This is a genomic window from Bacillus sp. UMB0728 (genome assembly GCF_002858875.1).
In the GTDB taxonomy this organism is placed as follows: Bacteria; Bacillota; Bacilli; order Bacillales; family Cytobacillaceae; genus Bacillus_AB; species Bacillus_AB infantis.
The window spans coordinates 1-57,671 of sequence record NZ_PKLA01000011.1; the positions used below are offsets into that span (position 1 = coordinate 1).

The window sequence follows — 57,671 nt, forward strand, 5'->3', positions numbered from 1 at the left end:
AAATAGTCTGGTGGCGATAGCGAGAAGGTCACACCCGTTCCCATACCGAACACGGAAGTTAAGCTTCTCAGCGCCGATGGTAGTTGGGGGCTCTCCCCCTGTGAGAGTAGGACGCTGCCGGGCTGTTTTAGAATACTTTTATCGTCGCGGGGTGGAGCAGTTCGGTAGCTCGTCGGGCTCATAACCCGAAGGTCGCAGGTTCAAATCCTGCCCCCGCAATAATCCATTTACATAAGGTTGACAGCAGACTTATACTTTAATAACTGCTATTACGGTCCCGTGGTGTAGCGGTTAACATGCCTGCCTGTCACGCAGGAGATCGCGGGTTCGATTCCCGTCGGGACCGCCATTTTAATAATTTTGAAGTTTACCAGACGGAACGGAGTTTCGTTTTTTTTATGCTTAAATATGAAGACCCGGCAACCTGCCGGGTCTTATTTTAATTGAAAAAAAAAGTTGGATGTACTCAATGGCATGATAAAGGCTGCATCCGGCCTTTTTGCCCAATCCCTCAAAATCATGTACACTTATATAAGATGTGTTTTATAAGGTTCTGCGCTTAATTTGTACGTTTTTCACACAATAATTACTTTACTGATAAAGGTGACTATAATATGAAGCAGTTTGAGTTTGTTTCCGGCAGCCCGGATTTGACGATGGATTTTTCAAAAAGGCTTGCAGAGCGTCTTTTGCCAGGCGATGTATTGACCCTGGAGGGCGATCTGGGAGCAGGGAAGACGACTTTTACAAAAGGCCTTGCCCAGGGTTTGGGCGTCCAGCGGAATGTAAGCAGCCCCACTTTTACCATCATCAAAGAATATATGGGCCGTATGCCGCTTTATCATATGGATGTATACCGTGTAGAGGATTCCTCTGAGGACCTTGGGTTTGATGAGTATTTTGAGGGCAAAGGTGTTACCGTTGTCGAATGGGCCCATCTCATTGAAGACCAGCTTCCGGAAGAAAGACTTCAGATTGATATCCGGCACGGTGAGGCAGGAAGCAGGATGCTTATCCTTAAACCGTATGGCGTTAGATATGAGGAATTATGTAAGGAGATATTGGGATGAAGGTATTAGCGATAGACACATCCAATTATGTGCTGGGAATAGCCGTAATCGATGATGAGAAAGTTATAGGCGAGTATATAACCAACTTGAAAAAAAACCATTCTGTCCGAATTATGCCCGCAATTGAAACATTATTAAGGGACTGTGATTTGACCGCCGCGGATATAGAGAAAGTTGTGGTTGCACAAGGGCCTGGATCTTATACCGGTGTCCGGATCGGCGTTACAATAGCCAAGACTTTGGCCTGGTCCCTTCAGGTTCCGCTGACTGGCGTTTCAAGCCTTGCAGTGTCGGCCGCATCTGCAGGACGTTATTTTGAAGGCCTTGTATCCCCTCTGACAGATGCCAGAAGGGGCCAGGTATATACCGGCCTTTATCGTTATGAAAAGGGCAATCTGGTGAATGTTGTGGAAGATCAGCTGCTATTATCTGCTGATTGGGCAGAGAGGCTGAAGCAATACGATCAACCGGTGCTGTTTACAGGAAATGATGTTCCCCTCCATAAGGAAGTAATAGCTAAAACGCTTGGAGATCAGGCAAGGTTTGCAGGGTTGACTGATTATAATCCGCGTCCTTCTGAATTGGCGCTGCTGGGAAAAGATAAAGAAAGCACCGACGTCCATACATTTGTGCCAAACTATATCCGTTTGGCAGAGGCGGAAGCAAAATGGCTGGAAAGCAAGAATAAGCCGGAAGCCGGGCAATAAGATCATGGGTTATTCATTTCGTTTTATGGCAGAGGAAGATATCGACCAGGTGCTCGTCATAGAGCACAAGTCATTTACACTCCCGTGGAGCAGGGATGCTTTTATCAATGAACTGACTAAAAATCAGTTTGCGGTATATCTTGTACTGGAGGATGATGATGCTGTTATAGGTTACTGTGGTGCCTGGATAGTCGTAGATGAGGCACATGTGACCAATATAGCTGTCCTCCCGGAGTACAGGGGAAAGAAGCTTGGAGAGGCCCTGATGAAGAAGATGATGGAAGCAGCCAAAGAGCTGGGGGCTGTCACTATGACGCTTGAAGCAAGGGTTACGAATATTGCTGCACAGTCTTTGTATCGAAAGCTGGGATTCCAAAACGGCGGCATAAGAAAAAACTATTATACAGACAATCAGGAAGATGCGATTGTAATGTGGGTGAAATTAGATGAATAAAGATACATTAATTCTAGGAATTGAGACAAGCTGTGATGAGACAGCTGTTGCAGTCATCAAAAATGGAACAGAGATACTGTCAAATGTAGTGGCATCGCAGATCGAAAGCCATAAGCGGTTTGGAGGCGTTGTTCCCGAGATAGCTTCCCGCCACCACGTTGAGCAGGTGACGCTTGTACTGGAGGAAGCCCTGCAGCAGGCCGGGATTTCCATGAAGGAAATAGATGCAGTTGCCGTAACGGAAGGACCAGGTCTTGTAGGAGCGCTGCTCATCGGAGTTAATGCTGCAAAAGCCCTTGCATTTGCCCATAATAAGCCGCTGATCGGCGTTCATCATATTGCCGGCCATATTTATGCTAACCGCCTGATCACAGAGATGAAGTTTCCGCTTTTATCGCTTGTTGTATCAGGAGGGCATACAGAATTGGTGTATATGAAAGAGCATGGCCATTTCGAGGTAATTGGGGAAACGCGGGATGACGCTGCAGGTGAAGCTTATGATAAAGTTGCCCGCATTCTGGGGATGCCTTATCCCGGAGGTCCCCATATTGACCGCCTCGCTCATGAGGGAAGTCCGGCCATCCAATTTCCGAGGGCCTGGCTGGAGGAAGGGTCTTATGACTTCAGCTTCAGCGGGCTTAAATCATCTGTCATCAATACCGTACACAATGCGGAGCAGAAAGGCATCAAAATTGCGCCTGAAGACCTGGCTGCAAGCTTTCAGGAAAGTGTCATTGATGTACTCGTAACTAAAACGGTAAAAGCAGTCAAAGAATACAATGTAAAGCAAGTACTGCTTGCAGGTGGAGTGGCGGCCAATAAAGGGCTGCGGGCTGCACTGGAAGGAGAATTCAGCACCCTGGAATCCGAACTGGTGATTCCTCCTCTTTCACTTTGCACAGATAATGCAGCCATGATTGCGGCTGCCGGCACTATTTTATACGAAAAGGGTATCCGGTCAGACCTTGCACTTAACGCCAATCCAGGATTAGACCTCTCTCTTCATAACTAATGATATCTAAGCCGGTTCATAACCTTTCAAAGGTGCTGAACCGGCTTTTTATGTCTTCAGCAGATGTTATCAACAGATTTAAATTTCTGAATCTATTGTTAACAGAAAGAGATGTGGATAACTGAGATAAATTCTGTTGAATCTGTGGACAATGTGGATAAAAACATCTTTAAATGTGGATAATGTGGAAAACCCTGTGGAGTACAGTTAAATATACACTCTGTCTGTGCATAAAAATGTGAATAACCTAAATAAAGAACCAGGCTGTGGACGCCTGGTTCTGTTGATTAAAATGAAAGCCTATTCAGCAAGCTCAGCCCATTCTTCCATTAGCAGTTCGAGTTCTTCTTTAGCCTGGCTGTTATCCTTAGTGATGGCTAAAACTTTTTCGTGGTCCTGATAGATCTCCGGCTCGCAAAGCTGCTGTTCATAATTTTCAATAGATGATTCCAGCTGTTCAATCTGTGCTTCAATTTCTTCAAGCCTTCGCATCTTCTGCCTTTCAAGCTTCTTTGTTTCTTTATCCTGCATATATGACTGCTTATCTGTTTTTACAGGTGCAGCCTTCTCTTCTTTTGTTGTCTCCAACGCCAGAAGCTCAGCCTGTTCCTGCTTTTTATCCACATAATAGTCGTAATCCCCGAGGAACTCCGTTGCTCCGCTGTTTTCCAGCTCCAGCACTTTTGATGCAATCCGGTTAATAAAATAGCGGTCATGGGATACGAATAAAATCGTGCCCGGATAATCTATCAAGGCGTTCTCAAGTATTTCCTTGCTGTCGAGATCCAGATGGTTTGTCGGCTCATCAAGGATCAGGAAGTTGGCTTTCTGCATCATCAGCTTCGAAAGGGCGAGACGCGCTTTTTCCCCTCCGCTCAGAGCGGATACTGGCTTTAAGACATCATCGCCAGAGAAAAGGAAATTGCCCAGGACTGTGCGGATTTCTTTTTCATTATGAAGCGGATAGTCATCCCATAATTCATTCAGGACACGCTTATTGGATTTCAGCTCAGCCTGCTCCTGGTCATAATAGCCAATCTCTACATTTGACCCGTAATCAATCCCGCCGCCAATCGCCGGCAGTTTTTTAATAATGGTCTTCAGCAGGGTCGACTTGCCTACACCATTGGGGCCCACGAGTGCGACGCTGTCACCGCGGGACATGCGGAAAGAAATATTCTCAGAAACCTTTTTTCCGCTGTAACCGACCTCAAGGGAGTTGACCTTTAACACATCGTTGCCGGTCTGCTTTAAAATATCAAAGCTGAACGCAGCTGATTTCTCATCGCCGAGCGGCCTGTCCATCAGCTCCATCCTTTCAAGCTTCTTCCGGCGGCTCTGTGCCCGCTTGGTTGTTGAGGCGCGTGCCAGGTTGCGCTGGATAAAGTCCTGCAGCTTGGCCACTTCCTCCTGCTGCTTCTCATACTGGCGCATATCCCTTTCATAGTTCTCGGCCTTTTTCTCCAAATAATAGCTGTAATTGCCCGGGAACTTAGAAATCTGCTGGCGGGTTATTTCGTATACCTGTGTGACGACCTTATCAAGGAAGTACCGGTCATGGGAAACGATTAGAATGGCTCCCTCATAGCCCTGCAGATATTGCTCCAGCCAGGATAGGGTTTCGATATCCAAGTGGTTGGTGGGCTCGTCCAGGATCAGGATATCAGGCTTGGTCAGCAGCAATTTGGCCAAAGCCAGCCTTGTTTTTTGCCCTCCGCTCAGGACAGATATGCTTGTATCATAACTAAAGGATTGGAAATTCAGTCCGTGCAGGATGGAGCGGATATCGGCCTCATACTGATAGCCTCCCTGTTCCTTGAACTGTACCTGCAGCAGATCATATTCCTTAAGAATCTTCTCGTAGGAACCAGGCTCATTGAATGCGCCGGGGTCTGCCATTTTTTCTTCCAGCCGGCGGAGCTCAGCTTCCATCCCCCTCAGGTCCTTGAAGACCGAAAGCATTTCATCCCATATGGAAAGGGCGGATTCAAGCCCTGTATTCTGTGCAAGGTAACCGATTGTAACGCCTTTCGGTTTGATGATTTCGCCTGAATCATGGGACATATGCCCTGCTATTATTTTCAAAAGCGTTGATTTGCCCGCGCCGTTCCTGCCTACCAGGGCAATCCGGTCACGCGTTTGCACCTCAAGCTTTATATTGGATAAAATCAAGTCAGCTCCAAAGTACTTTGACAGCTGATTTACTTGAAGTAAAATCATTGTTCTCACCTCTGTATTCTAAAGGTTAGTGTATCGCATTCATTCTCTCACAGCAATAAGATGAAATTTGTGAAACATCATACAATATAGCTTACATACCCATTTAAAATAGTGTATGATTCTTTAGAGAGGTGTTTATGAATGTCAGAATTCACACATTTTAACGAAGAGGGCAGAGCCCGCATGGTGGATGTCAGCAGCAAGCCTGAAAGTGTCCGGACTGCATCCGCTCATTCAAGTATAACGGTTAACAGTGAAATATACGAAAAAATAACCGGCAACAGCATGAAAAAAGGCGATGTTTTGGCAGTTGCCCAGGTAGCTGGCATCATGGCCGCCAAAAAGACGTGGGAAATCATTCCTATGTGCCATCCCATTCCGCTGACCGGCATCGATATTTCTTTTGGATGGGAACAAACAGAAGAAGATTACCGGCTTAATATTTCTGCCCAGGTGAGGACAAAAGGGTCTACCGGAGTTGAAATGGAAGCGCTGACAGCTGCCAGTGCCTGTGCGCTTACAGTCTATGATATGTGCAAAGCTCTCGATAAGGGAATGGTTATCGGCCAGACCTATCTTGTTGAAAAGACAGGCGGAAAAAATGGGGACTTCAAAAAAGAATAGCAGACAAATACAATAGAAATCAGCAGGGTGGGGGGAAAAGCTATGTCAAATGAAGCCATTAAAATACCGCAGGCAACGGCCAAGAGACTGCCGCTGTATTATCGTTTTTTAAAAAATCTCCACTCTTCAGGCAAGCAAAGAGTATCCTCGGCGGAGCTCAGTGAAGCTGTGAAGGTGGATTCTGCTACAATCAGAAGGGATTTTTCTTACTTTGGTGCGCTTGGGAAGAAAGGCTATGGCTATAATGTCAACTATCTATTGTCTTTTTTCCGCAAGACGCTGGACCAGGATGAAGTGACAAAAGTTGCCCTCATCGGGGTAGGCAACCTCGGGACCGCTTTTTTGAACTATAACTTCCTGAAGAATAATAATACAAAGATAGAAGCGGCATTTGATGTGGATGCCGGAAAAGTAGGCACAGATATTGGCGGGGTGCCTGTTTTCCATATGGATGATTTGGAAAGAATATCTGAAGAGCACGGCATTAAAGTCGCTATTCTGACTGTGCCGGCGCCGGTTGCACAAGCCATAACGGACAGGCTTGTAAAAGGAAGCATCAAGGGCATCCTCAACTTTACACCGGCAAGGCTCACTGTTCCTTCTGCCATACGGGTACATCATATCGACCTGGCTGTGGAGCTGCAGTCGCTGGTCTATTTCCTGAAGCATTATCCAATGGAAGTCCTCCAGGAAGCGGAAGCAGAAGAGTAAGGTTCCGGAATGTGACAATTATAGCAAAGTTAGCATTACGGATAGAATTATACAGGCGTTAGTGGTATCATCAATATGATAGATAAAGGGAGGTGAGGCGCAATGATGAATTTAGGAATGGGAAGCCTCTTGCTTATTGTTTTTGTCGCTTTGCTGATTTTTGGACCGAAGAAACTGCCTGAGCTTGGAAAAGCTGCCGGCAATACCCTCCGTGAATTCAAATCCGCTACCAAAGGGCTTATGAATGACGAAGATGAAGAGAAGAAAAAAGAAGTTAAGTAACATAAGGATGTTATATGTATGAGTCATAAGGATATGACAATTTACGAACATATAGGCGAATTAAGAAAACGGCTTGTCATGACAGTCGTTTTCTTGTTCTGCGCGATGATTTTAAGCTTTTTCCTCGCCGAGCCCCTCATTGTGTATCTGCAGGGCGCCGATGAAGCGAAAGAGCTGACGATGAACGCATTCCGCCTGACCGATCCAGTAAAAATCTATATGCAGTTTGCTTTTATTATAGCTTTTGTCATGACATCCCCGGTCATCCTTTACCAATTCTGGGCGTTCATCAGTCCAGGTTTGTATGAGAAGGAACGGAAGGTCACACTGAGCTATATTCCTGTTTCTGTGATCTTGTTCATTGGCGGAGTGGCATTTTCATACTTTATACTTTTTCCGTTTGTTGTGGACTTTATGACCCGGATTGCGGACAGGCTTGATATCAATCAGGTGATTGGGATCAATGAGTATTTTCAGTTCCTGTTCCAGCTGACCATTCCGTTCGGGATCCTTTTTCAGCTGCCGGTTGTCATCATGTTCCTGACCAGGCTTGGCATTGTCACACCGATGTTTCTGTCAAGCATCCGTAAGTATGCATATTTTGTGCTGCTTGTCATTGCGGCCTTCATTACGCCGCCTGAGCTGCTGTCGCATATGATGGTAACAGTGCCTCTTTTGCTTCTATATGAATTGAGCATTATCATCTCCAGATTTTCATATAAAAAAGTGCTGGAGGCTGAAAGGCTGCAGGCAAAGGAAATGGAAGCCAAATAAAAAATGAGCCTGGAATAAGGCTCATTTTTTTTGGTTATTTTTAATTTGTTTGATTTTATAGTGAAAGGCAATCATCCGAAGGCCTGAACCGAAATCAAAAGTTGCCAGAAGCACGAGCAGATACGTGAAAAATCCCCATTCACCGGTTTCATTTATATTCTGGATCGCAAAGTAAGTAAACAGCACGCCCAGGAATATATAGATGAATCCGGAAAACAGCGGTGACTGCCTCATTTAAAATCCCCCAATAAAACTTTGAATTTGTTCCATTTCTTCTATCCACTTTTGTAGTTTGTCCTGATTCATTTGAATGATGACTACCAAAGTATTCATCGACACATGCGCAAAAATCGGGACAAGGATCCGCTTGGTCCGCACATACAGGAACGCGAATGTGAAGCCCATTGCAGAATAAAGGAGCACATGCTCAGGCTCGAGGTGCGCGAAAGCAAAAATCACTGAGCTGATCAGGGCCGCCAAGAAGAAGTTCATTCTTTTATGAAGGGCGCCGAAGATGACCTTCCGGAAGACGATTTCCTCCAGTATCGGGCCGATGATGCTGCTGACAATCACGACGAGCGGCAGGGTCTCGATGATCCTGATGATCTGCTGGGTGTTCTCAGAGCCCATTTCAATGCCGATCAGGTTTTCGATATTAGCTGCAAGCGACTGTGCAAACAGTGCCAGGAAGACACCGGCAATTGCCCAGGCGACGGAAGCAAGCGGAGACGAAGCACTGCGGTCAAGCGTCTCCTTTGATTTAAATTCTTTCCGCAGCAGGAATAGCACAAGGATCAGGGCAACTGTAAAGCTGAAAACAAGCCAGTAGGCGACAGACAGCGCCTGCACTTCCGCTGGGCTCCCGCCGGATATAGTTCCGATCACTGCGAAAAGCGGAACTCCAAGATAGCTCGATAACTGCATGCCTATATAAACAATCAGGATAATCCAATATTCATTCTTCAAAAGTTTATTCTCCTTTATCTAAAAACATGCCATACATACCATTCTACTAATAATGAGCCTAGATCACAAATAAGAGGGCGCCGCCTAAAATATATAGAATAAAATCTTATTTCCTTCATATACTTAAAGGGTTGGCCAAAAATGAACAAGGATTTGTCAGTGTTCCATGTTCATTTTTGGCCCATACGTGTTAAGCTCTGTTTCACACAGCCTTATACATAGAAGCAGCACATTTTTAACAAAATTTTTTATGCGTCCCACTTGCAAATAAAGTGAAGATTCATTAATATAATAATTGTGTTAGCACTCATTAGATGAGAGTGCTAATAAATAACTACATAAAAGATTTGAGGAGGTTGTTTCACTTGTTAAAGCCACTAGGTGATCGTATTATTATCGAGCTTGTTGAAACGGAAGAAAAGACTGCAAGCGGCATCGTACTGCCAGACACAGCTAAAGAGAAGCCTCAGGAAGGCAAGGTTGTTGCTGTAGGTACAGGGCGCGTTCTTGAAAACGGCGAGCGTGTTGAGCTGGAAGTTGCTGCTGGCGACACGATTATCTTCTCAAAATATGCCGGTACAGAAGTGAAATACGAAGGCAAAGAATACTTAATTTTACGCGAAAACGATATTCTGGCAATTGTAGGCTAATAGCCCCCGTAAGCCGGACACTATACACACCATAAAACTTGAGGAGGTTTTTTTACAATGGCTAAAGAGATTAAGTTTAGTGAAGAAGCCCGCCGCGCCATGCTGCGTGGAGTGGATTCCCTTGCAAATGCGGTAAAAGTTACTCTTGGACCTAAAGGACGCAACGTGGTTCTTGAGAAGAAATTCGGTTCACCTCTTATCACAAATGACGGTGTTACCATCGCAAAAGAAATCGAGCTTGAAGATGCATTCGAAAACATGGGTGCCAAGCTTGTAGCTGAAGTAGCAAGCAAGACAAACGATGTTGCCGGTGACGGTACGACAACTGCAACTGTCCTTGCACAGGCTATGATCCGTGAAGGCCTTAAGAATGTAACAGCAGGCGCTAACCCAATGGGCATCCGCAAAGGTATTGAAAAAGCGGTAACTGCGGCTGTAGAAGAGCTTAAGTCCATCTCCAAGCCAATCGAAGGCAAAGAGTCCATTGCACAGGTTGCTGCAATTTCTGCTGCTGACAACGAAGTCGGACAGCTGATTGCAGAAGCAATGGAGCGCGTTGGCAACGACGGCGTCATCACAATCGAAGAATCAAAAGGCTTCACAACTGAATTGGATGTTGTAGAAGGTATGCAGTTCGACCGCGGATATGCATCTCCTTATATGGTAACTGATTCTGACAAGATGGAAGCTGTTCTTGAAAATCCATATATCCTGATCACTGACAAGAAGATCACAAGCATCCAGGAAATCCTTCCTGTTCTTGAGCAGGTTGTACAGCAAGGCAAGCCATTATTGCTTGTAGCTGAAGATGTGGAAGGCGAAGCGCTTGCTACGCTTGTAGTGAACAAACTTCGCGGCACATTCAATGCTGTTGCTGTTAAAGCTCCTGGCTTCGGCGACCGCCGTAAAGCCATGCTTGAAGACATCGCAGTCCTTACTGGCGGTGAAGTCATCACTGAAGAGCTTGGACGCGACCTTAAATCTGCGACAATCGATTCTTTAGGACGCGCTTCTAAAGTAGTGGTTTCCAAAGAAAACACAACAATCGTTGAAGGTTCTGGAGACAGCGCTCAAATCGCTGGCCGCGTGAACCAGATCCGCGTTCAGCTGGAAGAAACAACTTCCGAATTCGACCGTGAAAAGCTGCAGGAGCGCCTGGCTAAATTGGCTGGCGGTGTAGCAGTTGTCAAGGTTGGAGCTGCAACTGAAACTGAACTGAAAGAGCGCAAGCTCCGCATCGAAGACGCCCTGAACTCTACTCGCGCTGCAGTAGAAGAAGGAATCGTTTCCGGAGGCGGCGTTGCCCTTCTGAACGTATACAATAAAGTGGCTTCCCTTGAAGCAGAAGGCGACGAAGCGACTGGCATCAACATCGTTCTTCGCGCAATGGAAGAGCCTGTACGTACAATCGCCCACAACGCAGGCCTTGAAGGTTCTGTCATCGTTGACCGCCTGAAGCGCGAAGACGTAGGCACTGGCTTCAACGCTGCTACTGGCGAATGGGTAAACATGATCGAAGCCGGTATCGTTGACCCAACAAAAGTAACTCGTTCAGCCCTTCAAAACGCTGGATCTGTTGCGGCTATGTTCCTGACTACAGAAGCTGTAGTTGCTGACAAGCCGGAAGAAAATGCCGGCCCTGCAATGCCTGATATGGGCGGCATGGGTGGAATGGGCGGCATGATGTAATCAACATCATAACCCCTGAAATGAGCTTTAAGCAGAAGCCCCCTGCCAGTACCGAAATGGCAGGGGGCTTCTTATGGATAAAACCCGGTTCCTTCTCATAAGGAACCGGGTTTTATTTACTCCTATTCTTCCGTACCGCCACCGCCACCGCCAAATGCCTCCGGAATCATCGTAAACCCTTCAATCACTGTCTCTTCCTCCACCTCAATCATCAAATAACGTTTCCCATCCACCACAATCTGCTTCACATACCGCAGATCAGGGGGGCTGATGGAGATGTTGGCGACTTTGGTGCTGATTTTAATGGATTTTGATGTGAATTTCGGCAGGACGCTGCTGGCTTTGATTTCGTATTTGTCGTCGTCGATGATCTTTTGATAGGATGATTCGACTTTCTCGGTATCAATATCTTCAAATCCGCTCATTTTAAGAACACGTTCTACGTCTTTTGAGTCGAGCTTTGGCGGCTCTTCTTCTTCATTTTCCACGATCATGCGGTTGATTTCCTCATAGACGGTTGAGAGCGCAGAGGTGCTCAGCTGATCTCCTGTAACGTCCTTGATGATTTCCTCAAAGACAATTTTATCATCCTGGGCTGTCATGGTTTCTTCCCCGTTAAGCACATCTTCTATGAACAGGTGATCCGGTTCGTGGACCTTGCCTGCAGAATAGAGAACATGGTTGACATCTGCTGCATTGTCAGTGAAACATGGAAATAAGAACCCGGAGAGCGGGGCATTGAGGTTGATGATTGGATCCATTACAAAGTGGTATCTGAATTCTTTTTCGACATAGTCAAAAAGCAGTTCCTTCTTCGGCTCCTGGGTGTTATTGATGCTGCAGAGAATGAAGGGATGGGAATAGACGGTATCCCGTTCGCTTTCTTCTGCTTCATCATTGCGGCGCTTCGTCGGCTTGTAATATTCCCCGCGGATGAATGTAATGACGATATCTTTTTCATATTGCCGGACTGCTAGCAGTTTTTCTACAATCTTAAGCATCTGCTCTGCCCAGCCTTCCACATCACTGCTGAGCAGCCCTTGATGGAGAATCAGCTGGCTGCTGTTGTCCGCATCGCGCTGGAACTTCAATTCGAAGAGCTTTTCATCGAGCTGGCCGGCGAGCATCTTTTTAAAATTGTGCAGAAACAGCTCCTGCTGCTCCTGATCCAGCATTTCAAAAGGCTGGCTCTGGTAATGAAAAATGTCGCTGGAATCCTTCATGATATACACATTAAAAATATCGGAGATTTTAAGCAAATCATTATTGATCTTGAACTGCTTCCGAATTTGGGCGATGTCTTTTTTGTTCATGTTTTTTAACACTCCTAAGCTGCCTTCTTGGCATATGTACTAGGATAACAAATAAAGGGTCATAGTGAAATCCTATTATGCTCACTGCCTAAATAACTTTTGAAACCTTTTCCATTCCTTGTCGTCTAACGGTTGATTTTTTCAAAGGGGAGGTGCTAATGGTTGAATTATGAGCTTCATTTATCGGCACAGCAAGAGGCAGGGGAAGATATACTGAGAACATTGCACTGAATGGAGCAGCCGGCGAAAGCGAAAGCGTTGCTTATATGCTTGATGGTGAAAGAACCAGTGAGCTGGAAAGATTTATTAAGTATGAATAGTGCTGAGTCCGTCTGGGAGACGGGCTTTTTTTTATTGGTTGAGGCCCTATCTGTCATTTATACTGAAATCAAAAAGGGAAAAATGGTGAATGGATATGAACACTGAAATCTATTTTATAAGACATGCCCATTCTGAGTTTTCGCTGGTGCATGAAGAAACACGGGGATTGTCTGCCAGGGGCTGGTCTGACGCCCGCAGGGTGGCTGATCTATTGGCAGTAGAGGGAATTCAGCATATTCTCTCAAGCCCTTATGTGAGAGCAATACAAACAGTCGAAGGACTGGCAAGAAACTTAGGAAAAGATGTGGAAACGGACCCGCGTTTCCGGGAAGGGGATTTGGCATCGAGGAGCCATCATTTTGAAAAGCCGCTGGAAGCCTTGAAATATGTGTATGAAAACCCTGGCTTTAAATATCCAGGCGGAGAATCAAACCTGGAAATCCAGGAACGGGGAATATGCGCGCTAAGAGAAGCAGCTTCTAAATACAGCGGCAGAAAAATTGCTGTCGGCATCCATGGCCATATCATGACCTGCCTGCTGAATTATTTTGATGAGAAATTCAATTTTGACTTCCATCAAAGCACCACCAAACCGGATATATACAAACTTACACTTGATGACCAGTTTAATATGGCTGGTTTTGAAAGGCTTTGGAGGCCGGCTTTAGTTTGAGCAAATGTCCAGGCAAACTGCGTATCTGGAATACTGTAGCAAAAGCGCCACCCGCAATGTACAGGCTGGCCAATGACCTTCCTAATAAACAGTAGGAAGGTGTTGAAAAGCATGGTGAAAATATTTATTGACCCGGGACATGGAGGAACTGACCCGGGAGGAGCAGGAACAGGGCTGCTGGAGAAAAATATAACGCTGGAAATTGGGACAAGAGTGCGGTCCATCCAGCTTAATGAGTATCAGGGAGCTCTTGTGAGGATGAGCTGCAGCGGAGATCAGACAGTATCACTGAAGCGACGGACAGATGCTGCCAACAGCTGGGGAGCAGACTTCCTGCTTTCACTCCATGTAAATGCCGGCGGCGGCACCGACTTCCACCTATCAGAACATCATCCATCAAGAGATAATCAGGCAGACAAGCTTCGCCGGCCGCGGGAAAAAGCAGGCCAATTTCCATGTACTCCGCGAATCACGCATGCCGGCGCTCCTCACTGAAAGCGGCTTTATCGACAATCCGGCAGATGCTGCCAAGCTCAGGAAGGGCTCTTTTCTTGAAAGCAATGCCCGGGGACATGCCAATGGAATCGCAAGGGCCTTCAATCTGCGGAAGAAAAATAAGCCAGTCTACCATCTGGTTAATGCCGGGGAAACTGTGTATGCATTAAGCAGAAGATACGGCAGCCCCATTCAGCAGATCAGAAGCTGGAACAGACTAGACAGTGCCTATACCATCTACCCCGGGCAGCGCCTGCGGGTAAAATAAAGCAGAATGATCTTAAATCATATATTATCACTTCGAGATAGATTCTATATTAATAGAAGAAACTCGGAATAAAAAAAGGTTTCCTTAAACGGGAGCCTTTTCATTTTTGCCTGGAGAAGGTGCTCCTTTCTGACTAAGAGAAGAAGCCGGCAGCGCTTTAAACCGACAAAATAATACTTAAAGAATCACAGACTTTTGGCAGACCTGAAAATATTCTTAATGAGTTAAACAATTCCATAAAGTGAAAAATTACTCTTTAAAAACTTATTATGCAGAAAATTGAACTGGTATCTCGTCGTCAAAATGCTTTCTAGATACATTTCCCTAAAAAATAATACTAAACACCCACAAAATTTAACAATTGTAAAATAAATAACCTAAAATATTACAATTTTAAGGTGGTTATATAACTCTTCACCTGCTCGCTTGCCCAACTTTTGTCTCAAAAAAAAATCTCGATTTAAAGAGTTGCTAGGAAGATAATTACAGACAAAATTCGACAAAACTGGAAGCGTGTTTGACGGAAATGTGAACGCATGATAGTTAATATATAGTATATAAAAAGAAAATTTTTGAAATTAAGCTGTTTTAAAATTGTTTAAACGAGGTAAAAAGTAGGGATTTAACAGGAAAGATTTTCTTGTGAAAATAAATATTACCTATAGGAGAGAAGCCGCAGGATGTTGGAGTCGAAGAGGAGAGCTATCATATTTATTACCATTTCATTAGTGCTGGCTTTAATTGCCGGTTTTATGTTCCTCCAAAAAGTTAAGAACCTTAACGCACAGCTTGGAGGAATGACAACGGTTTATGTTGCTAAGGAGAATATTGCTTCAAGGGAGATTATTACACCGCAGCAGGTGGGAACAATTGAGCTTCCGAATAAGTTTGTGACTGATTCACATGTTGTGAAACCAAAGGACATAACCAATCAGGTTTCATTGGTTCCATTATCGGAAGGGGATATGATTACAAAGAATATGCTAAAACCTGTTTCGAACATGGCAAACGAGAATAATCGTTTGGTGGTTCTGATTGGGAGTGAGAAAGTATCTTTCGATGGAAAATTAACAAACGATGATCGTGTGGATATAGTAGTTTCACATCAGTTTGAAGGTAAGCCTGTAACAGAGATTTTCATGTCCGATGTTGCAGTGGCAAGTACTTTAGAGAATAAAGGGAAATTTCAAGGGACAGCCTTGGAGGTGTCAAAAGAAGCTGCTCCAAAGCTGATTCATATGCAGAATTATGCGGACAGCATCAGGGTCCTTAAGGCAAATGTAGGTAAGGAGCAGCCTGTTGAAAAGGATGAGGCAGCTGAAGAAGCTAAAAAGGCTGAAGCAGAAAAGCAGAAAGCAGCTGAAGAGGCCGCAAAGAAAAAGCCGGCAGAACAAAAGCCAGCAGAGCAAAAACCGGCTGAGAAAAAGCCGGCAGAACAGAAGCCAGCTGAGAAGCCGGCAGGTTAATGCATATCAGGTTAAGAGTTTAATAGATGTCGGAGGTAGGACTTCATGAGTACGGAAAGTACGATTCTACTTGTCAGTGATGATAAGCAAATAAGTGATCAGATAATGGCTCAAGCGCTGCAGCAGCAGCCAAATGTTCAGCATGCAGCTCCTTCTGAGGTAAGGAAGGAGATTGACAGGATTGATCCTGCGGTAGTCCTCCTGGTTAATCCAGAAGATGAATCCGGTGTGGAGCTGGTGCAGTACCTCCATAGTGAATATCCAACTATTATTGTTGTTTTCATCTCTAAGGTACAGGACTTCCTGCTCCTTAGGGATGCTTCCAGAGCAGGGGCTACGGACTTCTTTGTTCTTCCAGACGAAATGAGCCAATTCAGTGAGAGAATCACCAGGATCCTGCTAATCGCACAGGAGCAGAACAATGACAAAGTTGTTCCGGGGATATCCTCCTCTCAAAGCCTGAGAAGAGGAAGAGGCCAGATTTACTCTTTTTACAGTGGAAAAGGAGGAAGCGGAGCTACTCTTCTGGCAAGTACTTTTGCTCAGACGCTTAAGCTTGAATCGACAGCTCAAATATTGCTGATTGATATGAATCTCCAATTTGGCGGAGCTGAAACGTACCTCGGCATAGAAAGCAACAGGTCACTGGCTGATTTGAAGCCAGTCATTAACGAATTGAATGAGAACCATATTAGAAATGTCAGTGAAAAAGAAGCCCATTCAAAAATGGAAATTCTACTAAGTCCCAGAGATGCAGAGATAGCAGAAAGCCTGGACGAAGATTTTTTTACAAAGCTCCTGAGGGCATGCAGGAGAAGCTATGATTTTGTGATTGTTGACCTGCCGTCCACTATGAATGCCAACACCTATGTGGCACTTGAGGAGAGCGATGTCATCTACTATGTAATGAATCTTGATACACCTTCCCTGCAGGTATTCAAGCACGTCGAGGATTTATTCAAGCGCCTGGGCATGGATACGGAAGAGCGCCTTCAGGTTGTTGTTAATCAAAAGGGGAGGGAAAATGAACTTTCGCCCTCTGATATTAAAAACTTGATTGAAACCCCGGTCGGCGCTGAGGTGAAAAGGGACTTAAAGGGAGTTCAGACCTTTATAAATAAAGGCGAGCCGCTAAGGAAGGCGCCGAAAGAAAAGAAGATGACACCAGTGGCCAAGGATATACGGAAATGGGTACTCACTCTTCTCAAATAAGTAAAGCAGGAAAGGAGGGCTGCAGATGTCATTATTTAATCGCGCAGAGAAGAACCAGGACAAACAAACCGATCCGCAAGTGAATTATGCCTCTTATGACAGCCCTTATATCGAAGAGTTAATAGAACACTATAAAGCCAGGCTATTAAGAGAAACGAACCTTGAACAGCTGACCAGCCTCACCCAGGGAGAAATGCGATTGGCCATTGAACGAATGGTCAGCCAATTTATGACTGAAGAAAAAGTCATCATTTCCAGGCGTGACAAAGAAACCCTTCTTACCCGTCTGATTGATGAGTCTGTAGGGTTTGGTCCCTTGGAGCCGCTTCTGCAGGATGAAGAAATTACAGAGATTCTTATAAATGGGCATAAGCAGGTTTACATTGAGAAAAAAGGGAAGCTGCAGCTCACTCCCCTACAGTTCAGGGACGAAGCACACGTCAGGCACATTATTGATCGAGTAGTAGCACCGTTGGGCAGAAGGGTAGATGAAAGCTCCCCGATGGTTGATGCCAGACTGCAGGACGGCAGCCGTGTTAATGCCGTAATACCGCCTGTCAGCTTAAATGGAACGCTCATTTCAATCCGTAAGTTCCGGGCGGATCCCTTTAAGATGCAGGATTTGGTGGAGTTTAACTCTCTCAATGAAGCCATGGTGGAATTTATCAATGCAGCTGTTTTTTCCAAGATGAGTGTCCTTATCTCCGGAGGAACAGGAAGCGGGAAGACAACACTATTGAATGCACTTGCGAGAGCCATACCACATGGAGAGAGGGTCATAACGATAGAGGATTCTGCCGAGCTGCGGCTGGACCGCCCGAATGTTGTAGGGCTTGAGGCGAGGCCTCCTAACGTAGAGGGAACTGGTGAAATTACCATTCGCCAGCTAGTGAAAAATGCTCTCCGTATGAGGCCTGACCGGATTATTGTCGGTGAGGTCAGGGGGGCAGAGGCCTTTGATATGCTGCAGGCAATGAATACAGGCCACGAAGGTTCCTTAACAACAGTCCACGCCAATTCACCGCTTGATGCCCTGAAAAGGGTAGAAGGGATGGTGATCATGGCAGGAATGGATCTTCCCTCTAAAGTTATACGCGAATATATAATTGGAGCGCTTGATTTGATCGTCCAGGGAACAAGGCTTCCTGATGGGCAGAGAAAAATCATGGCCATTTCGGAAGTGGTAAAAAAGCCAAACGGAGAAGCGGAAATTCAGGAGATTTTCAGATTTAAACGTACAGGGATTGATTCTGATGGAAAAGTGCTGGGATATTTCACACCAACAGGAATTATTCCCCAATGCCTGGACCGGCTGAGAGTGTTTGGCGCCAATATTGATGAGTCAATTTTTCAGGCAGAGGAAGAGGTGAGGACAAGTGACCATATCTATACTCTATAGCCTGGCTGTCCTTTTTGGCCTCTGGGGAGTGTACAACTTCCTTGGATACCGGACAGCAAAAAATGATTGGAGAAAAAAAGCAAGCAAGGTATATGGCAAAAAAAGGACCAGGAAAAGTTTTATTCTAATCCTAGGGGATAAGTTCGATGAAACAAAATTCGGAAAAGAATCTATCAGAAAGCTCAGGAGGGCCAACATTTTCTTGATGGCCTCTGAGTTCTATGGAATCCTGCTGTTTGGCGCAATTGCCGTCGCCTTTTTATTAAATAACTTTTTCGGCATTCAATTTCCGATAAACATCATTGCCTCCATACTTTTAATGGAAGTAATCCGCCGGGTGTTATTTGCAATCAGGAAGAACAAGTATCAGGAGAGAATGAATGAGCAGCTTCCTGAAATATGCCGGATTTTAGCGAATGCAACCAGATCCGGGATGACACTTGCTCAGGGAGTCAGCATTGCTGCCCAGGAGCTCAACGAACCTGCGAGAGAAGAGTTCAGCCGCCTGGATAGTGAATTAAAGCTGGGCATTGATTTTAATAGGGCATTAAGGAATATGCAAAAAAGAAATCCGAGCCGTGAGTATCAATTATTTGTTGCAACGCTTCTTATACAGAAGAAGGCCGGAGGCAATATCCACGCAGTGCTGGATGAGATGGGGCAAACGCTGGAAGAGAGGAAGCTTCTCCTTCAGGAAATAAAGACAATGACAGCAGAACAGCGCTTCGTCTCTTATGTGGTCCCTGTAGTTCCGGTTTTCCTTCTGCTCATGATGAATAATATCAACGAAGGCTTTATTGATCCGCTCTTTTCCGGGTTCGGTCTTATCCTGCTGGTTCTCTTTATCATAGGTACCCTTTTAACATTTATTTTAGTAAGAAAAGTTACAAATATAAGGGTGTAGAAAATGGATGGATTAATTCTCGTTTGCGTTATGATGAGCTTGCTGCTCCTGGCTTTAGGCTTTAAGTCTTTTTATAGTTTTCTCGTTGAAAAGCAGAGCCTCCAGTCACATATACAGGAAAATATTTTAATAGACCGCTATCGGATTAAAAAGAAGAAGTCAAGAAAAGAATCAGCGATGGAAAAAACCTTTCACTATGCAGATGATTTCTCTTCTATTGGAAACAGAATCAACTTCTTCAGTGAATCACAGGATGTGGAAAGATGGCTGATGCAGGCAGGCTACCCTTACGCCTTGACTGTTGAGCGGTTTCAAGGGCTGAAAATCTTCTTGACGCTGGTAGGCTTTGTTGCAGGAGTACTGCTGATTATCATTGGTTTTCCTTTGTCTCAGATTTTAATCATGGTCCTCCCTCTTGTTGGCTATTTCAGCACTATCCTCTGGCTTAAAAACAAAGCAAAACAGAGGCAGGATGAACTGGGCTATGTTCTTCCCGACTTTTTGGACACTGTGAGTGTAACCTTGCAGGCCGGGATAGGGCTTGATCAGGCATTGAGAGATATAGTCCCTTATTTTAACGGGCCGGTAGGAGAGGAATTTCGGAGATTCAATCAGGAAATCGATTTGGGGGTGCCGAGAGAGATCGCCTACAAAGGACTCTTGGACAGAAATGACAATGTTCCCTTTCAGAGTCTAATTAAATCCTTAATTCAGGGCTCCAGGCTGGGAGTTCCAGTAGCAACAACCTTCAAGATCCAGGCTGGCGAGATGCGCAGTCTGAGAAGGGAAAAGATAAAAGAAGTTGCTGCCAAAGCATCGCCAAAGATCACTTTAATTACTACTTTAATCGTTATGCCTACCGTTATGATTCTGATTGGCGGGCTCGTCGTGCTGAATATGATCACTGGGGAAGACAGCATACTTAATTTATTTCAGTAAATTGCCTTAATCCAGAAATTACTTGAAAGGGGGTGAAGCATATGAAAAAGCAATGCATAAAGCTTTACGCCAAATATAAAAGCTTAGTGAATAATGAGCAAGGTGCCCAAACATTGGAATGGGTTGCAATTGGAGCAGTGGTTGTAACAATTGCAGCGCTTCTTGGCCAAGCCTTTGAAGGCGATGGAATTAAGGGAGTTGTAGACAAAATAATGGATAAAATTACAAACAGCCTTTAATATGTTTGAAACAGAAAAGCTTATAAACAACAATCCCGGATTTATATATTACCGTATAATATTTAGTGGGAGCTGAACGATCAGCTGCCACTAAATATTCATTTTTGTTTAGGGAGTGTTTTTCCACTATGGGAAGGAAGCATCAGATCATTCTTATTATTGCTATGGCCATGCTCACTTTGCTGGCAGCATGCAGCGATAAACAGACGGACACAAAACAAGATGATCAAAAAGAAACCTCTGCCATGAAAGAAGCTGAAGATAACAAAGACAGCAAAGATGAACCCTCTATCGAGGAGATGTTAGCTTCATTGCCAGAACCAACACAAACTACTGTTGAGCTTGCCAATGCAGATGCAGGGATGTTTTCCGGGCAGGATTATGATGAGTTAACTCCTGAACAGCAAAAAGAATTGTTAAAACAATTAAAAGAGCTTCCGGAGCTTGGTGAGGAACCGACCGGCGAAGAGATTGAATTGTATTGGAGAAAGTTGCTTTACTTATTCCACGAAGACTATCCTAATCCGGCAGAAGTATTGGATGAACTGGAGATGGAGTCGTTTGGCAGTCCGGATATTAAGGACGAGCGCTACCAGTTTAAAGAAAACCTGAATGTAGAGATTCTCCTGGATGCCAGCGGAAGCATGGCAAACCAAATCGATGGCAAAACCATGATGGATATCGCTAAGGAGTCTATTGGAGAGTTTGCCGAAGACCTACCTGATGGAGCGAATGTTGCCTTAAGGGTTTATGGACATAAAGGTACAGGTTCTGACCAGGACAAAGAGCTTTCCTGTAAGAGCAATGAACTCATCTATGAAATGGGTGACTACAACGGCGAAAAGCTCAATAGCACTTTGCAGACTGTCAAGCCTGCTGGATGGACCCCGCTTGCCGCTGCAATAGAGGAAGCAAAAAATGATTTGCTGTCCTATAAAGGAGATACGAATACCAACATTATCTATCTGGTCAGCGATGGAGTTGAAACCTGTGATGGCAATCCTGTGGAACAGGCCAAGAGCCTTGGGGATTCTGACATCCAGCCGATAGTCAATGTGATTGGATTTGATTTAGATGCGGAAGGGCAAAATCAGCTGAAAGAAGTAGCCAAAAATGCAAGAGGGATATACAGCAATGCGCGCAACCAGAGTGAGCTGAAGGAAGAACTGGATAAAGCTAAACAGATAGCGGAAAAGTGGGATCAATGGAAAAATAGCGCCATAGAAGATGCTTCGAGCCAGAGGTACCATTTAAAACTAAAGAACATCCCAACCTTCGGCATTGAATGGAATCAGGCAAACCGTCACGAAAACCTCAATATCCTTAAAACACTTACAGCCTTGAGAGATGAAGAACAAATTACTAAAGAAGCACATAGCCTCCTGTCAGATTTGGCTGATGAAAGATTTAGCTCTGTATCGGACCTAAACGACGAAATTAGGCTCGAGCTTCGAAGTCTAGCCGATTCAAATTTTGAAAGTGTTAAAAAGGAAATTGAAAAAAAGTACAATGATAACCAAAGTAATTAGTTAGTGCGATCAATAGTTTTGCAGGCATAACAGCAATTATTCCTGCAAAACTATTGATCGAATGATTCTAAAGATACTGAATTAAGAGGGTGTTCGTATGTCAAGGCTTAGAAAGAAGCTCCGTGAGGAAAAGGGATCGATGACAATAGAATTTCTAATGGTGTTTCCCTATTATCTCTTCTTCTTTCTGTTGTTATGGCAGGCAGTTGCTTCCGGAATCACCGTTATGAAGGCCCAGTCGGCAGTCAATGAAGCTGCCAAACTTTATGCGATTAAAGAGGATGAAGGGCAATCCAAAACACTTGCAGCAGCAGAAGTCGGAAACAATGACATTATGGAATACCGGGATTTAAATATATATTCACAGCCGGATGGCAGTTTTGAAGCTGTTTTGGATGTGCGCCATGGTCTTGTATTCGTACCTGAAAAATGGAGATCTAAAGCATCAGTAGAATTTAAGCATAAAGCAATCGGCAGGGTGATTAAATAATGCGTGTCTTGAATAATGAGCGCGGAAATGGGATGCTTCTGACCATTTCCAGCTTTGCTATCGTTTGTATTATGCTGGTTCTCCTTGTCAATATTACAACAATCTTTAAAGACAAACAGCAGGCTTCTACGGCAGCAGAACAAGCAAGCTTTGCTGCAACAAGCTATCTGTATGAGCAAGTTTATGAGAATGTAAAGGATTATGTAAAGGTAATAGATGTGAGTGAAGATGATGGAGTCATAGATATAGACCTATTAAAACCCATCAGCGAAAAGATTGATGAGGAGGAAAAGTCTCTCAGCAATCCTCTTTTATCTGATAATGAAAAACATATCCAGGCAATCGACAATGTATTGGAACGGGAAATGGGAAGTGATGACGATTTTAAGGCCCTTGTCACTTCAGCAATGTCTTCTCTCGATCTTACTAATGTCATTAGCCAAACCATTGGTGATAACCAGGGGAAGCCTGCTGACTTTAACTGGGAGTATGAGGATTTCCGCATAACTGTTGAAGCCAAGACTGAGTTTGAAGCGGTTCATCATAACGGAATTAATTTTGGAACTGATCAAGACATTTCGCAGGAAGGGACAGGGCCTGAAATCTCTTTTCTTAAAGCGCTGGATGGCTATGAGTAAGAAAAATTAAATATGAAAGGAGCATGAAGGCTATGAGGAAGAGGACGAAGCGCCATATTAAAAGGATTGCGGCTTCAATGGCAGCTGCATTCATTATTCTGGTCACTTCGCTTCCTGCTGCTGTTTTTGCAGAGGGCAAATTCAATCCGGGCACCTTCAGCCCCGGTACATTCTCGCCAGGCCAGTTCAATCCCGGCAGCTTTGATCCCGGTACATTTTCGCCAGGCCAGTTTGATCCCGGCACCTTTGATCCCGGAACATTTTCACCAGGCCAGTTCGATCCGGGCAATTTTTCACCGGGCCAATTCAGTCCAGGGGATTTCCAGCCCGGAGAATTTGATCCTGGGGAGTTCGATCCGGGGAATACTGATCCCGGGACTGCCAATCCAGGTAATGCAAACCCGGGAAGCACGAACCCAGGAAATACGAATCCGGGCAGTACAAACCCTGGAAATTCAGGTCCCGGGGGAAATTTTCCAGTAAACCCGCCCTTTAATCCACTTCCAGGCCATAATCCCTTTTTTCCTGGCAATGGAGGACTGCCTGGGCTGAATCCTGGACAATATCCAGGGCAGTTCCCCGGGTATTATCCAGGCCTGACAACAGGACCGGGGAATGCCTCTAATTCAAATCCTGGAAGCGGCGAGCCGTATAATTACGTTACAGATCCGTGGTATAAAACAACAAAAGTCGTTGGGAAAAATATTCTCATGGGTTCTATCAATGAATTTGCTACAACGGCAAGCCCATACTGGTTCAACTGGCCTGCAGAGTGGAGAAAGAACACAGTAAATCAAATGGATTGGGGCAAGGTTTCCAAAAAGTCCTTTATTGCGGCGGTATCAGGAACACTTACAGGGAAGGACGAGGGAACCAAAAGTGCTTTAATGCTCTTTGATACGTATTCTGGATATGATAACTATAAAACAGTCAGAGGCTGGTTCCAGTCATCAGCAGAAATTAAAAGTGCCTGGAATGCAGTAAAGACAGCTGATTCTACGAGTGACGCAATCAGGGGAGCATCAAATATAAAATCAAATCTAAGTGCAGCCCAAAGTATTTATAGCGGTATTACGAAATTACCTGATAGCTTAACAACAGGACTGGGAGGTAAAATAACTCCCTGGACTGCGGCTGCGAGTGGACTGATCAGCGCTGGTGAAGCTTTTTCCAATTTTAAGAATGGAGAAACTACTAAAGGAATAGCTAACATTGGAGAGGTGCTGATGTCCGGCTCTGTTGTGGCAGCTGCCTCAGGAGTTGGTGCGCCTATCGCAGCCGGGATGGCTGTTGCTGGTGGTGTAATTTGGGCAGGGGCGAAGATTTACCAGCACCGGAAGGCCATTGGTAGATTCATAAAGAATCCGGTAAAAGAAGGCAAGAAGGCTGCTGAGGCTATCGTTAAGAGTACAAAAAATGCTGCAAAGGCCGTTAAAGACGGACTGTCAAAAGTTGGCGGTACAATTAGCGGCTGGTTTAATTAATTGCGGAGCTTAACAGCCTGATTCATTGGGCTGTTAAGCATAGTTTTGGTTTCCATGCCAGGCTGGAGGAATACTATGACTGAATCACTGAAGAAATCCATCAATTTGTACACTTTGTATACGAAGGAAGTTGTCCTTATAGGGTTATTGTTCGTTTTTCCCATACAATTGGTATTCACCTTTTATATCAACTATATTACTGCTCCATTTCAGTATTTTGGGATACCATTATGGACCAGTCTTCTGCAGCTGTTATTCATCTTGATTTTATTCCCGTTTATCCAAATTCCCTATATTAGTCTTATTAAATATGACATGCTGGAAGATGAAGTCAGCATGAAGAAAATCATAGGCGATATTTTTAAAAATGGCTTTCATGTCTATATATTGGGTATTATTACAGCTATTCTCTCACTCATAGGCTTTTTACTTTTCATTGTACCGGGAATTGTCCTTATGATTTTTTTCCTGTGTGTGCCGCAAACGGCAGTCCTGAATAATGCTAAATGGGGTAGTGCAATGAAGAAATCAATACACCTCGGGTGGAAAAAATTCCTCTCCCTTACCCTTCTGGTCCTGTTTTTTATTCTGGTTGACTCAATCATAAGCGGAGCAACCTTTTTCCTGAGTGCCGGTTTGACTAATTCTTTCTTCATTATTAATGCCTTGCTGATTTTTATTAATTGCTTTATTATTCCGGTTTTCATTTTTTCCATCAGCTATATTTATATTAATAAAGAGATTGAAAGCAAAGGAAATGAACTGTTTACAGCTCATATATCAGAAGATGTCCTGTCTTAAGAGGTACAAAAAATAGCAATAAAAGGGGAATCATATATGCTCACCTATAGCAAACTGCCAGAACATATTAAAAAAACAGCTGAGGAATATGATCCCTCCAGCAATAGAATAGATTGCCTGCCATCAAAGTTTGACTATAACGGGCAAATATATTACGTCATAAGTTACTATCCCTCTCTACAAGATCTATTCATCAGGGAGGATGGATCTGTTCCTCCCTATGAAGAGGTCAAAAGAGCCACTCTTGTTGTTCATTTTTATAAAACTGCTGGCTCTACAATTGTCAGTACAGGGGCAGATTGGGCGATATCCCCTTCAGCAAAACTGTATAAAAAGTGGGAAAAAACTCTCTTATCCCTGAAGGGAAAACTTGAGGGTGCAGCATCTCCCGAGATTATGGAAAGTATAAGGCGCTGTTTGGATTCTGCTAAGAAATTGAGAGAAGACCAGGATATCATCTTTAAGAGCGTCGAAAAAGGTACAGACCTATTAGTAGAGGCAAATGATACTGAGTTAGTAACAGAAGATATCCAAAAACAAGTAAGGGCCTATGTTGTGGAAATGGTAAGGGCAGCCGTCCGCAAAAATGAAGAGCAGCTAGAGATTGAAAGAGACCGAAAGGATATTTTAGCCTATTTAAACACCATGATTTTTAGGAAACCTTCTCTCCTAATAGATTATTTCTGGATTAAGAGAAATGAACCACATATGTTGAATAGTAATTCTGAAACAGCCAGAGATATGCCAGAGTTGAAGGAAATGGTGAAGGAAGATATACCAGTTGATGAGTATGACAAGCCGGAAGAATTATATAAGCTCCTGCTCAATCCGAAGTGACCATAAAAGCCGTATGAAATAACGTCATACGGCTATATTTTTGAAATTTAGGAGGTTTTCTCATGAATCAGCATGTTGAAGCAATACCGTCAGAAAAGAAGAAAAGTAAGAGGCCAATCATATCCATATGGACTGCACCGAGGGAAACCATTCGGCATCAAATGAATCACTCGAAGTTTGGCTGGCTGTTTTTACTTGCGGCTTTGGCCGGGATTTCCTATTTTTTAGACTCAGCTTCTACTGGCAATCTCGCTGATAAGGCAAATGCTTCGGCAGGGGGGATTGTATTAATTGGCCTGTTTGCAGGACCTGTTCTTGGGTTGATATCCTGGGTATTCTTTAGTGCAGTTTACTTTGGCATCGGCAAACTCTTCGGTGGGGAGTCCACTTTTAAGGAAATGCTGTACGCGGTTGCCTGGTCAAATATCCCGATAATTGCTTCTTTGCTTTTGTGGATTCCGGATCTTGGGATCATGGGGGACGGGGCATTTTCACAGTATTTGTCTGATGTTAATGGATTCGGTGTGATCATTATTCTATTTACCTCTTTCCTGGAAATCGTTCTTACTGTCTGGTATGCCGTCATTTTAGTGAAGGGAGTAGCGGAAGCACATCAGTTTTCCGCCTGGAAGGGGCTTGGGGTTATTATTGTGCCAGGTCTTTTTGTACTATTGCTGGCTATCCTGCTTGTTTTTGTTACAGCCTAATTAAATTGCCTGAAAGGAGTCTAGTCATTGAATAAGCATACGATTAAATACCTTGCTGCATTCTTAGCTTTTGTTCTCTTTTTGACGGCTTATATTCCTGGTGTCTACGCAGGAAGCAAATTCAGCCCTGGCACCTTTTCTCCCGGCACATTCAGCCCTGGCACCTTTGATCCGGGGCAATTCGACCCTGGAACATTTAGTCCCGGAACTTTTGATCCGGGAGAATTCGACCCCGGTACGACCAGTCCAGGAACTGTTGAACCAGGTAATGCTGATTCTGGTGTATCATCACCCGGAAAAGGCTCTCCTGGCGAAACTGCTCCCGGGCAGTTTACTCCCGATGATTTTAACTTTGAGTCTAACTTTGATCATGATAAATTGGAGGGAGGAGACCCGGATGCATCTGGTAGTCAGCATGGCAGTTCAGAGCAGCTCTGGAAGCTCCCCGGTTATGAGGGCGGTAATGAGAGCAATGACTATCAAAATCCTTCATTAAAAGAGTTTTTAACTGACAGCAAACATATTAAGGATTATCTCAGCCGGGTTGGTAAAGGTTTAAAAGATACCGGAAAAGGATTATGGGATGATGCAGTCAATACGGCCGATTATCTATTTTCTGAAAAGTTTGCCAGCGATGTGAAGAGCGGCTTTAATGATGGATATGATTTTATAGCAAATGGCGGCTTAAAGAAAAAGCTGTCTGAGGGCTTGGATTATGTCTCTTCCGGAAAGATGTTGGCTGATGCAAAGGGTAAAGCATCAGAATGGGGAGACTCCGGTAAGCGGGTGGCTAAATACTTATTCTCAAAAGACAGTGTTAAGGACTTTGGAGACTATGTATTCAGCGGTGAAATCGCCATGGACTTCGCAGAGGACTTCGAGGCTTTCGCCACCGGAGTAGATCCTGAAACGAAAGAAAGACTCGGCGGCGGACAAAGATTCCTGTCATTAGCTGGCATAGCTGTCAAGCCTGTTAAGGTACTTGATAAAGCAGGAAAAATCGCGGATGCGGGGAATAAAGCCAATAAGAAGGCTAATCTTGCTGATAATGGCAAGAAGGATAGAGGGAAAGCGGCAGTTGCTTCCAAGGATGATAGTAAATCTTCTGATAAGGATCAGATTAAGCCTACAGTTGGAGATACTGTGGGGAATGGTAAGGGTATAGATAAAACTAGACCATCATGGAGACAGTCTGAAATTGATGTAGAGAATGATTTCCCTGAGTATAATGCTCAAAAGTCTTTTAAAGATGGTAAAGAAGTACCTTATGGAGAAAAAGGTAGTTCTAGACCAGATTTGTATCAGACTGGGCATAGCATTGAGGTGAAAAATTATAAGATTACTACTTCAAGCGGACGTAGTAGATTGGTTAATAACGTGTCAAAACAGGTAGAAAAAAGATTAAGTGATTTACCTAACGGTACAAAACAGTCTGTTATAATTGATATTAGAGGACAGAATGTATCAGATGAAATACTTGATAAATTGTATGAAAAGATTATGAATAAAACAAATGGTAAAGTAGATATAAGATTTAAAACAAATTGATTGAGGTGAGAAGAATGGCTGTGGGATTTAAGGTGAAGTATTATTGGTATCAAGTTGGGCATGGTGATTTCTTACACTCTTTTTTCTCTACAATAAGCTATCGATTAGAGCAAAATGGATGGGGGACCGAGTATCCATTCTTATTAAATGAACTCTATAACGGGAAACTTGAGCATAAGAATATTGATAGCGCAATAACTGAATTAGAAGCAATTAAAAAGAAGTTGCAGAATTATAGTCCATCACAAGTAATATGGGATATTGAAGACTTATCTAAAAGACCACCTTGGGGGGATAATATAAGTAAAGATATCAGTAACTTATCTAATTACTTTATAACAAGTGAGGGTGAGGACTTAATAGGTATGTTATTGAAAGCATTAGAGAAGGGACTAAAAACTAATTCAGATGTTTATATAGAAAATTTGTAAATAATAATATCCTTCTATTTTTGACCTTGAAACTATATCAAGGTCATTTTTGTTATTGTTTAGGTGATTCGGAGTGTCGAATAAACTGCTTGTTAATAATAGAATAGAGATAACACTTGTAATCCCTATGTGATGTTTTATCAAATTATAGAGTACGTACAGCTACTTTAAAATGTATGTCCTATTAAATTTATTCTATCTCATGAAATTATCAAAAAACCATCAGTTACCACCATTTTTATTCTCCAATACGATACCTTTGCTTTCTCTGTCCTTTTAATTTTTTTCGCAACTTTTACGTAAGTAAGGGAAGTAAAATTCCTCGTAATCCTGTGTTTTATGCTTACTATAATCAAAAGCAAAGTGAAGGGAAATCCAAGTCACAAGCCCTTCTCTGTATTATGAGGAGATTAGTCAGAATTGTCTATGGTATGATGAAAAATAAAACGGCTTATATTCTGCCAAGAATGCCTGAAACGAAGGCAAGTTAATCAGTTTGGGTGGTGGTTGAATAGACTGCCATCCTTTTATTAAGTACTTATTTAGATGTTCCTAAGGGTACTGGTAAAGAAACCTATCAACATCTAAAGGACTATAAAAATAATAAATATTTTACTCGAAGTGTAGAATATAATGCAGGTAAAGATGGCACAGGATTTACTTATAATGTATATCAAAGAGGAGATATTAATTGGGATATGGTTCGAACAAAAGGTGCTAAAAAAGGTCGTGGACTAACAAATGCTGAGGCATCTGCGAAATACGGACTTGCTCCTATTCTTGATGAAGCAGGTAGTGTTGCCACATTGCATCATTCACAACAAAAAGGCGTTGGACCACTATATGAAGCTTCAACAAGGTACCATAATATCGCTAATGCTAAAAGAGCTCCACTTCATCCCTATAAAGGAAAGTTAAACCCATTTTATCCAATGGATGAGACAACTAGAGGAGCGTTTCAAAAAGTAGATTCTATTAATTATTGGAAAATACGAGGAGAAGAAGCTTTAGGAGGAAGATAATATGAGCGTATTGCCTGAGGGACTAGATGAAGTTCTAAGAGAAGAACTATATAAACGTGAAGATAGCATTCTAGTACAGGATGCTTTAATAAGGCTAGGTGTAAACGCATCGGATACTTTCCAAGAATTTTATAACCAGTATGCAGGACCTTTTTGGGAAGAGCATGTACCCTTTGAATTACTAGATATAGCAGATGAAGAAAACAATATTGAATCATACACACTGATTTCTAGAAAAGAACATGGTTTTCCGAAGCAATATCTGGTTATAAGTGAAATGTCAGCAAATGCTGTATTAGTACTGGATACTGTAACAGATAAAGTTTATATAGTTAATTTTGAGGGTGGAGATGAACTGCTTATTAAAGGTGAGTTAAAGGAAAGTTGGTTATCGTTTTTTGATTTCTTGAAGGCATATTTTAATTGTGTTCAATGATTTGGTTATGTGCCTTTCAAAGTTATTAAGAGGTGTTGTATGGTAACCGAAAAAATGCTCGAAGCTGCAAGCAAATATAAAAGAGATAGGGAAGTTATGAATCCGTGGACCTATTATTATTCAATAAATGAGAAGAGATTCTGAGGTTTGAACTTCACTAAAGCTAGTGAAAATACGGGTTTTTTCATATTTTGTGAACAACCTGCGAGCTCTTCCGAAATTTTAGAAGCATACTGGAATTTATCAACTGCTTCCTCTCTAATCAATGTTGTAACTAAGGAAATGAGTGTCAGCTATAATAAATCACTGCAATATATCAAGAACCTGGAAAAGCTGATAGATTGGAAAAAGAAAAATCCTGCTGATACAAAGCCATTCAAATTTTATATTGATGAATATTTAAGAATGGTAAAGTTCTATGAACACGGTAAAGAAGAGACAAAGAGGTTACATAGTAATTTGCTGGATATTGAAAAATCTATGCTTGAAGGGGTCTTAACAGACAAAATACAGAAGCTGTTATATTAAACTCTGCAGAATACAATTTTTACAGGTACACCGAACTTCTTATGCAAAAATTTACTATACAGGGCATTAGCAGGATTGATACCTGGTTGAAAGAAAACAGAAAGATCATAGACTTTTTTTCCCAAACGAGAAAACTGCTCCGCTTTACAGACTATTATATAAACCCAAAATCTGTGAGATATATAGATGAGAGCTTAGAGGACTTCAGCTTTGGTGAGAACGCTTCAGGCGGTCTGGTTTATGATATGGACTGGAATGAAGGAAAAGCATTATTCACTGAACGTTATAGTAAGCAGCTGCAGGTCATTTTTGAAAAAGACTTCATTCCCATGCTGAGAACCCCGATTAAACTTGAAGTTCCTTATAAATATACCACTAAATGATGACAGCCATTTTTCATCCCGTAGGGTTAAGCATGATGGCGAACCTATATAGTCTTGGATCAAGTCGGAAAAGAGGGGGATTAAACATGGACCTCGCCCTGGAAGCAGCGAACAGGTATAAAAGACATTCAGAACATATGAAAAAATGGTCATATTATTATCCTGAAAAAGACAATAAAATCTGGTGCATAAACTACTCTAAGCATAATGAAAATACTGGTTTCTATGTTTATAGTGAAAATTCGGTGGATTATCTTACCCTTAAAAATGCTTTTTGGCATTTAGCTATGTCTTCTTCCTTAATTAATGGGGTCACAGTAGGTATGAACGAACATTATAATAAATCGTTAGTGTATTAACAGACTTAGAAAAACTGCTGAATCGCTGGATAGGAAAAAATGGAGAGATCGGAAAGAGATTTTCATCTTATTTAGATGAGTATTTTCAGATGGTAAGGCATTATGAAGATGGAAAATTCGAAACAAAACGACTGAATAGAAACTTGATTGATATTGAACAAGCAATAAAGCAAAGGGGAAATTTAACTGATCAGGATTCTGAAGCAATTCTTTTAAACTGTGCAGAATTTAATTTTTTGAAGTATACCGAGCTCCATAAACAAAAAGCTACACTTAGGGGAATTGGTGAAATAGATACTTGGCTGAAAGAGAATAAAAGAGGCTTTTTTTCAAACACTAAAAAGTTAATGCGTTATACTGACTATTTCATTGATAAGAAATCTGTAGGGTATTTAGACGAAAGTCTGGGTGAATTCAGATTTTACGAAAAAACTTTGGGACAAAAAATCTATGAAATGGACAGGGATGAGGGCTTGGTTATCTTTACCGAGAGGTATATTGAGAAACAGCGAACTATTTTTGAAAAGGAATTTATTCCTATGCTCAGAAACCCAGTTTGATTAAATATGATTTAAATGATGACAGTATTTTGATCCTGGCCGTACCTGCTGTAAGGTCGGTTTTATGGCGCTTTGGCAGCAGGTTCATTATAGTGATGGAGTGTTCTGTAAAAAGGGAGAAAGGGGGACCAGTTCATGGAACACGCCCTGGAAGCAGCAAATAGATATAAAAGACATTCAGAACATTTGAAAAAATGGTCATATTATTATCCTGATGAAGGCAATAAAATCTGGTGCATAAACTACTCTAAGCATAATGAAAATACAGGTTTCTTTGTTTATAGTGAAAAACCGGTGGATTACCTGACCCTTAAAAATGCTTTTTGGCATTTAGCTATGTCTTCTTCCTTAATTAACGGGATAACGAAGGATATGAATGAACACTATAATAAATCGTTAGTGTTTTTAACAGACTTGGAAAAACTGTTGCACCGCTTGAAGAGTAAAGATAAAGAATTTGAAAAAATTTTTTCCTCTCATCTAAATGAATATTCCCAGATGGTAAGGCATTATGAAGATGGAAAAGCCGAAACAAAACGACTAAATAGAAACTTGATTAGTATCGAAAAAGCGATAATGCAAAAGGGCGAATTAACTGATCAGGATACCGAGGCTATTCTCTTAAACTGTGCAGAATATAATTTATTAAAGTATACCGAACTTCATAAACAAAAAGCTACTCTCAGGGGGATTGGAGAAATAGATAAGTGGTTGAAAAAAAATAAAGGAAAAGGCAGCTTTTTTTCAAACACTAAAAAGTTAATAAGATACACAGACTATTTCATCAATTCAAGATCAGTTGGTATTTTAGAAGAAAGCCTAAAGGATTTTAATTTCTATGAAAATAAATCTGAAGCTCTGGTTTATGATATGGATTGGAATGATGGAAGGTCGTTATTTACCGAGCGGTATGTTGAGGAGCAGAGAATTATTTTTGAGGAAGAATTTATTCCAATGTTAAGAAACCCAATTTAAATCGAACTAGAGTATAAGCCATCTTTTTTAGGTGGCTATTTATTTTTTCAACAGGGTGCCAGTGATCTCACATCGAGGTACGTTGAAATAGGGAAGAAAAAGCGATATTCACGAAACTCAAATTGAGTGGCAACGTATTAACAGTTAGAAGTAATTATTTTACCTGCTGGAGGTGCCTAAATGATCAACGTTAAACCAGCAAAACAGCACATCCAAAACATCAAGAAGCACAAGAAGTTCCTCGAAAAGTGGGATATGTGGGATTTTGCTTATACTGACGGGAAAGAGCATTATTTTTTGACAGCTTATCATTCCATAACAGGTGCAATCACAGGTTATTTGATTTTAAACCGTCATGGGCAGGCAGTTCCGCTGGCTGAGGCGAAGGAGCCTGCTTTTATGCTGATCCGCTATAATACGCTGGTACACAACACGATTTCCGAACTGGTTCCCAGGGCCAATCCAAACATGAAGCCTTTTGAGGACTTGGCGGAGTTATTGAAGGAGAATAAATCCAGGCTAATCGGAATTGATAGTAAAACCGTTGTCAGTGCAGACAGAATCATTCAGCATTGCGAGACGAGCATCCAGGAATCGAAAGAGGTACGGGAAATTGTCTTAACAGTAGGAGGCTTCCAGAGGGAGGTAACCCGCGAAAAGGGGTATTTTGACGAGGTGTTCTATGAAAAAATGAATGACGAAATCCTTAAGTACAGCGAAATGATGTACAAGTACGGACTTCGGCAGAGAGAGCTCCAAGGAGACTATGAGCACCTATCCCGCCTCCTGGAAACAGGACAATTAAATGAAAGAAAGTTAAAAGGCCTGCTGAAGGATGTGCAGAGGTCTAACAAAGACGCTCTGGAAAAATCCATGGCTACCTTTGAAAGGGACTCTGAAGGAAACAGGATAGATATCGATCCACAAAATATTAAAGCTGCTTTACAAGAAATAAAACGGAGAGATGGGGAAAAGCATTTAGCAGAAATATCTTTGCCGCTCATCAGGAATCCCAGGTGATATAAATAAACTTTTTTGCAAAGGAGGAAATCTGTTGGCTAATCAAGCCCTGCAAGAAGCGGAAAAGTATAAGAGGAATCGAGAGGAAATGCACCTGTGGACGTACTGTTACCCTAAAGGGAACAATAAGTTTTGGGCTATAAACTATACAAAATATAAGGAAAACAGCGGTTTTTATGTCTATAGTGAGCTGCCTGCGGACTCTGCTGATATTTTAGAGGCATTTTGGCATTTGTCTACTGCTTCTTCTTTAGTTAATACAGTAACACGTGGTATGAGCACACATTATAATAAGTCACTGGAATATTTAAAGGATCTTGAAAAGCTGCTAATACAATGGTCAAACAGGAATTCTGCAGAGGCAGAACAGTTTGCACACTATATAAATGATTATCTGAAAATGGTAGAGTACTACGAACGTGGAAAAATAGAGACAAAGCGATTGCATGCGAATCTAATGGCGATTGAAAAGTCTGTGCTTCAAAAGGGCACTTTAAATAACCAAGATACAAAGATAGTGTTACAAAACTCTGCGGGATTCGCCTTTTTAAAATACACCGAGGGTCATAAACAAAAAGATACTCTAAAAGGAATAAAAGAAATTGATGCATGGCTACAAGAAAATAAAAAACTTACCGATTATGTTTCAAAGACCAGGAAATTATCCCGATATACAGATTATTTTATAAATCCTAAATCTGTAGGATATCTAGAAGAAAGCTTAAAGGATTTCAGTTTCTATGAAAATCCATCAGGCGAACGGGTTTACGATATGGAATGGAACGAAGGGAAAGCCTTATTTACGGAGCGCTATATTAAGGAGATACGTATTATTTTTGAAAAAGAGATTGTTCCTATGCTTAGAAATACAATATGAATTGTATAAAGTTAAGAGGTTGAAGGAGATCTTGCTATTATTAGTGGTTGTATTGTAAAGGAGGCTTTAGGTTGGGCAATCCAGCACTGGAAGCAGCGGAAAAGTATAAGAAGGATAGAGAGAATATGAACTTATGGACATACAGTTACTCTAAAGGTGACAATAATTTTTGGTGCTTGAATTATTATAGAAAGAAAAATGAAAATACTGGCTTTTATATCTATAGTTCTCTGCCAGCCGATTCAGTAGACTTCCTAGAAGCGTTTTGGAATCTATCTACTTCTTCTTCTTTGGTAAATAATGTTACTAAGGAGATGAGTGTTCACTATAACAAATCACTAAACTATTTAAAGGATCTTGAAATGCTGCTGATTCAATGGAAAAGGAAATATCCAGCTGATGCAGAGAAATTCAAAACTTATATAGATGAATATTTAGAAATGGTTAAATTTTATGAGCATGGTAAAGTGAAAATCAAACGATTAAATACAAATTTACTAGATATAGAAAAATCGACGCTTAATAAAGGAGTATTGTCTGAAAAGGATACAGAAACGATTATTTTAAATTCTGCAGAATACAATTTTCAAATCTTTACCGAACTTCATATGCAAAAAGATACTATACAAGGGATTAGTAAGATTGATGCCTGGCTCAAAGAAAATAGAAAGATAACAGACTTTTTCTCAAACACGAAAAAGCTAATCCGCTATACAGATTATTATATAAATCCCGAGTCTGTGAGAAATATAGATAGAAGTTTAGAGAACTTTAAATTTACTGAAAACTCAACGGGCGGTCTGATTTACGAAATGGAACAGAAAGAGGGCAAAGCCTTATTCACTGAACGTTATACAAAGAAACTGAAAAATAATTTTGAAAAGGAATTTATTCCAATGCTAAGAAATCCAATTTAGATGAACCAATTACAAGGAAGTATATTGCAGCCTTTGCTGGTATTCCACACACTGATTATAAATTATGTTTATGCTGTCACACCGGTTTTTAACAACAACTTCAGGGACTGATTCAAACAAGGGTGCCTGTAACTTCCAAAAGAACCCTTTCAACTCCGGCAAAAAGCCAAAAAGAAAAGTATCCGTAAGACGTTAAAAAAATATCAAAATTCAAATCAAATGGGAAGGTGAACAAAATGAAACTGCAGCCTAAAGTTTTATTATTATTATCATTGCTGCTAATCTTTCTGCCGGCATGCAGCCAACAAGAATCTCTTTCGGAAGAAAAGGTTAAAGAAGAACAGGATGCAGGGGAGTCTGAAAAGCAGGAAGCTGAAGAAGCAAATGGGAACGAAACTGAAGAAAAAGTAGCGGAAATTGTGGAAGCAGAGCCTCTTCCTGAAAGTTATGATGAGCTGGCAGGATTTCCTGTAGGAGAATACGCGGATTTTAACCCTTCAAACACTGAGCCGGAAAAGACCCTGGAAGAATTTAAAGTTCTTCCCGACATTTCTGCTGATCCTACCCAAGAAGAGCTGGACTATTTTTATAGAGAGCTATTAAGGAAAGTTCAAAAAGAATTTAAGGGGCCTGAAGATCTGATCAGGCAAATGCGTTTTCAATCGATCGGGGATCCTGATATTGAAGAGTCAAGATATCAGCTGAAAGAGAATTTAAATGTGGAAATTATTCTAGATGCTTCCGGAAGCATGGCTCAGCCTGCAGGAAACAAGGCCAAGATGGAAGCGGCAAAAGAGACAATTACAAAGTTTGTGGAACACCTTCCTGAAGAAGCGAAGGTTGGGTTAAGAGTATATGGCCATAAAGGCAGCAATGCTGATTCAGATAAAAACGTATCATGCAGCAGCAGTGAAGAAGTCTATAAGATGGCTCCAAAGGATCCGGGAAAATTGCAAGTTGCTCTTAAACAAATACAGCCGACTGGGTGGACTCCGACCGGGCTGGCTTTAAGAGAAGCAAAAAAGGACCTGGAAAAATATGACGGAGAAAATAACACAAATATTATTTACCTTGTGAGCGATGGTGTTTCTACATGTGATGATAATCCTGTTGAAGCAGCACAGGACTTATTTGGCTCAAATATCTCTCCAATTATTAATGTGATTGGCTTTGATGTAGATTTCGAAGGCCAAAATGAACTCATTCAAATAGCAGAAGCAACAGATGGAATCTACCAAAAGGTTAACGATGAAAATGAGCTCCAAAAAGAGTTTGAGAAAATCACAGATTTAACCGAAACATGGAAAGATTGGAAAACCCAAAACAAAACAAAGCTGGAACGCAAACAGCTTCAAAATAGTATTGATATCTTTAGCTATATTACAACAGAAGAACATAATGCTACTTTTGAAAAAGTGGATATCGGCATGATCTTATCCATCCTTCAGCAGAATGGAAAAATGGATAAGGATTCTTATCAGTATTTAGACCAGAAAAATGCTGAGTATCATAATTGGATTGCTGAGGAGATAGAAACCTTTAAAACCGAGCTGAAAAGCATGAACGAAAAAAGTTTTGGAGAAGCGATAAAGGTACTCGAGGAAAAATATAAGCAAAATGCCCAGTAGGCAGGGATTTTAGCATAAATGGCTATGATTTTATAGATGATGGCAACTTACAGAAAAAGCTATATTTTTAAAAATATTGAGCAACGCACTAATTGTTAGAAGTAATTCAAAGACAAATATAGGTTTACTGATTAATAATCATTTATCATCATGACACAAACCCCAGAGACCCGGAGGTGCCCCAATGATCAACGTCAAACCAACAAAACAGCACATCCAAACCATCAAGAAGCACAAGAAGTTCCTCGAAAAATGGGATATGTGGGATTTTGCCTATTTTGACGGGAACGAGTATTACTTTTTGACGGTGTACAATACTTTATTGGGCAAAATCACAGGGTATTTGCTTTTGGACGCATCAGGCCGGGAGCCAGAGGCTGAAAAGGTTGAGGAAGCTGCTTACTATTTAATTTCCTACAATACCATGGTGCATAACACTATTACAGGCATTGTTCCAAGGATGCATATGAATATGGAGCCTTATCAGCAAATGGTGAAGCTGCTGGGCAAGCATAAAGGAGAGCTGGTGCGGGAAGACCCCGAGTTGGAAGCTGCCATAGAGGAAATCCTTGTATTAACGAAGGTGATTATAGAAGAGTCTTCGCAAATCAGGGACATTGTGTATACAGTAGGAGGCTATCAAAGGGAGATTACGAGGGAAAGAGGCTTTTTTGACCTGGCTTTTCTGCGGAAAATGGAGGAAGAGTTTGAAAGGTACAGTATTATTATGTACACTTTCGGGCTGAGAGAGCGGACAATGGCCCCGGCATATAAACGTATTTATGAGTTGGTCTCCTCAGGCAAAGTGAAGGCTCCCAGGCTCAAAGGCCTCTTGAAAGCAGCAATGGAGACCAATGAGAAAGAATTAGAAAAGTCCATGTCCACCTTCGAAAGAGATCCTGATGGAAATCCACTCGAGATTGATAAGGAAAATATCCGGGAATCGCTCAGGCTGAATAGGAAGGTGCAGGGGAAGAAGGACTTCAAGGAAAAAATCGTGCCTATCATCAGGAATTATTTCAATAAGTGAATGTGCTGCTGCGCCTTTTCTCAACAAAACGAAACCCCTTCGCCCCTCATCCGTATACATACTATGCATCAAGAAATACTAACTCCTGAAAGGGGAAGCATATGGGAAGCATTTTTATATTTTCGATTATAATCGGTCTGGTGATAGCAGTTCTGCTTGTGCCGCTTCAAGGCGGCAGGAGCGGGAAAAAGGATAAAAAAGAGAAGAGCCGCTTCAGCCCCGTTGGCATGACAGTGGCGGCGGTCATTTCAATTATTGCCGCATTCGGTTTTTATTATTTAACCAACCTGGACCGGAATTTTTCATCCGTGTGGCTGGTTCTGATCCTGGCTTCAGGTGTCGGCGCCTTTTTGGCGGCAGGGAAGGAGCGTCTTGTTAAAAGCATTGTGTTCCTGGTATCCCTGCTGGCCGGAATTTACCTTTTGACCGCATTCGTTTTTAACGCAGATGAAAAGTATGAATCAGCGAAGATGGATGTAAAGACGGAAATCGAAGCTTTTGATGAAGAAAAGACACCGGCGAGCGTGCCGCCGAAATTTGCCCGCAATAAGATGAAAAAGGCATTTGGCCAGGTGCCGGATACGAGCTATTATGAGCTCGGCAGCCTGCAGATCCAGAAGGTGAACGGCGACTATGTCTATATTGCGCCAGTGGAGTTCTCCGGATTCTTCAAGTGGATGAAGGGTGACGAAACGCCGGGGTATTTTACCATCAGTGCGACGGATTCTAATGCCAATCCAAAGTTTGTGAAAGAAAAGATGACCTACACGCCTTCGTCTTATTTTAACAAGAACATAGAGCGGCACATCCGGAACAACTATCCAAAGAGGATATTCAACGGTGACGTGCAGCTGGAAGTGGATGATAACGGAAAGCCTTATTATGTCCGCACCTACGGAGAGTTTATCTCTGCCAGGAATGGCTTTGATGCAGAGGGAATCGTTGTGGTCGATCCGCAAAACGGTAAAATGAAGTCGTATAAGCTGGCAGATGCACCTGACTTCATCGATGGCGCGGTATCGCCTGAAACCGTCAGCCTGCAGAACAGCTATTACGGAAACTATGTCCAGGGCTTCTGGAACAGTGTCTTCGGAAAATCCGAAGTGAAGCTGCCTTCTGATGAAGGGACAGAGGCAAATGTAAGCCCGATTTTCGATGAAAATGGAGATATGTATTACTTCACAGATTTCACCTCGCCAAAAGAAGGGGTGGACAGCATGCTTGGCTACTCTTTGACAAATTCAAGGACGGGCGAAGCGACCTTCTACACAGGGAATCTGGAAGAGTCCTATATGGATTCGCAGGGGAACCTGCAGATCATCGATAAGAAATTCATTGAGAAAAAATGGAGCGGCGAAATGCCGATTCTGTATAACTTCTACGGAGAAGCCAGCTGGCTGACGCCGGTGCTGGATGCGAACGGATTCCTGCAGAATTACTTTATCGTGTCAGCGGCAAATCCGGAAATCTCCGCCTATGCCAATACGCCAAATCAGGCGCTTAAGCTTTATAAAACAGCCCTGCAGCGCGGCGGCGGAAGCGTCAACGGCAGCTCCAAGGCCGAAGAAAAACAGATCAGCGGAACAGTCGTACGCGTCTATAAAGAAAAAACCGGCGACTACACAACCGTCTACTTCCTGCTCGAAAGTGGAAAAAGCTATATCGTCTCATCAGAAAACAGCCCGATGAGCATCTATCTAGAGGAAAACGACAAAGTAAACGTCACCTACCTCGACACAGGCGAAAGCTCCCTGCCGGTAAGGGGGATGGAGATAGAGGGGCTGCAGTAGGAGTGTCAGGCACCGCAGATGAACAATATGCAATAAATGTTTTTTTGCGGTGTCAGGCACGGTCCGTAGATAGAGAATGCCTTACAATAATAAGAAACCCTCACAAAAACCTTGCTCCATTAAGGCTTTTGTGAGGGTTTCTTTGCTTATTCGTCCGGAAACAGATCCATATTGAATAAATTGTATTCTTCTTCCGCTGGGTCTTCTTTTGGTTCTTCAACAGGATCCTGCCTGCGGGCCTCGGCTGGCCTGTGCCCATGCCGGCGCCTGTTAAGATCCTTGAACTCCATTTCCAGATACTCTGCCTGATCGTGAGAAATCTTGATGGTCACTTCATTGCCGGACTCATCGGCAGCCTTCAGCAGGACATAGCTCTCAGCTGAGTCCCTCAGCGTGACATTGCTCAATGTCAGGTTCATATCATTCAATTCATAGCGTGCTCTCATCGCAAAGCCTCCATTGCCTTTCTCGCTTACCCCATAGATGACTCTATTCTACTGGTTATGAGGGGAATTATCAAAGCAGGGAGTCACAAAAGCGCCAAAAAATCTGTACCTGGCACCCTCCGTGGACAAATAGGGGTAAAGTGTCTTTTTATGGTACCAGGCACCCTTCATGGACAAAAGAGGGAGAATTGTCTTTTGAGGCTGCCTGACACCGGGAAGCACCCAACCTTCTACCCACCTCGTTCCTAGTGCAAAAATCTCATTTTTCGCTATTTACACAAAATTTACAATATATTATTGAAACCCTAATTCCGGGGTGATTTACTAGTAGATGGAATAGGATGTCTTCAGCCTTTTGGGCTATCAGTCCGGGACTTAAGCATCCTGCTAAAAAACTCATACTGGAGAGGATCAAAAAGATGGGAATACGACAGCGTCAATTGTTCAGCCTTGTACTCATTTTTGCACTAATCTTTAGCCTTGTTTCTCCATTTCAATCCTCCACTGCGAAAGCGGCCGATGTTATTTCGGTTGCGGAAGCCATTGCTAACAATACCGGCACGGCAACAGTGGAAGGGTATATTGTCGGGACGGCAATATCAGGGACAAACTATCACCAGGAAGCCCCATTCACTTCGGCCACCAACCTGGGCATCGCTGATTCCGCCTCTGAAACAGACCCGGCAAAAATCCTGCCGGTGCAGCTTCCATCAGGCAGCATCCGCACAGCGCTCAACCTAGTGGACCACCCCGAAAACCTGGGCAAAAGAGTCCAGATCACAGGCTCACTGGAAACTTATTTCTCAGTCCCAGGACTGAAAAGCCCAACCGCTTTTTCAATGATTGAAGAAGACTCCACAACCGTCAAACCTGTCACTGCCTCACCAGGAGCCGGCGCAGTTCCTGCAGGCACCGAAGTAACACTCTCTACAGCTACACAAAATGCAATGATCCACTATACCCTTGATGGCTCTGAGCCGGACGCAAGCAGTCCTGTTTACAGCAGCCCCATCACGATTAATGAACCAGCAACCATTAAAGCTTTTGCTTCAGCCGAAGGGTTGGACAATAGCGAAGTGTCACAATTCGACTATACGATTGCAGAGCAGCTGACGATCTCCGAAGTCAGAGCGCTTCCGCTTGAAACTACTGTTTTTGCAGAAGGAACAGTGACAGCTGTCCTTGGCTCTGCCACTTATATTCAGGATGAGACCGGCGGCATCGTGCTGTACGGGAATGGCCTGAATGTAGAGCCGGGCGATGTAGTCAAGGCTTCCGGCAAACTGACAGACTACAATTCTCTCCTTGAGATTGAAGTAGCAGCAAGCGATGTAAAGGTTTTGGATAAAGCAGAGATACCAGCTGCAAAGGAAGTAACTGCTGCTGACCTGAAAGAAGACAAAGAAGCCACTTTGCTGACTCTGAAAAATATTGAAATCCAGTCATTCAGCAACGGCAACTACACAGCTGTTGATGAAAATGGCGTGTCCTTCCAGATCCGCCCTGAGGAAGCCGGACTGCTTACTATCAATACTTCCTATGATTCTATTACAGGAGTCCTTGGCTCTTACAGGGATGTATACCAGCTGATTCCGCGCAACGCAGGGGACATCATTGCTGATTCTTCGACTGTCCAGCCAATCGTTTCCTCGCCGGCACCAGGACTGATCAAAGAAGGCGGCAAGGTCACACTCTCAACAGGCACTGAAGGAGCCGCCATCTACTATACAACTGACGGCACCGAGCCTACTGAAGACAGCACGCTGTATGAAACACCAATCGAGATTACAAAAGATACAACCATTAAAGCCATTGGTGTAAAAGAAGGCTTGAAAACTAGCAAGCCATCAGTCCTGAATTATATCATTCAAAAAGAAAATGTCCGCATCCATGATATCCAGGGAGCTGGCCACTATTCTCCATATCAAGGCCAGAATGTAAATGATATTGAAGGAATTGTAGTGAAAGTCTTGGATTCCAACAATTTTTACATGCAGGACCTCCAGCCTGATGAAGATGATAAAACGTCAGAAGGTATCCTTGTGTATAAAAAAGCCCACGGCGTTAAGCTTGGCGATGTTGTCAAAGCATCCGGCCAGGTGAAGGAATATGTGATGGAAGGCTACTCTGACAGATTGCAGAATGATCTGCCGGTAACGGAGATCGCAGCCACAACTGTCACTGCTGCAGGCAGCCAGGAGCTTCCGGAGCCGGTGAACATCGGGGCAGACCGCAAGATCCCGACAGAAATCATTGATAATGACGGATTGACAGTATTCGATCCTGAAGAAGACGGGATTGACTTTTTCGAAAGCCTGGAAGGCATGCTGATCCAGGTGGACAACCCTAAAGTTGTCGCGCCGCAGAAATACGGCGAGCTGACAGTAGTTCCTGAATCTGTCCCAACAAACACAGACGAAGGCGGCCTCCGCATTACAAAAGACGATTTTAATCCGGAAAGAATCACGCTTGATATTAATGACGAAAGCTTTGTTGCCAAAATGGGCGACCGCTTCAACGGCAGCATCACAGGTGTGGTGAGCTACGGCTTCAGCGGCTATAAGGTTGCTGTTGATAAAGCAAGCCTGCCGGAATTTGTAGAAGGTGATAACGAGCGGGAAAAAACAGACATAACACCTGTCGATGACAAGCTCACAATCGCTTCCTATAATGTAGAAAACTTTTCAACCAAGACAGATGATGAAAAAGTGACAAGACTGGCAGAAGCCATCGTCCAAAATCTGAAACAGCCGGATATCGTTGGCCTGACTGAGGTTCAGGACAATGACGGCCAGACAGACAGCGGCAACACAGACGCCAGCCAAAGCTACGAAACGCTGATTGCCAAAATCAAAGAGCTCGGCGGACCAGAGTATTCTTATACAGATATTGCTCCAGTCAATAACCAGGACGGCGGAGCACCAGGCGGAAACATCCGCGTCGGCTTCCTATATAAAGCAGACCGCGTCTCCCTGGTACCTGGCACGAAAGGAACAGCAACTGAATCTGTAGACTTCGAAAACGGCGAGCTTACATTAAACCCGGGCCGTATTCAACCGACTGATCCGGCATTTGACTCAAGCCGTAAGCCGCTTGCAGCCCAGTTCGAATTCAATGGAGAAAAGGTGATTGTCGTTGCGAACCACTTTAACTCCAAAGGCGGAGACCAGCCGCTGTTCGGCAAAAATCAGCCGCCAGTCCTTGGAAGTGAAGTACAGCGCATGAAGATTGCCGCCATTGTGAACGATTTTGTAAAAGACGTACTTGCAGATGACCCTGAAGCCAATATCGTCCTGCTTGGAGACTTCAACGATTTTGAATTCTCGAACCCGCTGCAGGCACTAAAAGGCCAGGAACTGACCAATATGATCGAAAAAGTCCCTGCCGAAGAACGCTATTCTTATTCTTACCAGGGCAATGCCCAGGTGCTGGACCATATCCTTGTATCCAATAACCTGGCAGACAGAACACAGGTCGACATCGTCCACATCAACTCTGCATTCATGGAAGAACACGGCCGTGCCAGTGACCATGATCCAGTGCTGATTCAGACATCACTTAAGCCGGCAGTAGTGGAAGAACCAGAACAGCCGGAAGAGCCTGAATATGATAAAATCTATAATCTGGTTGGCTACAAAGCGAAAAAGCTTACTGTCAACGAGAAAAATGCATTGGTGATAATGGATGCTTCTTCTGAAATCAAAGAAGGCATCACAATCAAGAAAAACGCCACTCTTAAAGGGGAAGGTTTGAAGAAGACTAAGGTTATCATCAAATCGGCTGCCCACGGCAGCATTGTTGACTTTACAGGAACCGAAGTCAAAGAAGTCCTCATCGACAGCGACAAAGTAGCAGAAATCAGAGGCGCCGAAAACGTAAAAAAATGGAGTGTCGGCAAGCATATAGACACTTCAGATATTCTTTTCACTGACTCTAAAGGGGAAGAAATTCCTTCTCCGCTTCCGAAGACTCCGGATGTGAAAGAGAAAATTTCTAATCTGGTAAACTACCTGCTTGAGCTTTTAAAACAGAGATGGGGCCACTTGTTCCCACAGCCTTAAGTAAGGCAAGTATAGCTGGAATCAGCTTCTATTTTGTAGAATCCCCCTGAGGTGATAGGGTGAAGAAAAAAACACTCAACATCATTAAACATACCTATGTGGCGGTGCTCTTTGCCAGCTTCCTCGTATACTATTACAGGGTACAGGAGGATGGTCAGATTGATATCGGAAAATACAAATATGACCTACTGCTGTTTGGTTTTCTTTTCCTGATAGGAGCGATATTGGCCGCCATTGATATAGCTTCTTTACGGGATAAAGGCAGCAATATCAGTAAAAAGGCTGTTTATGGAGGAGTGTCCTTAGCAATCTTCTTAGTTGTCTGGAGGCTCGCAGTTTATTTTATTTGAAAAGCCTGGTCTGGCTGTATCATTAGAAATGGGAGCTTCCTTGTGGAGCTTCCCTTTTTTAAGCCTCCAGATCCAACAGCTCATGATGGGAGGGAGAGGATCGTGAAAAAGAAGACTTTCACTTTTATATCTGTGTCATATACCATATTGGTCTTAGTTAGCTTTTGTATATATGCCTATTTTGTTCAGGAAGGCGGGTCTATCGACACGGAAGAGCATTTTTATGAATTATTGCTGTTTGGTGTCCTTGGTTTTGTTGGTCTATTCCTGGCATCAGTCGATGCTGCCGGTGTAAGGGAGAAAGGCAGGAAGCTGAATAATAAAGCACTCTGCACTGGGGCGGTCATCGCGGTACTCTTTCTCCTTTGGCGCATAGTATGAGCTTTTAGGGGGGAATTCAATGAACAAAAAAACACTTTCCCGTATTGCAACGATTTACACGGTAGTGGTACTCGGAGGCTTCATCATCTATGCCTGCACAATCCAGGAAAAAACTGGATGATTGATACCCAAAAGTACTTCAAACAGATTGTCACATTTGTTGTGTTAGCTTCAATCGGACTTATTCTTGCTGGCATAAGCGGGGCCTCTCTCAGGGATGAGGGGAAAAGGGTAAGTAAAAAAGCAGTATATGCCGGCATTTCAATTGCAGTTTTCTTTCTTTTGTGGCGGCTTTCAATGGGGCTGCTATAAGCTGAATAAGGTAAAGTAAGAGTTTTCCCGTGGAGAACTCTTTTTTATGTTTAATCGGCAGGTAAGAGGGAATATAAGTTTGATTTTAAAAAAATAGAAAAATTATCCAAAACAAAACAATAAATCATAAGGGAGCTGATATTATCAAGAAAAAACCCTTGCCAAATTCAATCTTTTCTTCTTTCTCGCCGTTATCATTTCTTTTGGCATATATGCCTATACAGTATCTGAAAACTGGCTGATTGATTTTAGGAGCAAAAATATAATCTGCTGTTTTTTTGCTTGCTTTTCATCTGCTGCCTTGGTGTTGCTGTAATAGATGGGACAGCTGGGAGGTATCAGGGGGAAAGAGTAAACGGAAAAGCTTTTTTGGCAAGAATCAGAATCGTTGCGGTGTTTAATGCTGCTAATGGAAGCAGGGGTGATATTGAGAAAATGCTTTAGGGTGAAATAGCATTCCTGGGGGACCTGGCTTGAGGCAGCAAATACAGCTTTATGCGGCGGTATGATAGGTCAAAATCACCAAAACATACTCATAAAACAGGACAAAAAGCCCAGGAACGAAACTGGATGAAAAACGTAAAATTATGGAAGGCAATAATCATATACATTTACTAAATGCATCATCATAGGAGTTGGATTGAATGAAAAGGACAGCGGAGTTTGTGTTAGGGCTGGTGGGCGGCATCATCGGCATTTTGTTTTCATTTTTAGGTTTTTTTGTTGCTTTTGTGGCAGCTGCCTCAGACGATCAGCAGGCGGCAGGCATTATTTTTATTGTCACGCTATTATTTTTCATGATCCAGGCAGGGGCATTGATTGTCGGCTGTCTGGTAAACAGGATGAATCACAAGCTATTTGGGGGGCTGATGATCGCATTTGGCGTATTGAGCTTTCCGATTTCAATTTTTCTGATGTTCGTGCCAAGTGTTTTATATATCATCTCGGGTGCCTTAGGCTTCAGGGTTCCGCAGGAAAGGCAGGAACATTCTATAACACTTGAAAAAGAAATTTGATCAGGGAGGGTAAAGAATGCTGAAAAAATACATGCTGCTGATGCTGGCCGTCTTGTTTGTACTGGCCGGCTGCTCTGGGGAAAAGAAAGTGGACAAGGCGGAACCAGCCCGGTCCGATGCCGGTTCGGCTGATCAAAAAGAGGCCGGGAAGGACAATGAAGAAGAAGGCAGTGAAGTCACAGATGAAATCAGCACGGTTGTGATTCCTTCTACGGTGGAAGAGTTCCGGAATGCAGAGCCGGGCCTTTTAACAAAGGACTTCAGCTATGAAAAGGAAACCGCGCTTTGGCCTGATTTCAATACGCTTTCAGGGATCAGGGAGGACTTTGAGGGTCACATGCAAAAGGTCACAAAGGAAACGAATGATCCGGATATGATGTTCAAGGCACTGCTTTATTATCTTGGCAACAGTGCCTATCAGCAGTCCATCGGCAGAATCATGGACTATGAGCCGCAATTTGATGAACCGCTCCTGCCTGAGCCGGAGCAGGCAGCACAGTCTGAAACCGGTGAAGAACAGGAAGACGGAAAGGCTCTTCTTCTCCTTGATGCCAGCTCCAGCATGCTGCTTGACGTAGACGGCAAGCAGAAAATGGAAATTGCCAAGAGTGCAGTCAGAAGCTTTGCCAAGACCATTGGCGAAGAAAATGATGTTTCCCTTTATGTGTATGGGCATGCAGGCACACAGGAGGACAAGGACAAGCAGATTTCATGTACGACGATTGATGAGGTTTATCCGCTTCAGTCATATAACGAAGAGTCTTTCTTCAAGGCTGTTGAAGGGGTAGAGGCGAAAGGCTGGACTCCGCTGGCCAGCGCCATAAAGGCTGCAAGGGAGGCGAGCATGGACTATGAGGGTGATATTACCCTTTATATAGTCAGCGATGGAGCGGAAACCTGTGACGGAAATCCGGTGGAGGAAGCCAGGCTGTTTGCTGAAACCAATGAAAGCCGGAAGGTGAACATCATCGGCTTTAATGTGGATAAGGAAGCAGAGGATCAGCTCAAGAAGGTGGCTGAGGCAGGCAAGGGCGAATATATCGGCGCCGACAATGCCGATCAGCTGAACAGCAGCATCTCCAATGAGTGGGTGCCTGGGCTGATAGACATAATTGGCGTTAAGTGGTCTACTCCCAAAAATACATTTGCTGTCTCATTCCAGAAGATGGACATTGATCAGATGGGCATGGGGCTTGGATATGCCATCAGGAATGAGGCCGGGCGCATCCGGGACGCCATTGCGAACCTGAAGGAAAATGAACTGATCGATGCCGCCATGGAAGAGGAGCTGCTTAAAAAGACAGAAGAGCATGAAAAGGTATTGGAAGGGCTTCAGGAAGAAATTATCAATAGCAAGCATCAGGAAATTGATGATGAAGTGGAAAGGATCGACCAAAAGATCAATGACTGGGCTGAGCGGATGGAAAAGCTAAGGGAAAATCGTTAATCAAACGTTTGATTAATTGTACGTGAAAGCATGCCCAGCCTATTGCGGGCATGCTTTCATTAGTTTCTGATATTGCACAATATTAAGCATGTAATCACCTTGGGCGGGAAGATAAATTGAAAAATAGAATTCTCTAATTCCTCACTAATCCTAAACGTTTCCGGCACTGCCGGAAATCTTTCCATTTTACATATTTTTGAAAATTACCTACAATAGATATGCTGGCCTTTCGTTAATATTTTCCCAGGTCCGTATTTTTTACAGGTTTTTAATAGAATCTGTCGAATATAAGTTATTAGTATCATAATTCAAGAGAAATTCATGTTAAGTACGCGCCTTTTGGCCTGCTTAATAGTCATAATACAGGAGGGATATAGATGCGCGATCAAATGAATCCCGCGGCTGAAAGGATTTTGCATAATATCGAGAAGGTTATGATCGGAAAGCGCAATGTCGCTGAGCTCAGCCTTGTGGCACTGCTGGCAGGCGGGCACGTTCTGCTTGAGGATGTCCCTGGTGTTGGAAAAACAATGATGGTAAGAGCGCTGGCCAAATCGGTGGGCGCCAACTTCCGCCGGATCCAGTTTACTCCCGATCTGCTTCCATCAGATGTGACAGGCGTTTCTATATATAATCCAAAAGAGATGGAATTTCAGTTTCGTCCGGGGCCGATCATGGGGCATATCATCCTTGCTGATGAAATCAACCGGACTTCACCTAAGACTCAGTCTGCCCTGCTTGAGGGGATGGAAGAGAGCAGTGTGACCATTGACGGGGTGACACACAGGCTGGAGAAGCCGTTCTTTGTCATGGCAACCCAGAACCCGATTGAATATGAAGGGACATACCCTCTGCCGGAAGCTCAGCTGGACCGTTTCCTGCTGAAAATGAAAATGGGCTATCCGGAAGTCGCCGAAGAAATGGAAGTGCTGAACCGTGCGCAGAAGGTGCCGCCGATCGATGAGCTGGAACCAGTCATTGACCTTGAAGAATTGAGGGAGCTTCAGCAGCAGATCAAAGAAGTGCATGTGAATGAAACCATCAAGAGATATATAGTTGATATCTCCAACAGGACAAGGACCCATAGCAGTGTATATCTTGGAGCGAGCCCGCGCGGATCGATTGCGCTAATGAAGTCGGCCCAGGCTTTCGCTTTCATGTATGGCAGGGATTATGTCCTACCGGATGATATCCAATACCTGGCCCCCGCTGTGCTGGCACACCGAATCATCCTGAAGAGCGAGGCCAAATTTGAAGGCATATCTGCCGAGGAAGTTGTGGACCGCGTGATTGCAAGAGTGCCGGTCCCTGTCCAAAGGGCTGTGAAGTAATATGAAGCAGCTGATACATCTGGGCAAAAATGTCTGGAAGCTGATCGTATTATTTCTCCTCATTCTGATCACATTTTCTTATGCAATGTTCCAGGGCGGATTTGTGAGCTGGTTCCTATTTTACAGTTTCCTTCCTTTTGCCCTGTACGGGCTTGCTTTGTCCTTTTATTCGGTCGGCACCTTCCGTGCTGAAAGGGATCTTATAAAGACTGATTATAATGCCGGTGAAAAGCTTAAGGTAAAAGTAACATTGAAGCGGGACAACTCTTTCCCGCTGTTTTTTCTCATTGCCGAGGACTGCCTGAATGAGGCGCTGTCTTTTTCCGCAAAAGCGAATAAAGCAAAATCCTTTGTGTTTCCCTGGTTCAAGCGGGAGGTTTCTTTTGAGTATGAAGTGGATGGACTGCCCCGCGGCGAGCATATCTTTGAGGCTATCCGCCTGAAAACGGGTGATCCAATTGGCTTGATTGAAAAGGAAAAGCTTGTGGAGGCGGAGGGCCGGATCATGGTTTATCCCGCTTATGAAGAGCTTATCTATAAGCCGGCAGACAACCATTATGACCAGGGAATGACTGCATCGAAGGAACGGGTCCAGAGGGATACTTCCATGGCAGTCGGAATTCGGGAATATCAGCCCGGAGACCGGTTTTCCTGGATCAACTGGAAAGCGACCGCCAGGCGGAATGACATCATGACAAAGGAATTTGAGCAGCGGAAATCTCATGATGTGTATATTATGATGGATTGCGCCCCTGACGAAAGGTTTGAGGGAATTGTATCATTTACAGCCTCGGTCATCAGAGGCATCCTCCGCAAGGGCGCCCAGACCGGCCTGATCACGATGGGAACGGAAAGGGCGGCATTTCCTGTCAGAGGCGGGGAAGGGCAGCAGCAGCAGCTCTTTTATCACCTCGCAAAAGTGAAGGATGACTGCCCGGTTTCCTTTGACCGGGTGCTGGAAACAGAGAATTTCCTTGCCCAGCAAAATGTCTCGCTTATGCTGATCACGGCTCAGCTGACGAAGCGGCTAGTGGAAAAGGCCAGCTTCTATGCTTCCCATAAAAATGCCGTCACCATTTTTCTGCTGAAAAACGAGCGTGAGGCCGCAGCCAAGGAGGAAATTGCGCTGAGGGCTTCTGCCAACGCGCGCGGGGTCAGGGTCGTGCTTGTCCATGAAGGCCAATTTTCGGAGGCTTTTTCGGAGGTGAATAGAGGATGAGGGCAGATGAGAACAGGCACACCATCACTTCTGTCATTTTATATATGTTCGGATTCCTGCTTCTGTGGGAGTGGATGCGCCCGCTTGAACAGCTGACAGATACGTCTAACATACTTGTGTTTATTTTGTTCATTGTTCTTGGCCTTGTGATGTATTATTTTCACGTGAATATGGTGGTCAGCGGCTTTGTTAAATGCCTGTATATCCTGTATTCCCTGCATTATCTTTATTATGAGGGAGCTTTTTTTTCACCGGAATGGGTGCTGCCGTTTTTCATGGAGATCAAAGAAAATCTGGCCTTTGTGTCGGCAGCCGAATGGCCGGAGCTCACAGACTTGTTCAGAAGCCTTTTGTTCTTTGTGCTGATTTGGCTGATGACCTATCTGCTTCAATATTGGCTGATCAATAGAAGGCAGATTTTTATTTTCTTTTTTATGACATTGACCTATATTACTGTGCTTGATACCTTTACTCCATACCAGGCAGACGGCGCCATTGTCCGTACTGTAATCGCCGGTTTCGGTGTAATGGGGATCCTGACATTCCACAGGCTTATGGAGCGGGAGACAATCTTAAAAAAGAGGACTTTCTCGAGAAAATGGATGGCCCCTCTTGCGGTGATGATTGCCCTGAGTGTGGCGGTCGGCCTTGCCGCTCCCAAGGCAGCGCCTATTTGGCCCGATCCAGTCCCGTATATAAAATCATATGGACAGAACAGCGGGGACGGACCAGGCGGTTCTGTTGCGAGGGTAGGCTATGGAGTCGATGATTCCAGGCTTGGCGGACCCTTTATCGGAGACAACAAGGTTGTTTTCCGTACTGAAGTGAAATCGCGCCATTACTGGAAGGTTGAGACGAAGGATGTGTATACAGGCAAAGGATGGCTTGCTTCTGAAGAAGGGGAAGAGCGCATTCCGTTCACTGAGGAAGACGAAGTGCCGATTTCCTCTTTTTCTGGAGAAGGGATGACAACCAATCCGGAAACAAGTTCAGTCTATTTGTATCAATCATCTCCGCATATTGTATACCCGCTTGGTGTTGAGAGCATACAGCCAAAAGGGGATGTGAGCTTTGAACTGGATCCGGCGATTGAAAAAGTTTATGCTGTCCAGCCGATTCCCCTGAAGGAATACAGTGTGAGCTATGAGGTGCCGAAATATAGTGTTTCTGCACTCCAGGAGTCCGGAGATGGCCAAAGTCTGGACGGCAGTTTCCTTGAGAGGTATACCCAGCTGCCTAATAATCTTCCGGCAAGGGTGAAAGAGCTGGCAGAGGAGATTACGGCCAATGAAACAAGCTGGTTTAATAAGGCTAGGGAGATAGAACGCTATTTCCGGATGTCCGGCTTTGCTTATGACCAGACAGATGTGGCCGTTCCCGGTGCCCGCGATGATTATGTAGATCAATTCTTGTTTGATACAAAAAGGGGCTATTGCGATAACTTCTCTTCCTCGATGGCTGTTCTTGTACGAAGCCTCGGTATCCCTGCCAGATGGGTGAAAGGCTATACAGAAGGAGAATATCAGGCAAGGGAAAGTGAAACAAGCAGGACCTTTGAAGTCACGAATAACAATGCTCATTCATGGGTGGAGGTTTACTTCCCTGAAATTGGCTGGGTTCCTTTTGAGCCGACACAGGGCTTTTCAAATAATATCCAGTATTCCTATGACACTCAATCGCCAGACACTGCTGAAACGGATACGGCAGAAACTGCGGCCCAGCCGGAAGAAGAGCCGGCTGCACCAGATTCCCCGGAAGAAAACAGTGATAAGGCATCATCCTTTACGCTGGCTGACCTGGGTGTAAAGGCAAAGGAATTCTTGACTGGCTCCTGGAAGGCGATGTCTCTGATCTTACTGCTTCTTGCCGCTGCGGCTGCGGCTGCTTACCTGAAAAGGTCCAAATGGCTTCCAGTCTATTTCATCTGGAAGTTCAGGCGGATGAAAAATAAGGACGGCCGCTTTGTTTCAGCGTATCTGACTCTGCTCAAACAGCTTGAACGCTATGGCCTGAAAAGGAAACAGGACCAGACGCTGAGGGAATATGCTGCATATATCGATCATTTCTTCTCTACACAGGAAATGAGCAGGATTACTGCCCAGTATGAGCGGGTTCTGTACAGAGGCAGCCAAGAAGAAGGACGCTGGGAAGAAATCAGGGAATTGTGGGAAAATTTAATTAAAAAGACAATAGCTTGACCAAAAAAATGACCTGTTGATACAATGTTCACGAGAATCATAATTTAATATGCACCTTCATATATCCTCGATAATACGGTTCGAAAGTCTCTACCAGGTCACCTTAAATGACTTGACTATGAAGGCAGGTCATTCTATATAGCGTTTTATGGCATTTATGCTTAAAAACCGGAATTCTGCCTTCAGCGTATTTGCGGAGGAGAGTTCCGGTTTTTTTTGTTTGATTTGGCTGGTGCTGGACAGGCATGCGGCAAGAGCCGGTCGAAATTAACCGGATATATGGAGCATGAGATAAGAGTTGCTGTTTCGGACTGCGGTTAAAGTAAGGGCCGGGAGAGCAGGATAAGAAAAAATAACATAACCGAGGTGGACAGATTTGACGGGGAAAACAGAACTGCAAAACCAGGAAATGATTGTCGTGCTAGACTTTGGCAGTCAGTACAATCAGCTGATAACTAGAAGGATCCGCGAGTTTGGGGTATACAGTGAGCTTCACCCCCATACAATTACAGCAGAAGAAATCAAGGAAATGAATCCTAGCGGCATCATTTTCTCCGGCGGCCCGAACAGTGTATACGGCGAAAATGCCTTCGGCTGCGATGAAAGAATTTTTGAGCTGGGCTTGCCTATTTTCGGCATCTGCTACGGCATGCAGCTGATGACTATGCATTTCGGAGGCAAAGTTGAGCGCGCGAAGCACAGAGAGTATGGCAAGGCTGTCCTGACACTCGAACATGAGTCCAAGCTTTTTGCCGGACTTCCGAATGAGCAGACAGTCTGGATGAGCCACGGTGACCTTGTTACAGAAGCACCTGAAGGTTTTTCTGTTGATGGAATCAATCCTTCCTGCCCAATCGCTGCGATGAGCAATGAAGAGCGCGGGCTTTATGCGGTTCAATTCCACCCGGAAGTCCGCCATTCTGTATACGGAAACGATATACTGAAGAACTTTGTCTTTGGCGTCTGCGGCTGCAAAGGCGAATGGTCAATGGAGAACTTCATAGAAATCGAGACAGAGAAAATCCGCCAGGCTGTAGGCGATAAGAAGGTTTTATGCGCACTGAGCGGCGGGGTGGATTCTTCTGTTGTCGCTGTCCTTATCCATAAAGCGATCGGTGATCAGCTGACATGTATTTTCGTAGACCATGGCCTGCTCCGGAAAGGAGAAGCCGAAAGTGTCATGAAGACCTTCTCTGAGGGCTTCAACATGAACGTTATTAAAGTTGATGCAAAAGACCGCTTCCTTAACAAGCTGAAAGGTGTCAGCGATCCGGAACAAAAACGGAAAATCATCGGGAACGAATTTATATATGTGTTTGATGATGAAGCGGCCAAGCTGGAAGGAATTGAGTTCCTTGCACAGGGAACTTTGTATACCGATATTATTGAAAGCGGCACGGCAACTGCCCAGACAATCAAGTCCCATCATAATGTCGGGGGATTGCCGGAGGATATGCAGTTTAAGCTGATTGAGCCTTTGAATACTTTATTCAAGGATGAAGTCAGGGCATTGGGGACTGAGCTTGGTATCGCTGATGAAGTGGTATGGAGGCAGCCATTCCCTGGACCAGGTCTAGGAATCCGTGTACTCGGAGAAATTTCAGATGAAAAGCTCGAAATTGTTCGTGAATCAGACGCGATTTTACGGGACGAAATCAAGAAGGCAGGTCTTGACCGCGATATCTGGCAGTACTTTACCGTTCTTCCTGATATCCGCAGCGTAGGTGTGATGGGTGATGCCCGTACCTATGATTATACAATCGGGATCCGTGCCGTAACCTCTATTGATGGAATGACTTCAGACTGGGCAAGGGTGCCATGGGATGTGCTGGAGATCATATCCACCCGAATCGTCAATGAAGTGGATCATATCAACCGTGTTGTATATGATATTACAAGCAAGCCGCCTGCAACAATTGAATGGGAATAAAAATACGAACATTAAAAAAGCGAACATGAAAAATGTTCGCTTTTTTTATTGACTGAAAATAGCGCTCCTGCTAAAATGAAGAAGAACTGAATATGTCGTATTACGTCGTATAATATCAGGGATATGGCCTGAAAGTTTCTACCGAGCTGCCGTAAATAGCTTGACTACGAGGTAAATGTTTATAGGGATCATTTTACTGAACTTATTATAAATTCCCCCTATAGGCAGGAACCTGTTGTCACGCTCCCGGAAACCGGCGGGCGTTTTTTATTTGGTTTTTACACTAGGGGGGAAAAGAATGAAAAAGTATTTCCAGTTTGAAGAGCTTGGCACGAATTACCGCCGCGAAATCATTGGCGGATTAACTACCTTTTTATCAATGGCCTATATCCTGGCCGTCAACCCGCTCACATTGTCATTGCAGTCGGTTCCTGATCTTCCTGACAGCATGAGGATGGATCAGGGTGCAGTCTTCGTGGCGACAGCCCTTGCTGCTGCCATCGGGTCGATCTTGATGGGCCTGATTGCTAAATATCCGATCGGACTTGCGCCGGGGATGGGCTTAAATGCGTTTTTCGCCTATACAGCCATATTGACGATGGGAATCTCCTGGCAGCATGCACTCGGCGGAGTGCTCATTTCCGGTCTGATTTTCATACTTCTCACGCTTTCAGGCATCAGGGAAAAAATAATCAATGCCATTCCTGCTGAACTGAAGTTTGCAGTAGGAGCGGGAATCGGGCTGTTCATCGCCTTTATCGGGTTCCAGAACGCCGGAATCATTGTCAATGATGATGCTGTCCTGCTCGGGCTTGGAGATCTTTCAGACGGAAATGTCCTTTTGGCCATCTTCGGTATTATTATTACGGTCATCTTAATGACAAAAAACGTCAAGGGCGGTATCTTCATCGGGATGGCAGTGACTGCTATAGCCGGTATGATTTTCGGACTGATCAATGCTCCTGAAAGTATTGTAGGGGCTGTACCAAGCCTTGAGCCTACATTCGGAGCTGCTTTTACAGCATTTGGCGATAGTTCATTCTTTTCGACAGAAATGCTTGTGGTTATTCTGACGTTCCTGTTCGTTGACTTCTTTGATACAGCAGGAACACTCGTCGCGGTCGCTAACCAGGCGGGTCTCATGAAGGGGAATATCCTTCCGCGCGCAGGCAAAGGACTGCTGGCTGACTCTTGTGCCACTGTAGCGGGAGCTATACTAGGAACTTCAACAACAACATCTTATATTGAATCATCTGCTGGCGTGGCTGCCGGAGCAAGGACAGGATTCGCTGCAATTGTGACGGCTGCGTTCTTCTTGCTTTCACTGTTCTTCTTCCCGCTGCTCGATGTAATAACAGCGCCAGTTACAGCTCCGGCTCTGATCATTGTAGGTGTCCTGATGGTCTCGTCGCTTGGGCAGATTGACTGGAAGAGATTCGAAATTGCTGTTCCAGCCTTCCTGACGATCATAGCCATGCCGCTCACATACAGCATTGCAACCGGAATCGCAATCGGCTTTATCTTCTACCCAATCACCATGATCGTAAAAGGCAAAGCTAAAGAGATCCACCCGATCATGTACTTCCTGTTTGCAGTGTTTGTCCTATACTTTATTTTCTTGAAATAATTATTTGGGGAGCCTCCTTATACTGGGGGCTCTTTTTGTTTTTGTGTATAGGATTGTCTTATCCTTGAGGCCCACAGGAAGTGGGCCATGCAGGCGCTGCCACAGGACATGGCGTACTTAGCCTGCGTTCCTTACTTATTGTCCAGCTCCGGACGCTAGCCCCTCGAGGTCTTAAGCCAAACAGATCAAAAGGTTAAAGAGCAAACCTTTCGCTCTGTTCGTCTTAAGCTTGTCGGGGCTGAGCAAGCGCCCTCCGCTTTTCTGTTTGTCCAGCTCCGGCTCCTAGGTGCTCGAGTCATAAGCCAATCAGGCCAGAAGGCTAAAGAACAACCTTCCGTCCTGCTTGTCTTATGCTTGAGGCCCACAGGAAGTGGGTCATGCAGGCGTTGCCACAGGACGTGGCGTACTTAGCCTGCGTTCCTTAGTGAACAGCCGCCTCCGCTTTTCTTTTTATTGACTTCCGATTTTGTCTTTTATAACATGAAACTACTTGATGGAGACTGAAAAGAGGAAGAGGATATGAAAACGCTTGAAGTGAAAAAGGCACTAAACAATAATGTATTGATCGGCCATCACCAGGAGCATGGCGAGGTTGTCCTCATAGGGAAGGGGATTGGCTTCAGCCATAAGAAAGGTGATTTCATTGATGAAGCTTCAGTAGAAAAGCTTTTTATCCTGAAGAATGAAAAAGAGCAGGAAAACTATATCAAGCTTCTCCCGCATGTGGACAATGAACTGCTGGATGTTATTATTTCCTCTCTTGAACTGATTAAGCAGCGGACTAACTCTGAATTGAATGAGCATATCCATGTGGCGCTGACCGACCACTTGATGTTCGCTGTCAGCAGGCTGTCCATTGGCATGGAAATGCGCAATCCCTTCCTGATTGAAACGAAAGCGCTGTATCCTTTCGAGTATGATGTCGCTAGAGATGTTGTCCAGCTGATTGGAGAAAGGGCGGGGGTCCACCTGCCT

Annotated in this window: 56 protein-coding genes, 2 tRNA genes, 1 rRNA gene, 2 pseudogenes and 2 riboswitches (1 of these 63 running past the window's edge); of the genes and pseudogenes, 56 read left to right on the forward strand and 5 right to left on the reverse strand. The window is 43.8% G+C overall.

Annotated elements, in window-relative coordinates:
- Positions 1-6: 6 nt before the first annotated feature.
- From rrf to tsaD, 7 genes are all read left to right on the forward strand, one after another.
- Positions 7-123, forward strand: a 5S ribosomal RNA gene (gene rrf, locus CYJ37_RS25585).
- Positions 124-145: 22 nt separating this feature from the next.
- A tRNA-Met gene (locus CYJ37_RS25590) sits at positions 146-219 on the forward strand.
- Between the two features lie 54 nt (positions 220-273).
- A tRNA-Asp gene (locus CYJ37_RS25595) sits at positions 274-349 on the forward strand.
- 265 nt (positions 350-614) lie between these two features.
- Entirely contained in the window at positions 615-1,070 is a 456-nt protein-coding gene (gene tsaE, locus CYJ37_RS25600; RefSeq protein WP_101552848.1) for a tRNA (adenosine(37)-N6)-threonylcarbamoyltransferase complex ATPase subunit type 1 TsaE, read from the forward strand.
- On the forward strand, positions 1,067-1,777 hold the full coding sequence (tsaB, locus tag CYJ37_RS25605; RefSeq protein WP_101552850.1) for a tRNA (adenosine(37)-N6)-threonylcarbamoyltransferase complex dimerization subunit type 1 TsaB: 711 nt from the start codon (positions 1,067-1,069) through the stop codon (positions 1,775-1,777). The genes tsaE and tsaB overlap by 4 nt, the downstream gene beginning before the upstream one ends.
- Before the next feature lie 4 nt (positions 1,778-1,781).
- Positions 1,782-2,231, forward strand: coding sequence for a ribosomal protein S18-alanine N-acetyltransferase (gene rimI, locus CYJ37_RS25610; RefSeq protein WP_035403427.1), 450 nt, complete (start codon positions 1,782-1,784; stop codon positions 2,229-2,231).
- On the forward strand, positions 2,224-3,243 hold the full coding sequence (gene tsaD, locus CYJ37_RS25615) for a tRNA (adenosine(37)-N6)-threonylcarbamoyltransferase complex transferase subunit TsaD (protein ID WP_101552853.1): 1,020 nt from the start codon (positions 2,224-2,226) through the stop codon (positions 3,241-3,243). Before rimI ends, tsaD begins: the two co-directional genes overlap by 8 nt.
- Before the next feature lie 300 nt (positions 3,244-3,543).
- Here the strand turns inward: tsaD and CYJ37_RS25620 are convergent, their stop codons facing one another.
- Complete coding sequence (locus CYJ37_RS25620) at positions 3,544-5,463, reverse strand: ABC-F family ATP-binding cassette domain-containing protein (protein ID WP_101552855.1); 1,920 nt, start codon at positions 5,461-5,463, stop codon at positions 3,544-3,546.
- Between the two features lie 141 nt (positions 5,464-5,604).
- Here CYJ37_RS25620 and moaC point away from each other — a divergent pair, with 141 nt between their 5' ends.
- The 4 genes from moaC to tatC all read left to right on the forward strand — a co-directional run bounded on the left by moaC (position 5,605) and on the right by tatC (position 7,854).
- The gene (moaC, locus tag CYJ37_RS25625) at positions 5,605-6,087 is read left to right on the forward strand and encodes a cyclic pyranopterin monophosphate synthase MoaC (RefSeq protein ID WP_101552857.1); all 483 of its coding nucleotides are present in this window, start codon (positions 5,605-5,607) and stop codon (positions 6,085-6,087) included.
- Positions 6,088-6,129: 42 nt separating this feature from the next.
- Positions 6,130-6,798 (forward strand): redox-sensing transcriptional repressor Rex, encoded by a 669-nt coding sequence (locus CYJ37_RS25630; protein WP_101552859.1) that lies wholly within the window; start codon positions 6,130-6,132, stop codon positions 6,796-6,798.
- Between the two features lie 102 nt (positions 6,799-6,900).
- Positions 6,901-7,080: a twin-arginine translocase TatA/TatE family subunit gene (locus CYJ37_RS25635; protein ID WP_009795807.1), complete on the forward strand. Its 180-nt coding sequence runs from the start codon at positions 6,901-6,903 to the stop codon at positions 7,078-7,080.
- Between the two features lie 18 nt (positions 7,081-7,098).
- Entirely contained in the window at positions 7,099-7,854 is a 756-nt protein-coding gene (gene tatC, locus CYJ37_RS25640; RefSeq protein ID WP_101552861.1) for a twin-arginine translocase subunit TatC, read from the forward strand.
- Between the two features lie 21 nt (positions 7,855-7,875).
- Here the strand turns inward: tatC and CYJ37_RS25645 are convergent, their stop codons facing one another.
- Positions 7,876-8,088, reverse strand: coding sequence for a YdiK family protein (locus CYJ37_RS25645; protein WP_009795809.1), 213 nt, complete (start codon positions 8,086-8,088; stop codon positions 7,876-7,878).
- Positions 8,089-8,820, reverse strand: coding sequence for a CPBP family intramembrane glutamic endopeptidase (locus CYJ37_RS25650; protein WP_009795810.1), 732 nt, complete (start codon positions 8,818-8,820; stop codon positions 8,089-8,091).
- 365 nt (positions 8,821-9,185) lie between these two features.
- On the opposite strand from CYJ37_RS25650, the gene groES reads away from it, so the two are divergent.
- Positions 9,186-9,470, forward strand: coding sequence for a co-chaperone GroES (gene groES / locus CYJ37_RS25655; RefSeq protein WP_101552863.1), 285 nt, complete (start codon positions 9,186-9,188; stop codon positions 9,468-9,470).
- 57 nt (positions 9,471-9,527) lie between these two features.
- Positions 9,528-11,159: a chaperonin GroEL gene (groL, locus tag CYJ37_RS25660; protein ID WP_009795812.1), complete on the forward strand. Its 1,632-nt coding sequence runs from the start codon at positions 9,528-9,530 to the stop codon at positions 11,157-11,159.
- A 122-nt stretch (positions 11,160-11,281) separates the two neighbouring features.
- Here the strand turns inward: groL and CYJ37_RS25665 are convergent, their stop codons facing one another.
- Complete coding sequence (locus CYJ37_RS25665) at positions 11,282-12,472, reverse strand: DUF4317 domain-containing protein (RefSeq protein WP_101552865.1); 1,191 nt, start codon at positions 12,470-12,472, stop codon at positions 11,282-11,284.
- A 409-nt stretch (positions 12,473-12,881) separates the two neighbouring features.
- Between CYJ37_RS25665 and CYJ37_RS25675 the strand changes: the two genes are divergently transcribed.
- The 31 genes and pseudogenes from CYJ37_RS25675 (at position 12,882) to CYJ37_RS25825 (ending at position 40,378) form a co-directional block, all read left to right on the forward strand.
- Complete coding sequence (locus CYJ37_RS25675) at positions 12,882-13,466, forward strand: histidine phosphatase family protein (protein WP_101552869.1); 585 nt, start codon at positions 12,882-12,884, stop codon at positions 13,464-13,466.
- Between the two features lie 111 nt (positions 13,467-13,577).
- Positions 13,578-14,229, forward strand: a pseudogene (locus CYJ37_RS25680) (N-acetylmuramoyl-L-alanine amidase family protein).
- 680 nt (positions 14,230-14,909) lie between these two features.
- A complete protein-coding gene (cpaB, locus tag CYJ37_RS25685) occupies positions 14,910-15,695 on the forward strand; it encodes a Flp pilus assembly protein CpaB (RefSeq protein ID WP_101552871.1) in 786 nt (261 codons plus the stop codon).
- A gap of 45 nt (positions 15,696-15,740) precedes the next feature.
- Positions 15,741-16,907, forward strand: a complete 1,167-nt coding sequence (locus CYJ37_RS25690) for an AAA family ATPase (RefSeq protein ID WP_101552873.1) — start codon at positions 15,741-15,743, stop codon at positions 16,905-16,907.
- 25 nt (positions 16,908-16,932) lie between these two features.
- The gene (locus tag CYJ37_RS25695; protein ID WP_101552875.1) at positions 16,933-18,306 is read left to right on the forward strand and encodes a CpaF family protein; all 1,374 of its coding nucleotides are present in this window, start codon (positions 16,933-16,935) and stop codon (positions 18,304-18,306) included.
- A complete protein-coding gene (locus CYJ37_RS25700; RefSeq protein ID WP_101552877.1) occupies positions 18,284-19,210 on the forward strand; it encodes a type II secretion system F family protein in 927 nt (308 codons plus the stop codon). The genes CYJ37_RS25695 and CYJ37_RS25700 overlap by 23 nt, the downstream gene beginning before the upstream one ends.
- 3 nt (positions 19,211-19,213) lie before the next feature.
- On the forward strand, positions 19,214-20,149 hold the full coding sequence (locus tag CYJ37_RS25705) for a type II secretion system F family protein (RefSeq protein WP_101552879.1): 936 nt from the start codon (positions 19,214-19,216) through the stop codon (positions 20,147-20,149).
- 41 nt (positions 20,150-20,190) lie between these two features.
- The gene (locus tag CYJ37_RS25710; protein ID WP_101552881.1) at positions 20,191-20,388 is read left to right on the forward strand and encodes a hypothetical protein; all 198 of its coding nucleotides are present in this window, start codon (positions 20,191-20,193) and stop codon (positions 20,386-20,388) included.
- Positions 20,389-20,516: 128 nt separating this feature from the next.
- Entirely contained in the window at positions 20,517-21,917 is a 1,401-nt protein-coding gene (locus tag CYJ37_RS25715; RefSeq protein WP_101552883.1) for a VWA domain-containing protein, read from the forward strand.
- A gap of 97 nt (positions 21,918-22,014) precedes the next feature.
- A complete protein-coding gene (locus CYJ37_RS25720; protein ID WP_101552885.1) occupies positions 22,015-22,407 on the forward strand; it encodes a TadE/TadG family type IV pilus assembly protein in 393 nt (130 codons plus the stop codon).
- Positions 22,407-23,045, forward strand: a complete 639-nt coding sequence (locus CYJ37_RS25725; RefSeq protein WP_101552887.1) for a pilus assembly protein TadG-related protein — start codon at positions 22,407-22,409, stop codon at positions 23,043-23,045. The genes CYJ37_RS25720 and CYJ37_RS25725 overlap by 1 nt, the downstream gene beginning before the upstream one ends.
- Positions 23,046-23,077: 32 nt before the next feature.
- A complete protein-coding gene (locus tag CYJ37_RS25730; protein ID WP_101552889.1) occupies positions 23,078-24,529 on the forward strand; it encodes a hypothetical protein in 1,452 nt (483 codons plus the stop codon).
- Positions 24,530-24,604: 75 nt separating this feature from the next.
- The gene (locus tag CYJ37_RS27490) at positions 24,605-25,330 is read left to right on the forward strand and encodes a hypothetical protein (protein ID WP_101552891.1); all 726 of its coding nucleotides are present in this window, start codon (positions 24,605-24,607) and stop codon (positions 25,328-25,330) included.
- A gap of 36 nt (positions 25,331-25,366) precedes the next feature.
- Entirely contained in the window at positions 25,367-26,167 is an 801-nt protein-coding gene (locus CYJ37_RS25740) for a hypothetical protein (RefSeq protein WP_101552893.1), read from the forward strand.
- Positions 26,168-26,229: 62 nt separating this feature from the next.
- Positions 26,230-26,874 (forward strand): Yip1 family protein, encoded by a 645-nt coding sequence (locus tag CYJ37_RS25745; protein WP_101552895.1) that lies wholly within the window; start codon positions 26,230-26,232, stop codon positions 26,872-26,874.
- 27 nt (positions 26,875-26,901) lie between these two features.
- Positions 26,902-28,422, forward strand: a complete 1,521-nt coding sequence (locus CYJ37_RS26960; RefSeq protein ID WP_142385324.1) for a pre-toxin TG domain-containing protein — start codon at positions 26,902-26,904, stop codon at positions 28,420-28,422.
- 14 nt (positions 28,423-28,436) lie between these two features.
- On the forward strand, positions 28,437-28,853 hold the full coding sequence (locus CYJ37_RS25755) for an immunity 70 family protein (protein WP_101552897.1): 417 nt from the start codon (positions 28,437-28,439) through the stop codon (positions 28,851-28,853).
- Between the two features lie 320 nt (positions 28,854-29,173).
- Positions 29,174-29,344, forward strand: a pseudogene (locus CYJ37_RS25760) (IS110 family transposase); the annotation flags it as partial.
- A 207-nt stretch (positions 29,345-29,551) separates the two neighbouring features.
- The gene (locus CYJ37_RS25765; RefSeq protein ID WP_035322012.1) at positions 29,552-29,875 is read left to right on the forward strand and encodes an HNH/ENDO VII family nuclease; all 324 of its coding nucleotides are present in this window, start codon (positions 29,552-29,554) and stop codon (positions 29,873-29,875) included.
- Position 29,876: 1 nt separating this feature from the next.
- Positions 29,877-30,311 carry an SMI1/KNR4 family protein gene (locus CYJ37_RS25770; RefSeq protein ID WP_101552899.1) on the forward strand — a complete coding sequence of 145 codons (435 nt, stop codon included), beginning with the start codon at positions 29,877-29,879 and terminating at the stop codon, positions 30,309-30,311.
- Positions 30,312-30,458: 147 nt separating this feature from the next.
- The gene (locus tag CYJ37_RS25775) at positions 30,459-30,839 is read left to right on the forward strand and encodes a hypothetical protein (RefSeq protein ID WP_101552901.1); all 381 of its coding nucleotides are present in this window, start codon (positions 30,459-30,461) and stop codon (positions 30,837-30,839) included.
- A gap of 86 nt (positions 30,840-30,925) precedes the next feature.
- Entirely contained in the window at positions 30,926-31,222 is a 297-nt protein-coding gene (locus CYJ37_RS25780; RefSeq protein WP_101552904.1) for a hypothetical protein, read from the forward strand.
- Positions 31,223-31,308: 86 nt separating this feature from the next.
- Positions 31,309-31,581 (forward strand): hypothetical protein, encoded by a 273-nt coding sequence (locus CYJ37_RS25785; protein WP_101552906.1) that lies wholly within the window; start codon positions 31,309-31,311, stop codon positions 31,579-31,581.
- 89 nt (positions 31,582-31,670) lie between these two features.
- The gene (locus CYJ37_RS25790) at positions 31,671-32,141 is read left to right on the forward strand and encodes a hypothetical protein (protein WP_101552908.1); all 471 of its coding nucleotides are present in this window, start codon (positions 31,671-31,673) and stop codon (positions 32,139-32,141) included.
- Between the two features lie 135 nt (positions 32,142-32,276).
- Positions 32,277-33,116 (forward strand): hypothetical protein, encoded by an 840-nt coding sequence (locus CYJ37_RS25795; RefSeq protein ID WP_101552910.1) that lies wholly within the window; start codon positions 32,277-32,279, stop codon positions 33,114-33,116.
- Between the two features lie 180 nt (positions 33,117-33,296).
- The gene (locus CYJ37_RS25800) at positions 33,297-34,136 is read left to right on the forward strand and encodes a hypothetical protein (protein ID WP_101552912.1); all 840 of its coding nucleotides are present in this window, start codon (positions 33,297-33,299) and stop codon (positions 34,134-34,136) included.
- Between the two features lie 34 nt (positions 34,137-34,170).
- Positions 34,171-35,013, forward strand: a complete 843-nt coding sequence (locus tag CYJ37_RS25805; protein ID WP_101552914.1) for a hypothetical protein — start codon at positions 34,171-34,173, stop codon at positions 35,011-35,013.
- A gap of 71 nt (positions 35,014-35,084) precedes the next feature.
- A complete protein-coding gene (locus tag CYJ37_RS25810; protein ID WP_101552916.1) occupies positions 35,085-35,930 on the forward strand; it encodes a hypothetical protein in 846 nt (281 codons plus the stop codon).
- A 236-nt stretch (positions 35,931-36,166) separates the two neighbouring features.
- Positions 36,167-37,558, forward strand: a complete 1,392-nt coding sequence (locus tag CYJ37_RS25815; RefSeq protein ID WP_101552918.1) for a vWA domain-containing protein — start codon at positions 36,167-36,169, stop codon at positions 37,556-37,558.
- A gap of 184 nt (positions 37,559-37,742) precedes the next feature.
- A complete protein-coding gene (locus CYJ37_RS25820) occupies positions 37,743-38,588 on the forward strand; it encodes a hypothetical protein (protein WP_101552920.1) in 846 nt (281 codons plus the stop codon).
- 101 nt (positions 38,589-38,689) lie between these two features.
- The gene (locus CYJ37_RS25825; RefSeq protein WP_101552923.1) at positions 38,690-40,378 is read left to right on the forward strand and encodes a sulfite exporter TauE/SafE family protein; all 1,689 of its coding nucleotides are present in this window, start codon (positions 38,690-38,692) and stop codon (positions 40,376-40,378) included.
- Between the two features lie 146 nt (positions 40,379-40,524).
- On the opposite strand, the gene CYJ37_RS25830 is transcribed toward CYJ37_RS25825, so the two are convergent.
- On the reverse strand, positions 40,525-40,824 hold the full coding sequence (locus tag CYJ37_RS25830; protein ID WP_009795838.1) for a hypothetical protein: 300 nt from the start codon (positions 40,822-40,824) through the stop codon (positions 40,525-40,527).
- A gap of 419 nt (positions 40,825-41,243) precedes the next feature.
- Here CYJ37_RS25830 and CYJ37_RS25835 point away from each other — a divergent pair, with 419 nt between their 5' ends.
- The 12 genes from CYJ37_RS25835 to glcT all read left to right on the forward strand — a co-directional run.
- On the forward strand, positions 41,244-44,885 hold the full coding sequence (locus tag CYJ37_RS25835) for a chitobiase/beta-hexosaminidase C-terminal domain-containing protein (protein WP_101552941.1): 3,642 nt from the start codon (positions 41,244-41,246) through the stop codon (positions 44,883-44,885).
- 59 nt (positions 44,886-44,944) lie between these two features.
- Positions 44,945-45,235: a hypothetical protein gene (locus tag CYJ37_RS25840; RefSeq protein ID WP_101552925.1), complete on the forward strand. Its 291-nt coding sequence runs from the start codon at positions 44,945-44,947 to the stop codon at positions 45,233-45,235.
- Between the two features lie 102 nt (positions 45,236-45,337).
- The gene (locus CYJ37_RS25845) at positions 45,338-45,616 is read left to right on the forward strand and encodes a hypothetical protein (RefSeq protein ID WP_142385327.1); all 279 of its coding nucleotides are present in this window, start codon (positions 45,338-45,340) and stop codon (positions 45,614-45,616) included.
- A 117-nt stretch (positions 45,617-45,733) separates the two neighbouring features.
- Entirely contained in the window at positions 45,734-45,928 is a 195-nt protein-coding gene (locus tag CYJ37_RS25850; RefSeq protein WP_101552929.1) for a hypothetical protein, read from the forward strand.
- Positions 45,929-46,572: 644 nt separating this feature from the next.
- Positions 46,573-46,944 (forward strand): DUF4064 domain-containing protein, encoded by a 372-nt coding sequence (locus tag CYJ37_RS25855; protein ID WP_101552931.1) that lies wholly within the window; start codon positions 46,573-46,575, stop codon positions 46,942-46,944.
- A gap of 16 nt (positions 46,945-46,960) precedes the next feature.
- Positions 46,961-48,391, forward strand: a complete 1,431-nt coding sequence (locus CYJ37_RS25860) for a vWA domain-containing protein (RefSeq protein ID WP_101552933.1) — start codon at positions 46,961-46,963, stop codon at positions 48,389-48,391.
- A 377-nt stretch (positions 48,392-48,768) separates the two neighbouring features.
- Complete coding sequence (locus tag CYJ37_RS25865; RefSeq protein WP_035403445.1) at positions 48,769-49,722, forward strand: AAA family ATPase; 954 nt, start codon at positions 48,769-48,771, stop codon at positions 49,720-49,722.
- A gap of 1 nt (position 49,723) precedes the next feature.
- On the forward strand, positions 49,724-50,941 hold the full coding sequence (locus CYJ37_RS25870; RefSeq protein ID WP_101552935.1) for a DUF58 domain-containing protein: 1,218 nt from the start codon (positions 49,724-49,726) through the stop codon (positions 50,939-50,941).
- Positions 50,938-53,139, forward strand: coding sequence for a transglutaminase TgpA family protein (locus CYJ37_RS25875; protein ID WP_101552937.1), 2,202 nt, complete (start codon positions 50,938-50,940; stop codon positions 53,137-53,139). Before CYJ37_RS25870 ends, CYJ37_RS25875 begins: the two co-directional genes overlap by 4 nt.
- 37 nt (positions 53,140-53,176) lie before the next feature.
- A riboswitch (purine riboswitch) is annotated at positions 53,177-53,278 on the forward strand.
- A gap of 270 nt (positions 53,279-53,548) precedes the next feature.
- Entirely contained in the window at positions 53,549-55,069 is a 1,521-nt protein-coding gene (gene guaA / locus CYJ37_RS25880) for a glutamine-hydrolyzing GMP synthase (protein ID WP_170939627.1), read from the forward strand.
- 85 nt (positions 55,070-55,154) lie between these two features.
- Positions 55,155-55,256: riboswitch (purine riboswitch) on the forward strand.
- Between the two features lie 111 nt (positions 55,257-55,367).
- Positions 55,368-56,696, forward strand: a complete 1,329-nt coding sequence (locus CYJ37_RS25885) for an NCS2 family permease (protein ID WP_101552939.1) — start codon at positions 55,368-55,370, stop codon at positions 56,694-56,696.
- Between the two features lie 519 nt (positions 56,697-57,215).
- Positions 57,216-57,671, forward strand: partial view of a glucose PTS transporter transcription antiterminator GlcT gene (glcT, locus tag CYJ37_RS25890; protein ID WP_009791724.1) — the 5' portion only. The gene runs 387 nt beyond the window's last position; only the first 456 of its 843 coding nucleotides appear in the window; the start codon lies at positions 57,216-57,218; its stop codon lies beyond the right edge, outside the window.

Excerpts from the sequence above, each read along its gene's own strand:
- CYJ37_RS25885 (WP_101552939.1), top strand. The coding sequence starts at position 55,368 with ATGAAAAAGTATTTCCAGTTTGAAGAGCTTGGCACGAATTACCGCCGC.
- CYJ37_RS25860 (WP_101552933.1), top strand. The coding sequence starts at position 46,961 with ATGCTGAAAAAATACATGCTGCTGATGCTGGCCGTCTTGTTTGTACTG.
- CYJ37_RS25770 (WP_101552899.1), top strand. The coding sequence starts at position 29,877 with ATGAGCGTATTGCCTGAGGGACTAGATGAAGTTCTAAGAGAAGAACTA.
- CYJ37_RS25815 (WP_101552918.1), top strand. The coding sequence starts at position 36,167 with ATGAAACTGCAGCCTAAAGTTTTATTATTATTATCATTGCTGCTAATC.
- CYJ37_RS25835 (WP_101552941.1), top strand. The coding sequence starts at position 41,244 with ATGGGAATACGACAGCGTCAATTGTTCAGCCTTGTACTCATTTTTGCA.
- CYJ37_RS25665 (WP_101552865.1), bottom strand. The coding sequence starts at position 12,472 with ATGAACAAAAAAGACATCGCCCAAATTCGGAAGCAGTTCAAGATCAAT.
- CYJ37_RS25870 (WP_101552935.1), top strand. The coding sequence starts at position 49,724 with ATGAAGCAGCTGATACATCTGGGCAAAAATGTCTGGAAGCTGATCGTA.
- tsaD (WP_101552853.1), top strand. The coding sequence starts at position 2,224 with ATGAATAAAGATACATTAATTCTAGGAATTGAGACAAGCTGTGATGAG.
- CYJ37_RS25830 (WP_009795838.1), bottom strand. The coding sequence starts at position 40,824 with ATGAGAGCACGCTATGAATTGAATGATATGAACCTGACATTGAGCAAT.
- CYJ37_RS25790 (WP_101552908.1), top strand. The coding sequence starts at position 31,671 with ATGGTAAGGCATTATGAAGATGGAAAATTCGAAACAAAACGACTGAAT.
- CYJ37_RS25795 (WP_101552910.1), top strand. The coding sequence starts at position 32,277 with ATGGAACACGCCCTGGAAGCAGCAAATAGATATAAAAGACATTCAGAA.
- CYJ37_RS25695 (WP_101552875.1), top strand. The coding sequence starts at position 16,933 with ATGTCATTATTTAATCGCGCAGAGAAGAACCAGGACAAACAAACCGAT.
- CYJ37_RS25740 (WP_101552893.1), top strand. The coding sequence starts at position 25,367 with ATGCTCACCTATAGCAAACTGCCAGAACATATTAAAAAAACAGCTGAG.
- CYJ37_RS25675 (WP_101552869.1), top strand. The coding sequence starts at position 12,882 with ATGGATATGAACACTGAAATCTATTTTATAAGACATGCCCATTCTGAG.
- tatC (WP_101552861.1), top strand. The coding sequence starts at position 7,099 with ATGAGTCATAAGGATATGACAATTTACGAACATATAGGCGAATTAAGA.
- CYJ37_RS25645 (WP_009795809.1), bottom strand. The coding sequence starts at position 8,088 with ATGAGGCAGTCACCGCTGTTTTCCGGATTCATCTATATATTCCTGGGC.
- CYJ37_RS25755 (WP_101552897.1), top strand. The coding sequence starts at position 28,437 with ATGGCTGTGGGATTTAAGGTGAAGTATTATTGGTATCAAGTTGGGCAT.
- CYJ37_RS25635 (WP_009795807.1), top strand. The coding sequence starts at position 6,901 with ATGATGAATTTAGGAATGGGAAGCCTCTTGCTTATTGTTTTTGTCGCT.
- CYJ37_RS25765 (WP_035322012.1), top strand. The coding sequence starts at position 29,552 with ATGGTTCGAACAAAAGGTGCTAAAAAAGGTCGTGGACTAACAAATGCT.
- CYJ37_RS25710 (WP_101552881.1), top strand. The coding sequence starts at position 20,191 with ATGAAAAAGCAATGCATAAAGCTTTACGCCAAATATAAAAGCTTAGTG.
- CYJ37_RS25630 (WP_101552859.1), top strand. The coding sequence starts at position 6,130 with ATGTCAAATGAAGCCATTAAAATACCGCAGGCAACGGCCAAGAGACTG.
- CYJ37_RS25730 (WP_101552889.1), top strand. The coding sequence starts at position 23,078 with ATGAGGAAGAGGACGAAGCGCCATATTAAAAGGATTGCGGCTTCAATG.
- guaA (WP_170939627.1), top strand. The coding sequence starts at position 53,549 with ATGATTGTCGTGCTAGACTTTGGCAGTCAGTACAATCAGCTGATAACT.
- CYJ37_RS25620 (WP_101552855.1), bottom strand. The coding sequence starts at position 5,463 with ATGATTTTACTTCAAGTAAATCAGCTGTCAAAGTACTTTGGAGCTGAC.
- tsaB (WP_101552850.1), top strand. The coding sequence starts at position 1,067 with ATGAAGGTATTAGCGATAGACACATCCAATTATGTGCTGGGAATAGCC.
- moaC (WP_101552857.1), top strand. The coding sequence starts at position 5,605 with ATGTCAGAATTCACACATTTTAACGAAGAGGGCAGAGCCCGCATGGTG.
- CYJ37_RS25850 (WP_101552929.1), top strand. The coding sequence starts at position 45,734 with ATGATTGATACCCAAAAGTACTTCAAACAGATTGTCACATTTGTTGTG.
- CYJ37_RS25785 (WP_101552906.1), top strand. The coding sequence starts at position 31,309 with ATGGACCTCGCCCTGGAAGCAGCGAACAGGTATAAAAGACATTCAGAA.
- CYJ37_RS25705 (WP_101552879.1), top strand. The coding sequence starts at position 19,214 with ATGGATGGATTAATTCTCGTTTGCGTTATGATGAGCTTGCTGCTCCTG.
- rimI (WP_035403427.1), top strand. The coding sequence starts at position 1,782 with ATGGGTTATTCATTTCGTTTTATGGCAGAGGAAGATATCGACCAGGTG.
- CYJ37_RS25865 (WP_035403445.1), top strand. The coding sequence starts at position 48,769 with ATGCGCGATCAAATGAATCCCGCGGCTGAAAGGATTTTGCATAATATC.
- CYJ37_RS25800 (WP_101552912.1), top strand. The coding sequence starts at position 33,297 with ATGATCAACGTTAAACCAGCAAAACAGCACATCCAAAACATCAAGAAG.
- CYJ37_RS25725 (WP_101552887.1), top strand. The coding sequence starts at position 22,407 with ATGCGTGTCTTGAATAATGAGCGCGGAAATGGGATGCTTCTGACCATT.
- tsaE (WP_101552848.1), top strand. The coding sequence starts at position 615 with ATGAAGCAGTTTGAGTTTGTTTCCGGCAGCCCGGATTTGACGATGGAT.
- CYJ37_RS25745 (WP_101552895.1), top strand. The coding sequence starts at position 26,230 with ATGAATCAGCATGTTGAAGCAATACCGTCAGAAAAGAAGAAAAGTAAG.
- CYJ37_RS27490 (WP_101552891.1), top strand. The coding sequence starts at position 24,605 with ATGACTGAATCACTGAAGAAATCCATCAATTTGTACACTTTGTATACG.
- CYJ37_RS25690 (WP_101552873.1), top strand. The coding sequence starts at position 15,741 with ATGAGTACGGAAAGTACGATTCTACTTGTCAGTGATGATAAGCAAATA.
- CYJ37_RS25875 (WP_101552937.1), top strand. The coding sequence starts at position 50,938 with ATGAGGGCAGATGAGAACAGGCACACCATCACTTCTGTCATTTTATAT.
- CYJ37_RS25855 (WP_101552931.1), top strand. The coding sequence starts at position 46,573 with ATGAAAAGGACAGCGGAGTTTGTGTTAGGGCTGGTGGGCGGCATCATC.
- CYJ37_RS25715 (WP_101552883.1), top strand. The coding sequence starts at position 20,517 with ATGGGAAGGAAGCATCAGATCATTCTTATTATTGCTATGGCCATGCTC.
- groL (WP_009795812.1), top strand. The coding sequence starts at position 9,528 with ATGGCTAAAGAGATTAAGTTTAGTGAAGAAGCCCGCCGCGCCATGCTG.
- CYJ37_RS25720 (WP_101552885.1), top strand. The coding sequence starts at position 22,015 with ATGTCAAGGCTTAGAAAGAAGCTCCGTGAGGAAAAGGGATCGATGACA.
- cpaB (WP_101552871.1), top strand. The coding sequence starts at position 14,910 with ATGTTGGAGTCGAAGAGGAGAGCTATCATATTTATTACCATTTCATTA.
- CYJ37_RS25825 (WP_101552923.1), top strand. The coding sequence starts at position 38,690 with ATGGGAAGCATTTTTATATTTTCGATTATAATCGGTCTGGTGATAGCA.
- CYJ37_RS25820 (WP_101552920.1), top strand. The coding sequence starts at position 37,743 with ATGATCAACGTCAAACCAACAAAACAGCACATCCAAACCATCAAGAAG.